General features: G+C 63.5%; 38 protein-coding genes. 19 read left to right on the forward strand and 19 right to left on the reverse strand.

The window, feature by feature from the left end:
• Positions 1 to 648: amidohydrolase family protein (locus tag VLE48_08330; protein ID HSA93003.1), on the reverse strand; the 648-nt coding region annotated here is incomplete at its 3' end.
• A gap of 159 nt (positions 649 to 807) precedes the next feature.
• Between VLE48_08330 and VLE48_08335 the strand changes: the two genes are divergently transcribed.
• The 9 genes from VLE48_08335 (at position 808) to VLE48_08375 (ending at position 8049) form a co-directional block, all read left to right on the forward strand.
• Entirely contained in the window at positions 808 to 1755 is a 948-nt protein-coding gene (locus VLE48_08335) for a thioredoxin domain-containing protein (protein HSA93004.1), read from the forward strand.
• A gap of 79 nt (positions 1756 to 1834) precedes the next feature.
• On the forward strand, positions 1835 to 2899 hold the full coding sequence (locus VLE48_08340) for a SurA N-terminal domain-containing protein (GenBank protein HSA93005.1): 1065 nt from the start codon (positions 1835 to 1837) through the stop codon (positions 2897 to 2899).
• Between the two features lie 93 nt (positions 2900 to 2992).
• Positions 2993 to 4090 carry a hypothetical protein gene (locus VLE48_08345; protein HSA93006.1) on the forward strand — a complete coding sequence of 366 codons (1098 nt, stop codon included), beginning with the start codon at positions 2993 to 2995 and terminating at the stop codon, positions 4088 to 4090.
• Between the two features lie 11 nt (positions 4091 to 4101).
• The gene (locus VLE48_08350; protein ID HSA93007.1) at positions 4102 to 4893 is read left to right on the forward strand and encodes a fumarylacetoacetate hydrolase family protein; all 792 of its coding nucleotides are present in this window, start codon (positions 4102 to 4104) and stop codon (positions 4891 to 4893) included.
• 18 nt (positions 4894 to 4911) lie between these two features.
• The gene (gene fsa / locus VLE48_08355) at positions 4912 to 5556 is read left to right on the forward strand and encodes a fructose-6-phosphate aldolase (protein ID HSA93008.1); all 645 of its coding nucleotides are present in this window, start codon (positions 4912 to 4914) and stop codon (positions 5554 to 5556) included.
• A gap of 73 nt (positions 5557 to 5629) precedes the next feature.
• Entirely contained in the window at positions 5630 to 6040 is a 411-nt protein-coding gene (locus tag VLE48_08360) for a DUF3592 domain-containing protein (GenBank protein HSA93009.1), read from the forward strand.
• 82 nt (positions 6041 to 6122) lie between these two features.
• Positions 6123 to 6860, forward strand: coding sequence for a cytochrome c biogenesis protein CcdA (locus VLE48_08365; GenBank protein ID HSA93010.1), 738 nt, complete (start codon positions 6123 to 6125; stop codon positions 6858 to 6860).
• The gene (locus VLE48_08370; GenBank protein ID HSA93011.1) at positions 6857 to 7450 is read left to right on the forward strand and encodes a redoxin domain-containing protein; all 594 of its coding nucleotides are present in this window, start codon (positions 6857 to 6859) and stop codon (positions 7448 to 7450) included. Before VLE48_08365 ends, VLE48_08370 begins: the two co-directional genes overlap by 4 nt.
• 71 nt (positions 7451 to 7521) lie before the next feature.
• Positions 7522 to 8049, forward strand: coding sequence for a protein-disulfide reductase DsbD domain-containing protein (locus VLE48_08375; GenBank protein HSA93012.1), 528 nt, complete (start codon positions 7522 to 7524; stop codon positions 8047 to 8049).
• A gap of 1 nt (position 8050) precedes the next feature.
• On the opposite strand, the gene VLE48_08380 is transcribed toward VLE48_08375, so the two are convergent.
• Both VLE48_08380 and VLE48_08385 read right to left on the reverse strand, forming a co-directional pair.
• On the reverse strand, positions 8051 to 8437 hold the full coding sequence (locus VLE48_08380; GenBank protein ID HSA93013.1) for a hypothetical protein: 387 nt from the start codon (positions 8435 to 8437) through the stop codon (positions 8051 to 8053).
• Between the two features lie 63 nt (positions 8438 to 8500).
• Positions 8501 to 10228 carry a glutamine--tRNA ligase/YqeY domain fusion protein gene (locus VLE48_08385; protein ID HSA93014.1) on the reverse strand — a complete coding sequence of 576 codons (1728 nt, stop codon included), beginning with the start codon at positions 10226 to 10228 and terminating at the stop codon, positions 8501 to 8503.
• A 239-nt stretch (positions 10229 to 10467) separates the two neighbouring features.
• Here VLE48_08385 and VLE48_08390 point away from each other — a divergent pair, with 239 nt between their 5' ends.
• Entirely contained in the window at positions 10468 to 13314 is a 2847-nt protein-coding gene (locus VLE48_08390; GenBank protein HSA93015.1) for a diguanylate cyclase, read from the forward strand.
• Between the two features lie 6 nt (positions 13315 to 13320).
• Here VLE48_08390 and VLE48_08395 read toward each other — a convergent pair whose 3' ends face one another.
• The 4 genes from VLE48_08395 to VLE48_08410 all read right to left on the reverse strand — a co-directional run bounded on the left by VLE48_08395 (position 13321) and on the right by VLE48_08410 (position 17641).
• Positions 13321 to 15159, reverse strand: a complete 1839-nt coding sequence (locus tag VLE48_08395) for a M14 family metallopeptidase (GenBank protein HSA93016.1) — start codon at positions 15157 to 15159, stop codon at positions 13321 to 13323.
• Between the two features lie 61 nt (positions 15160 to 15220).
• Positions 15221 to 15700 carry a 2-C-methyl-D-erythritol 2,4-cyclodiphosphate synthase gene (ispF, locus tag VLE48_08400; protein ID HSA93017.1) on the reverse strand — a complete coding sequence of 160 codons (480 nt, stop codon included), beginning with the start codon at positions 15698 to 15700 and terminating at the stop codon, positions 15221 to 15223.
• Between the two features lie 9 nt (positions 15701 to 15709).
• The gene (ispD, locus tag VLE48_08405) at positions 15710 to 16432 is read right to left on the reverse strand and encodes a 2-C-methyl-D-erythritol 4-phosphate cytidylyltransferase (GenBank protein ID HSA93018.1); all 723 of its coding nucleotides are present in this window, start codon (positions 16430 to 16432) and stop codon (positions 15710 to 15712) included.
• Between the two features lie 114 nt (positions 16433 to 16546).
• Entirely contained in the window at positions 16547 to 17641 is a 1095-nt protein-coding gene (locus VLE48_08410) for a PIN domain-containing protein (protein ID HSA93019.1), read from the reverse strand.
• Between the two features lie 592 nt (positions 17642 to 18233).
• Here VLE48_08410 and VLE48_08415 point away from each other — a divergent pair.
• The 3 genes from VLE48_08415 (at position 18234) to VLE48_08425 (ending at position 22124) form a co-directional block, all read left to right on the forward strand.
• Positions 18234 to 20393: a M1 family metallopeptidase gene (locus VLE48_08415; protein ID HSA93020.1), complete on the forward strand. Its 2160-nt coding sequence runs from the start codon at positions 18234 to 18236 to the stop codon at positions 20391 to 20393.
• Positions 20394 to 20397: 4 nt separating this feature from the next.
• Complete coding sequence (locus VLE48_08420) at positions 20398 to 21279, forward strand: hypothetical protein (protein ID HSA93021.1); 882 nt, start codon at positions 20398 to 20400, stop codon at positions 21277 to 21279.
• A gap of 488 nt (positions 21280 to 21767) precedes the next feature.
• The gene (locus VLE48_08425; GenBank protein ID HSA93022.1) at positions 21768 to 22124 is read left to right on the forward strand and encodes a hypothetical protein; all 357 of its coding nucleotides are present in this window, start codon (positions 21768 to 21770) and stop codon (positions 22122 to 22124) included.
• A gap of 76 nt (positions 22125 to 22200) precedes the next feature.
• On the opposite strand, the gene VLE48_08430 is transcribed toward VLE48_08425, so the two are convergent.
• The 5 genes from VLE48_08430 to VLE48_08450 form a co-directional block, all read right to left on the reverse strand.
• The gene (locus VLE48_08430) at positions 22201 to 24735 is read right to left on the reverse strand and encodes a M1 family aminopeptidase (protein HSA93023.1); all 2535 of its coding nucleotides are present in this window, start codon (positions 24733 to 24735) and stop codon (positions 22201 to 22203) included.
• 137 nt (positions 24736 to 24872) lie between these two features.
• On the reverse strand, positions 24873 to 26045 hold the full coding sequence (moeB, locus tag VLE48_08435; GenBank protein HSA93024.1) for a molybdopterin-synthase adenylyltransferase MoeB: 1173 nt from the start codon (positions 26043 to 26045) through the stop codon (positions 24873 to 24875).
• Between the two features lie 66 nt (positions 26046 to 26111).
• Positions 26112 to 26420: a ubiquitin-like small modifier protein 1 gene (locus VLE48_08440; GenBank protein HSA93025.1), complete on the reverse strand. Its 309-nt coding sequence runs from the start codon at positions 26418 to 26420 to the stop codon at positions 26112 to 26114.
• Positions 26417 to 26899, reverse strand: a complete 483-nt coding sequence (locus VLE48_08445; GenBank protein HSA93026.1) for a M67 family metallopeptidase — start codon at positions 26897 to 26899, stop codon at positions 26417 to 26419. The genes VLE48_08440 and VLE48_08445 overlap by 4 nt, the downstream gene beginning before the upstream one ends.
• Before the next feature lie 8 nt (positions 26900 to 26907).
• Entirely contained in the window at positions 26908 to 27885 is a 978-nt protein-coding gene (locus tag VLE48_08450) for a cysteine synthase family protein (protein HSA93027.1), read from the reverse strand.
• A 270-nt stretch (positions 27886 to 28155) separates the two neighbouring features.
• Between VLE48_08450 and VLE48_08455 the strand changes: the two genes are divergently transcribed.
• Together VLE48_08455 and corA are read left to right on the forward strand one after the other, a co-directional pair.
• Positions 28156 to 28632 carry a hypothetical protein gene (locus VLE48_08455; protein ID HSA93028.1) on the forward strand — a complete coding sequence of 159 codons (477 nt, stop codon included), beginning with the start codon at positions 28156 to 28158 and terminating at the stop codon, positions 28630 to 28632.
• Positions 28633 to 28703: 71 nt separating this feature from the next.
• A complete protein-coding gene (corA, locus tag VLE48_08460; protein ID HSA93029.1) occupies positions 28704 to 29618 on the forward strand; it encodes a magnesium/cobalt transporter CorA in 915 nt (304 codons plus the stop codon).
• A 24-nt stretch (positions 29619 to 29642) separates the two neighbouring features.
• On the opposite strand, the gene rsmI is transcribed toward corA, so the two are convergent.
• Positions 29643 to 30491 carry a 16S rRNA (cytidine(1402)-2'-O)-methyltransferase gene (rsmI, locus tag VLE48_08465; protein ID HSA93030.1) on the reverse strand — a complete coding sequence of 283 codons (849 nt, stop codon included), beginning with the start codon at positions 30489 to 30491 and terminating at the stop codon, positions 29643 to 29645.
• A gap of 70 nt (positions 30492 to 30561) precedes the next feature.
• On the opposite strand from rsmI, the gene VLE48_08470 reads away from it, so the two are divergent.
• Complete coding sequence (locus VLE48_08470) at positions 30562 to 30867, forward strand: FmdB family zinc ribbon protein (GenBank protein HSA93031.1); 306 nt, start codon at positions 30562 to 30564, stop codon at positions 30865 to 30867.
• A 66-nt stretch (positions 30868 to 30933) separates the two neighbouring features.
• A complete protein-coding gene (locus VLE48_08475; protein ID HSA93032.1) occupies positions 30934 to 31632 on the forward strand; it encodes a pirin family protein in 699 nt (232 codons plus the stop codon).
• A 9-nt stretch (positions 31633 to 31641) separates the two neighbouring features.
• Here the strand turns inward: VLE48_08475 and clpB are convergent, their stop codons facing one another.
• The 5 genes from clpB to VLE48_08500 form a co-directional block, all read right to left on the reverse strand.
• Positions 31642 to 34275 carry an ATP-dependent chaperone ClpB gene (gene clpB, locus VLE48_08480; GenBank protein HSA93033.1) on the reverse strand — a complete coding sequence of 878 codons (2634 nt, stop codon included), beginning with the start codon at positions 34273 to 34275 and terminating at the stop codon, positions 31642 to 31644.
• A gap of 98 nt (positions 34276 to 34373) precedes the next feature.
• Complete coding sequence (locus VLE48_08485) at positions 34374 to 34850, reverse strand: Hsp20/alpha crystallin family protein (protein ID HSA93034.1); 477 nt, start codon at positions 34848 to 34850, stop codon at positions 34374 to 34376.
• A 121-nt stretch (positions 34851 to 34971) separates the two neighbouring features.
• Positions 34972 to 36144 carry a class I SAM-dependent rRNA methyltransferase gene (locus VLE48_08490; protein ID HSA93035.1) on the reverse strand — a complete coding sequence of 391 codons (1173 nt, stop codon included), beginning with the start codon at positions 36142 to 36144 and terminating at the stop codon, positions 34972 to 34974.
• Between the two features lie 23 nt (positions 36145 to 36167).
• On the reverse strand, positions 36168 to 37163 hold the full coding sequence (locus VLE48_08495) for a tetratricopeptide repeat protein (protein HSA93036.1): 996 nt from the start codon (positions 37161 to 37163) through the stop codon (positions 36168 to 36170).
• A 53-nt stretch (positions 37164 to 37216) separates the two neighbouring features.
• The gene (locus VLE48_08500; GenBank protein HSA93037.1) at positions 37217 to 38044 is read right to left on the reverse strand and encodes a C4-type zinc ribbon domain-containing protein; all 828 of its coding nucleotides are present in this window, start codon (positions 38042 to 38044) and stop codon (positions 37217 to 37219) included.
• Between the two features lie 142 nt (positions 38045 to 38186).
• On the opposite strand from VLE48_08500, the gene VLE48_08505 reads away from it, so the two are divergent.
• Both VLE48_08505 and VLE48_08510 read left to right on the forward strand, forming a co-directional pair.
• Entirely contained in the window at positions 38187 to 39059 is an 873-nt protein-coding gene (locus VLE48_08505; GenBank protein ID HSA93038.1) for an MBL fold metallo-hydrolase, read from the forward strand.
• A 19-nt stretch (positions 39060 to 39078) separates the two neighbouring features.
• Positions 39079 to 40011, forward strand: coding sequence for a cysteine synthase family protein (locus VLE48_08510; protein ID HSA93039.1), 933 nt, complete (start codon positions 39079 to 39081; stop codon positions 40009 to 40011).
• 605 nt (positions 40012 to 40616) lie between these two features.
• Here VLE48_08510 and VLE48_08515 read toward each other — a convergent pair.
• The coding region (locus VLE48_08515) for a tRNA-dihydrouridine synthase (GenBank protein HSA93040.1) at positions 40617 to 41261 on the reverse strand (645 nt) is incomplete at its 5' end.

The following is a 41261-nucleotide window of genomic DNA, read 5'->3' on the forward strand; positions in this document are numbered from 1 at the left end:
GGCGCCGTGGTCGAGCTGCTCGCGCGCCGCCTTGCGCGCTTCCACCGGCCCGTCAATGATCTGGACGCCCTTGGGCACGGTGATCTCCGGGGCATAACCGCGCAGCAAGTAGCCTCCGGTGGAGGAGATGGCGCGCGTAGAGGCGAAGATGCGCGGTCCGGGGATGTATTCCTGGTCCACGGCCTGCTTGATGCCCACGTCGCCGTAGCCCGCGCCTTCGGTTTCCACGTCGCGAATGGTGGCGAAGCCCTGTTCGAGCGCGCGCCGCGCGGAGACTGTGGCCCGCGCCGCCCGAAACGCCAGGCCGTGCTTGAGCAACTGCACGTCATAGCCGCCCTCTTCGGGGATCTCGCCTTGCAGGAAAAGGTGGGTGTGGGTGTCAATCAATCCGGGAAGGACGGTGGCGGAGGAGAGGTCAATGACCGCGGCCCCCGGAGGAGTCTTGACCTGCGCGGCGTCCCCAACCGCCTGGATGCGATCGCCGCGGATGACAATGACCACGTTCGTGCGCGGCGGTGCTTCGGTGCCGTCGATCAACGTCCCGGCGCGAATCACCACGACCGGCTCCGGCCCGGCCTTGGCCGTTTGCGCCGCCGCGCCCACAGCCAACAGCGCTACCACGACCCAGAAAGAAGCCACTCTGCGCATGGAGTTCCCCCTCATTTCATAGGGCGATAGGAATACGCCAGTAGAAGGCGTTTGCCAAGCCGGTAATCAGGGGCCGGTTACCCCGGTGCGGCGTCCGCAAGACGCTCTCGCCGCCCGCATGCGATAATAGAGGCTCAAATCATGCTCAGGCGGATTTCTATGTGGATTGTCAAGCCCGCGGTGGCGCTCGCCCTGCTGGTGTGCGTGGGGTGCTCAGCGCAATCGGCGACCAGCGAAACCAACCGGCGCGTGGAGCGGCAGGTGCGCGCGTACTTCAAGGTTCCGGCCACGGTGAACGTCGCAGTCAAGGAGCGGAAGGCCAGCGACTTTCCCGACTTCGACAAGGTGACGGTCACGCTGTCGGACGATCAGCGGTCCAGCAGCTACGATTTTCTGCTCTCCAAGGACGAAAAGACGCTGTATCGCTTGACCACAGTCGACGTCAGCAAGGATCCCTTTGCCGAGAACGTGAAGAAGATCGACACCAGCGGCCGGCCCATCCGCGGCAACAAGGACGCCAAAGTGGAGGTCGTGGTGTACGACGACTTCCAGTGCCCGTACTGCGCCCGCATGCACGGCTACCTTTTCCAGGACGTCATGAAGACGCACGGCGACCGCGTCCGCATCCTTTACAAGGATTACCCGCTGCAGAGCATCCATCCCTGGGCGACGCGCGCTGCGATCGATGCCAATTGCCTGGCGGCGCAGAATCACGACGCCTACTGGGACTTCGCCGACCGCATCCACCTGAACCAGAAGGAAGTCACCGGCGAGAATCGCCCGCTGCCGGAGCAGCTCGCCACCCTGGACAAGATTGCAAGGGAATACGGCGCCAAGCACAAGCTGGATAACGCCCAACTGGAGGCCTGCATCAAGAAGGCCGATGATTCCGCCATCCGCGCTTCCGTCGCGGAAGGCGATGCCCTGGGCGTGGACTCGACCCCGCAACTGTACATAAACGGGGAGCTGGTGGCGGGAGCGGTGCCGCCCAAGGACTTGCGTGCCGTGCTGGATCGTATCCTGTTGGAGAACGGCCAGCAGCCGCCGGCTGCGGCGGCGCAGAACACGGCTGCGCCCGCGCCCGCGAACAGTGCTCCGAACAATTGAAACGGACCGCCTATCCCGCCGGCGCCGCGCTTCGGCCGCGCCTGCAGCGGTTGAGTCCCCTGTGGAGGATGTGACCCTCTTGAACCCGAATCGCGCTCGTACCTGGACGTCGTTGACCCTCCTGCTGGCCCTGAGTCTCCTGGCCGGATGCAAGAAGACGGAAAGCTCCGCCGACACGGCGGCCACCGTAAACGGCCGCAAGATCCTGCGGAGCGAAGTGGACAAGTACTTCGCCAACCAGACCTCGGGCGCGCCCCAGCCGCCCGCGGGCGAACAGGCTACCAGCCTGCGGCTGAGCATCCTGCGCGACCTTATCGACCAGGAGATCATGATGCAGCGCGCCGAGAAACTGGGCCTGCTGGCCACCGATGCCGAAGTGGACGGGAAGCTCACCGAGTTCAAGGCGCCCTACACGCAGGAAGAGTTCGACAAGCGACTGAAGGACCGCAACCTCACGCTGGACGACCTGAAGCGCGACCTGCGGCGCAACCTCACCATCCAGAAGGTGCTCAACAAGGACATTTCTTCCAAGATCACGATTTCCGACAACGACGTTTCCGGCTATTACGAGGAGCACAAGGCGGAGTTCAACCTTATCGAGCCGCGCGTCCACCTGGCACAGATCGTGGTGACCACTGTGCCCAACCCACAGGTGCGCAACCAGAAGAACTCCAAGGCGCAAAGCGAGGCCGAAGCGCGCAAGAAGATCCAGGAGATCATGAACCGCCTGGAGAGCGGCGAGGACTTTGCCACCCTGGCCATGAACTGGTCCGAGGACCCGCAGACCGCCTCCAACGGCGGCGACCTCGGCTTCGTGCCGGAGTCGGCGCTCAAGCAGGGCGAGGAGCCCAGCACGCGCGACGCCGTTCTGCGTCTGAAGCCCGGCGAGACCAGCGGCATCATCCCGGTCGTGAATCCGCGCACCCGCGAGCTGTGGGGTTACCGCATCCTCCGTGTGCTGGCCAAAGAGCCTGCAGGACAGCGCGACCTCAATGATCCCCGCGTGCAGGAGATCATCCGCGGCCAGCTCCGCGAGCGCCGCGAGCAACTGCTCAAGGCCGCGTATTACGAGGTGGTCCGCAACGAGGCCCGCATCGAAAACAACCTGGCCAAGGAAGTGCTGGGCGGCGCCGAGAAGAAGTAGCGCGTGACGAGGATGTTCCGGACGGCCCACCCCGGTTCCGAGCGGCCAAAGGCCTGACACCTGCCATCCGACCTGCTACCCTGTAACGCTCGCATGAACCGGCTTTCCGCTCTCTCGGCCGTGGCGCTGCTGCTGCTGCTTGCCGCTTGCGCCGTGCCGGGAGCGCCCCAGCCGCCCTCGCTGGGGATTCCACGTTCTGTCCAGGACCTCGAGGCCCGGCGCAAGGGCGACCGCGTGATGCTGGCCTGGACGCCGCCGGCGGAAACCACGGATGCCACCCGGATCACTCAGCCGGGCGTGGCTCGCGTGTGCCGGCTCGCGGACGCCAGAGCCACTACCTGCGCCGAGGTTGCAGGCGAAGTGACCGCCGATCACTGGGCGGCGGGGGCGGGCAGGGCCGAGTTCACCGACCGCATCCCTGCCGAGACGCAGCGTGCCACGCCGACCGGCTTTCGCTACTATGCGGTTGAGACCCTGAACGCGCGCGGCCAGAGCGCCGGACTTTCCAACCGCGCGCGCGTCCCTTTGGCGCCCACGCTCGAGCCCCCGGGCGACCTGCGGGCTACGGTCGGCGCCGAGGGCATCACGCTCACCTGGACGGGACATTTGCACCAGCACGAGGAACCCGAAATGCGACACCGCTATCGCCTTTACCGTCGCAGCCCGGGCGGAGCGGACGCCGTCATCGCGGAGTTCCTGCTGACGGCGACGCCGGAAGCGCGCATCGTAGATCGCAGCTTCGATTGGGAGAAAACCTACCAGTATCACCTGGCCGTGGTGACCGTCCTGCCGCGTGAGGGGGAGACGGCAGTGGAGGTAGAAGGCGAGGACTCGGCGACGGTCGAAGTCGTGGCTCATGATATTTTCCCGCCCGCGGCGCCCACGGGCCTGCAGGCGGTAGCTTCGGCCAGCGGCGAGCAGAGATTCGTGGACCTCACCTGGGCGGCAAACACCGAGACCGACCTGGCGGGCTATCATCTGTATCGAAGTGACCCGACGCCGGCTGGCACAGGCGCTGCCGGGGAGTTCCTGCCGCCACGGCGGATCACGACCGAGCTGGTGAAGGCACCCGCCTTCCGCGACGACCAGGTGGAAGCCGGCAAGACGTACCGTTACTCGGTCACCGCCGTGGACTTGCGCGGCAACGAAAGTCCGAAGTCAGAGGAAACCGAAGAGGCGGCGCCCGAATAGCGCTGCGAGCCATGAGATTCTGCCGCTTTCAATCCGCCGACGGTCCGGCCTACGGCCGGGTGGAGGCCGTGGCGGGACGTGACTGCATCACGGCCGTTATTCCGTCGCCCTTCGCGCCCGCGGAAGGGATCCAGGAGCAGCCGCTGCCCCGACCGCTGCCGTTGGAGTACGCGCAACTGCTGGCTCCGGTCGAGCCCTCGAAGATCGTATGCGTGGGCCGCAACTACCGCGAGCACGCCAAAGAACTCGACCATGAGATTCCGACCGAGCCCATGTTCTTCCTCAAGCCGCCCTCCTCTCTGCTGGCTCCTGGGGGCGTGATCCGCCGTCCGCGTGAATCGCAACGCGTGGACCACGAAGGCGAGCTGGCGGTGGTGATGGGCAGGGTTTGCTCGCGGCTGGCGGAAAGCGAGGATGTTCGGGGATTCATCCTCGGCTACACTTGCCTGAACGACGTGACGGCCCGCGACCTGCAGCCCAAGTCCGGGCCCTGGACGCGCGCCAAGGGTTTCGACACCTTCTGTCCCGTGGGCCCGCTGGTGAGCGATGGGCTGGATCCCTGGGCCGGGGTCGCGGTCGAAACCCGAGTGAACGGCCAGGTGCGCCAGCAGGGAAACACACGTGATTTCCTGTTTCCCCTCGATGCTATAATCCGGGCCATCTCCCGTGTCATGACCTTGCTTCCCGGTGACCTCGTGGCCACCGGCACGCCTGCGGGCGTGGGTCCAATGCAGTCCGGGGATGTAGTGGAAGTGAGCGTGGAGGGCGTGGGAATCCTGCGCAACACGGTAGTGGACGAGTGAAGGCATGGGCAGCCAACCATGAAATTCTTCATTGACACCGCGAATCTGAACGAGATCCGCGAGGCGGCCGCCCTCGGCATCCTCGACGGCGTCACCACCAACCCGTCTCTCGTCGCCAAGGAAGGCAAGCCCTTCAAGGAAACCATCCTGGAGATCTGCAACGTCGTGGATGGCCCGGTGAACGTCGAGGTGGTAGCCACCGATGCCGGGGGCATGTGCAAGGAAGCGCACGACTACGTCACCTGGCACAAGAACGTGGTGGTCAAGCTGCCTACCACGCGCGAGGGACTGAAGGCGTGCAAGTGCCTTTCCCAGGAAGGCATCCGCACGAACCTGACGCTGTGCTTTTCGCCCAACCAGGCGCTGCTGGTGGCCAAGGCCGGCGCCACCTACGTGAGTCCTTTCGTCGGCCGGCTGGATGACATCAGCCACATCGGCATGGATGTGGTCCGCACCACGGTGCAGATCTACAAGAACTACGGCTACCCCACGCAGGTGCTGGCGGCTTCGCTGCGCCATCCGCTGCACGTGGTCGAGGCAGCGCTGGCCGGCGCGCACGTGGCCACCATGCCCTTCAAGGTGCTCGACCTGATGTTCAAGCATCCCCTGACCGACCGCGGCCTGGAGCAGTTCCTTAAGGATTGGGAGAAAGCGAAGAAATAGTGGCTCGTGGTCAGTGGCCAGTGGTCAGTTTCAAAATCCCCAAGCTCATTTCTTTCGCGACAGCGTAAGGCACATGAATCGTACTCTCCTCTATGTCACCGCCGCGGCCATAGCCATCGCGGCTTCGGGCGCCGTCACCGCCTGGCGCCGTCGCCGCAAGACACCCGAGCAAAGGGAACGCGAGCGGCGTGAGCGCCTGGTGGCGACCGGGCGGATCATCGATGGCACCATCCTGGACGCGCACGAGGTCCCGTCGGCCGCGGGCGCGCTGCAGTTGCTCGTCTACCGCTATGACGTGCGCGGCGTCTCCTATGAGGCCTCGCAGGACGTCACCCGTCTGCGCCAGTACCTGGACCTGCATTCGTGCCGCATCGGCGTGCCCGCCGCCGTGAAGTACGACCCGCAAAATCCCGGGGATTCCATCGTCATCGCCGAAGGGTGGTCAGGGCTGCGGAACCAGCCCTCGAGCCTTACCAGCCGGTAACCCTAAGGCCGGACGAGCATCTAAACAGTGTGCTCCCTGCGGTGCCCGAGGCCGCGCGGGCCGCTTGGTAGAATAGTCAAGGATGTCCAGTCTTCCGCTTCCCATCGCGGCGTTCGTGGCAGGGCTGGTGTCGTTCCTTTCCCCCTGCGTGCTGCCGCTCGTTCCCGGCTATGTTTCCTTGATCTCCGGGGTGGGTGTGGAAGAACTGAAAGTCCGTGAGCGCGGCGTGCTGGCCTCCGTGATGCGCAACTCGCTCATGTTCGTACTGGGTTTCTCGGTGGTCTTTGTCTCCCTGGGCGCGCTCGCTACCACCATGGGCCAGCTCCTGAACCAGTACAAGAACCAGCTCGCTATCATCGCCGGCGCCATCATCGTTCTGTTCGGCCTGCACCTGACGGGAATACTCAGGATCAAGGCTCTCTATGCCGACAAGCGCCTGCATTCGGTAAAGGCCAACCCCACCATGATCGGGGCCTTCATCATCGGCTTTGCGTTCGCCTTCGGGTGGACGCCCTGCGTGGGACCGATTCTCAGCGCCGTCCTTACTCTCGCCGCGTCGCAGGAGAGCGTGATGCGGGGGATAGCCCTGCTCGCCGTATACTCGGCCGGCCTGGCCGTACCCTTCCTGCTGACCGCGTTCGGCATCGACTACTTCCTGGAATTTTATTCTCGCTTCCGCCGCTACCTGAACGTGCTGGAAGTTTCGACGGGAGTGCTGCTGATATTCTTTGGCGTGCTGATCGGGCTGAACAAGTTCACGCTGATCAACAGCTGGCTGAGCGAGATTCCGATATTCAAGCGGGTCATCGAGATCATATGAAGCGAAACGCAATCGTGCTTTCCGTGGTGACCGTAGCCGTGGCTCTGATGCTGTACGCCGGCAGCCGCATGGCGGCCCCGCACGGCGCTCCTACGGTGGCCGGCAAGCTGCGCGGCAATCCACAAGGCTCGCTGGCGCCGGACTTTACGCTGCAATCGGTGGACGGTCGCACCGTGCGCCTGGCCGATCTGCGCGGCAAGGCGGTAGTGCTGAACTTCTGGGCCACGTGGTGCGGGCCTTGCAAGGTCGAGATGCCGTGGCTGGCTGAACTGCAGAAACAATACGGGCCGCAGGGGCTGGAAGTGATCGGCATCTCCATGGACGACGAGCGCGAGAAAGTGCTGCCGTTCGTCAAGGAGGTGGGCGCCGACTACACCATTCTCCATGGCACCGAAGAAGTGGGCGAAGCGTACGGCGGCGTGCAGTTCCTGCCCGCCACCTTCTACGTGGACCGGGAGGGCAAGATCGTGGACCGCGTGTTCGGCCTGGTGAGCCACAGCGAGATCGAAGGCAACATCAAGAAGTCACTCGGCACCGTGGCCGCGGCCGAACCGGCTCACGAGCACGAAGAGAAACATGAGGGACATTGATGAGCGCCTTGTTTCAATCATTCCGAGCAAGGCAAGGAATCTCGATCTCGGCAACGCGGATAGGTGCAGGGATGATTCGCTTCGCTCCGCATGACGATCGGGAAGCCGTGGTGGCGAAACTAGCTCGCGGTCTTCTGTTCATGGCGCTGCTCACGCTGCCCTTGGCCGCGCAATGGAATCCTCCCTCTGCGCCCACCGTCCACGTCACTCCGGTAGCGCCGGTCACCGTGGCTGCGGGGAAGTCCGCGCAGGTGCCCATCCGCTTCACGTTGACCAAGGGCTTCCACGTCAACTCCAACCTGCCGCGCTCGGAGTTGCTGATCCCCACCGTGCTGACGCTCAAGCCGCCGGCGCCCGAGGTGAGCTTCGAAATCACCTATCCCAAGGGAGAAGACCTGAGTTTTGAATTCGCGCCCAAGGAAAAGCTGAATGTGTACACGGGCGAATTCGTCCTCAACATTCACGTGAAGGCGGCGCGCACTGCCGCGACGGGCACGCACAGGGTCGCGGGTGACCTGCGCTACCAGGCGTGCAATGACCGGGCCTGCTTCCCGCCGAAGAAAGTTCCCGTGGCCTTTGACTTGATCGTGAAGAAGTAGCTCACTCCGTCCGAATCTGCATCGTGTCGTCGATACTCATGCTGCGGGGCACGCCCGGTTCGGGCGGCCCGGTGTGTGTGGCCACGATACGGAAACTCGAGTCGGAGACCTCGGCCGTGTATTCGTAAGGGCCGCGGCGGTTGGTGGCCATGGAGATATCTCCCGCACTGCGCAGTTCGTCGATGGAGACGTACTTGCCCTCGGTGGCAAAATGGCGTCGCTCCGCGTTGGCCAGCGCCACCAGATCGTTCTTTACCCCCGCCAAGTCGATGGTGGCACGTGGGCTGCCTCCTTCCGCCGGGGCGACGTTCTGCGCCTGACGCGTGAAGATGTAGAAGCCGACGCCTACCACGATCAAGATTCCGACGAATCCCAGCGCCCGTCCCATGATGACCCCCTGCCGCATTGTAGTGCGGAACTGCTGAACTCTTCGCGCCAGCCCTGCGCGGGGCTAGCGATCGGCAGCGCCCTTCTGGGCCTTTGCCCAGGTGTCCTTGAGCGCTACCGTGCGGTTGAACACCGGCTTTCCAGGCGCGGAATCGGAATCGACGCAAAAGTACCCCAGACGCTCGAACTGGTAGCGTGAGCTCACGGCCGCCCCGGCCAGCGAGGGCTCGAGCTTGCAGCCGGCGAGGATTTGCAGAGAGTTCGGCTCCAGGTTCGACGTGAACTCCTTGCCCTCTTCCACTTGGTTCGGGTCCGGCTTGGTGAACAGCTTGTCGTAAAGGCGTACTTCCGCTTCGATGGCGTGCGCCGCCGACACCCAGTGAATGGTGGCCTTAACCTTGCGACCGTCCGGCGCGTTCCCACCCCGCGTGGCAGGATCGTAGGTGCAGCGCACCTCGACCGCTTCGCCCTTTGCGTTCTTCACCACGTTGGTACAGGTGACGAAGTAGCCGTAGCGCAGCCGAACCTCACGGCCGGGAGCCAGCCGGTGATAACCCTTCGGCGGATCTTCGCGAAAGTCGTCCTGTTCGATGTACAACTCGCGTGAAAAGGGAACTCTTCGGGTACCGGCGGCGGAATCTTCCGGGTTGTTGACCGCCTCGACTTCTTCCACTTGGCCTTCGGGATAGTTCTCGATCACGAGCTTCAAGGGCCGGAGCACGGCCATCACCCGCGGGGCGCGCGCGTTCAGTTCCTTGCGGACAAAGTGTTCGAGCATGGCGTAATCGGTGGTTCCGTTGGTCCGCGACACGCCGATGGCGGCGCAAAAATCGCGAATCGCTTCCGGCGGGTAGCCGCGCCGCCTGAGCCCGGAGAGCGTGGGCATGCGGGGGTCGTCCCAGCCGCTGACATGGCCCTCCTGCACCAGTTGCAGCAGCCGGCGCTTGCTCAACACCGTGGAGGTGAGATTGAGCCGGTCGAACTCGATCTGCTGCGAGGGGAAGATGCCCAGGTTCTCGATGAACCATCGGTAGAGCGGCTGGTGGTCGGCGAATTCCAGCGTGCACATGGAGTGGGTGACGCGCTCGATGGAATCGGACTGGCCGTGCGCGTAGTCATAAGTGGGATAGATGCACCACTTGTCGCCGGTGCGGTGGTGCTCGGCATGGACGATGCGGTACATCACGGGATCGCGCAGGTTCAGGTTAGGTGAAGCCATGTCGATCTTGGCGCGCAGAGTTCGGGCGCCGTTGGGGAACTCGCCCTTGCGCATGCGTTCGAACAGATCGAGGTTCTCTTCGATAGAGCGATTGCGAAAAGGACTCTGACGTCCGGGTTCGGTGAGTGTGCCGCGGTGCTGGCGCACCTCATCCGCCGTCAGGTCGTCCACGTACGCTTTGCCGGCCTTGATGAGCTGCACCGCCCACTGGTAGAGCTGGTCGAAGTAGTCGGAGGCGTAGAAAAGACCGTCCCACTGGTAGCCCAGCCAGCGCACGTCCGCCTGGATGGATTCGACGTACTCGGTTTCTTCCTTTTCCGGGTTGGTGTCGTCGAAGCGCAGGTTGGTGCGGCCGCCGAATTCCTTGGCCAGCGAAAAGTCGAGGTAGATAGCCTTGGCGTGCCCGATGTGCAGATATCCGTTGGGCTCGGGAGGGAAACGGGTCTGTACGACGGCGTCGCCGAATTTCCGGGTCTTCAGATCCTCCACCATGATGTCGCGGATGAAGTTTGAGGAGCGTACCTCCGCGGAGGCGCTGTCGCCGGCTGCAACCGGAGGATTGGGGTTGTTCATGAAGCCTGACCCTGGCAACGTCCACTTCCATCTTAGCAAGTGGCTTGCTTTCTGCAGGCTGGAAGGCCTTTGTCAGAGGAGCCGGAGCCGCGGAAGCGGGTACCTTGGTAACCTGGGAACACATTGACGGTGGTCAGGTTAGGCCCTATAGTGCAGACAAACCGAGCCGCATCAAGGCCGGTTCGCGCGTCCTTGCCTTCCCCCGGCGAGATGCGGCGCCAGACGCGTTGGGACACTGGGTGGACATCAACCTGATCCGGACTTTGGCGGAAGCAGCCGTCGCTGCGCTGCTGCTCGCTTTCTTCTCCCTCTACCTCCGGTGGCGCACCACCCGGCTGCATGGGCAGATTCACGAGAATCTGCTGGCCTTTTCCAGCCTGGATGTCGATCCCCGGCGGATGATGGACGCCACCGACCTGGTTCCCAGCCTGAAGAAGTTCCTGGACCGGTTGGCGGCGCTGCTCAAGGTGGAGAGTATCGCCATCTCCATGGAAGGCCCGCTGCGCAGCACGCTGCCTTCGGTGCAGCGCGGATTCACCAAGGAGTTCCTGGAGCGTGGGGAGCGGTACGGTGGCCTCGCGGCGCTGGCGCAGTTGGCTCGCGCGCGCGGCGGGATCTACTCCACGCTCGATTTGCAGACAGAAGCCCGCGGCGACCCGGAGCGCGCCGCCGCGGCCTGGAGTGCCTTCCAACCGGACAAGGTGTGGTCGGTGACCGCGGTCCGCCTGCAGACCCACGAACGCGAGTTCGGGCTCCTGGTGTTCGGGCACCCGCGCGGCCAGACCTTTACCCAGGAGCAGACGCGGCTGCTCAAGGGCGTGGCCATGCAGATCGCCCTCACGCTGGAAAATTACGTCTTCATGCACGACGCCCAGCGGCGCACGCGTGAGTTCGAGCTGATGACGCAGATCGGGCAGGTGGTGAGTTCGCGCCTGGATCCCGATGAAGTACTGCTGGCGGTGCAGCGCGAGCTGGGTCGTTTGTTCGACACCTCTACCTTCTATGTGGCGTTCCAGTTCGGCGACCAGATCCGTTTCGAGCTGGAGGTGGAAGAAGGCGAGATCCGGCCCAAGCGCTCCACCAAGGCGAGCAACGGGCTGACGGAGTACATCGTGCGTACGGGGCGGCCGCTGCTGGTGGAAGCGGACATGGAAGCGGCGCGCACGCGCCTGGGGCTGGAAAGCAGCCTGCGCCCGGCGAAATCCTACTGCGGCGTTCCCATCCTCATGTACGGGCGGCCGGTGGGCGCGATGGCCACCATGCACTATGCGAAGGAGTACGTGTACGGGCAGCGCGACCTGGACGTGATGACCACGGCCTCCGGATATGTGGCCGTAGCCATTGAGAACGCGCGCATGTTCGCCGAGGAGCAGCGGCGCTCACGCTACCTGGGCTTCCTGAACAACATCTCCAAGACCGCGATTTCGAGCCAGGACGCGGACCAGATGATGGCGGAGATCGTGGGCGAGATCCAGAAGAACTTCCACTACGACCACATCGGCATCGGCCTGCTGGACTACGCCACCAAAGACATCGAGATCAAGGCCGAGGCAGGCTCGACGGCGCAGGCGCTGGGCAAGCGTGTGCCGCTGGGCGTGGGCATCCTGGGCCGCGCGGCGCGCACTTCGGAAATGGTGCTGGTGCAGAACACCGGCGAGAGCCACCTGCTGGGCATCCTGCCGGAATCGAAGTCGGTGCTCTGCGTCCCCATCGCCTATAGCGAGACCATGCTGGGCGTGCTGAACGTGGAGAGCCGCCGGGAGAACGCCTTCAGCGAACAGGAGGTCCTGATCCTGCGCACGCTCGCCGACCTGCTGGCTACGGCGCTGCACAACGCCTTCGTCTTCCAGAAGATGCAGCAGCAGTCGATCACCGACGGCCTGACGGGAATCAAGACGCGGCGCTTTTTCCTGGAAGCCCTGCAGGCGGAGTGGAAGCGCGCTTCGCGCACCGGGCGTCCGTTCTCCGTGGTGCTGATCGATCTGGACAAGTTCAAGGAAGTGAACGACTCCATGGGTCACCTGGAAGGCGACCTGGTGCTGGCGCGGATCGGGCGCCTGCTGGAGCAGAAGGTGCGGCAGTCGAACGTGGTGGCCCGCTACGGCGGCGACGAGTTCATCATCCTGATGCCAGAAACCGGCATGGAACAGGCGCAGATCCTTTCCGAGCGCCTGCGGTTGTGGATCGCGACCGATCCCATGCTGAACGAGCGGCACATCACCGGGAGCTTCGGCGTGGCTACCTTCCCGCTGCACGGCGCCACGGTCGAGGACGTGGTGCGTGTAGCAGACGCGGGCATGTACGTCTCCAAACGCAAGGGCGGCAACCATGTTTCCATCGCCGGCGAGTTCGCCGAAGGCGGGCTGCAGCCGCACCAGCAGCTTATCTCCAGCTACGTGGAAGGCTTTTTGCAGCGCGAGCACACGGGGCCAAGCGCGGCCGAGGAACTGGTGAGCACACTGCGTCAGCTGAGCGCCGAGGCCAGCGAGGGCGACCGCGCCGAGGTGCTGATGAATGCCCTGCGCACCCTCACGCGCGCGGCCGAGTCGCGCGAGATTGCCGCTTCCGGTCACGGCGAATCGGTGGCGAGGATCGCAGAGGCTATCGGCCGCGAGCTCATGCTCAAGCCGGAAGACCTGGCGGACCTGGTCTATGCGGCGCGCGTCCACGACGTGGGCAAGATCGTCATCCCCGAACGCTTCCTGAACAAGCCCGACCTGCTCAACGAGAGCGAATACAGCGTGGTGAAGGAGCATGTACGGCTGGGCTCACAACTGTTGGAGCTGGTCCCCGGCGCCATGCGCGTGGTGCGCTTCGTACGCCATCATCACGAGCGCTTCGATGGCAGCGGCTACCCTGACGGGCTCAAGGGTGAAGAAATTCCCCTGGGCGCACGCATCATCGGGGTAGCGGAAGCCTACGCCCTCATGACCACGGAGCGGCCGTACGCCCAAGTGCGCAGCCAGCAAGAAGCGATTGCGGAGATGGAATCGCTCAGCGGCACACAGTTCGACGGCATGCTGGTGCGCCTGCTGGTTCACCACCTCAAGACCAAGGCCGACGCACCGGCTCGCAAAGGACGCTAGCCTCACTCAACGCGCCAGCGGGACGCCCTCGAGCGAAGTCAGCCTTCCCACCGGATAGAGCCCCAGGCGTTGGTCGCGGTAGGGTGAGCGCTGGAAAAAGAAGTCCAGGCGGGCTGAGGGACTGGCCGCGAAAGCTTTGTCGCTGGCCAGACGTCGTTCGAACTCCTCGCGCAGCTTGGCGTCCTTCTCGAGCATGTCGCGCGCCATCTTTTCCATGACGTAGTCCTCGGCGTACTCCTTCTGCTCGAAGATGGCGTTGAAGAAGCCCCAGGCTACGGCGGAGTCGGGCGCCTGCGGCTCCAGGAAATGAATGGCTACCTTGGCAGCCCGCTGGTCCAACAGAACGACCGCGGAACCGGCGGGAAAGGTCAGCTCCTCGTGGACAGCGCGGCAGGTGACCCAGGGCTGGTCGCCGCTTCCGGGCTGGTCGGCGATTCCGGGCCGAAACAGGACCTGGCGGCCCTCGAAAGGCTCTTTGCGCCACTTCGGATTCTGGCAACGGTAGGTTTCTACCTCATCCGTCCAAGGTTCGGTGGTCTGCTTGAGCCGCAAGCCGTGCGCCTCGAGAACGCGAATCACGTCTTTCCACTGCGGCGGAATGATGTACGCGACGGGTGGAACGACCGCCAGCCTCACCCGGAAGGTGGAGCGGTAGGGAATCTCGAGTTCCATAGGTTCGCGCGTGTACTCCACGCGCGGCGCGCCGGAGATTTCGCTGGCCGTGCGGCGGATGTGGTAACCGCGGAAGAAGAACGGTTCGGCTTGGTCGGTCAGCTCCAGGCGCAGGGGGAAGCGGGCTCTCGGGTCGTAGGTTTTGCCCACAGCGATGGTGGCGGCATCGGCGTCGCGGTTGGCCGTCGTAAGCAGATCGGCATCACGATTGATGACCTCCAGCAGCGCACGCATGATCTCGTAATTGCCTGTGACCCGTGCCGGATAGTCCTTGAGCATGTGCATCTCCACCAGCAATCCGGGACGGTTCTGCAGCACGGCATAGCCCGTGGAATAACGGGGAAGATTCTCTCCCTGGTACATGCCCTGGGCGGGATCAGCGGGGTCGATGAACTCGCCATAGGGGCTGATCTTGTGACCGCTGGCACCGACCGACTTCAACAGATATGGCGCCAGCACGTTTTTCTGCCAGTCGGCCAACGCGGGAAAGACATTGGGGCCGGCCTCGAGCGCGTAGGTGGTGTCGTACTGGTGGTCCAGGCCGTCAGTCACGTGGTTGTCCACGAAGAAGTCCGGCAGGAAGCGGTTCCACAAATCGAGGAAGGCTTGCGTCTCGGGCGTATCCGCCTTCATGTAGTCGCGGTTGAGGTTGAGATTGCTTGCGTTCGTGCGCCAGCCCATCGCTTCCGGTCCATTCTGGTTGATGCGGTTGTAGGGACCGAAGCGCTCGTGCCCGTCCGCGTTGTAGATAGGAACGACGACCAGGACCGCGCGCTCGATGAGAGCAGCCTTCTCGCGTGTGATGAGAATGTCGCGCAGCAGCGCAAGGCACGCGTCCTTGCCGTCCATTTCTCCGGCGTGGATGGCGTTCTGCAGCAGCACGATGGGGCGTCCTGCGCGGTGAAGCGCCTCAGGATCGAATACGCCGTCGCGACTGACGACTACGGCCACCAGCTCGCGGCCTTCACCGGTGCGCCCGAAGACCTCGGTCCGCACCTGGCCCGAGGCAGCGGCTGCCAGGCGCCGCACATAGGCCATGGTTTCGTCGTAGCGCGGGGTAGTGCGGTAGGCGCTCTTTTCGGCGGGTGTGCGCCAGTCCGCGGCTGGTTCCGGTTGAGCAAGGGCGGCCGCTGTCACCAGGAAAACGGCAAGCAGGATGCGCATGAAGAACATGGATGCAGTCAGCTCCTTGAAGGACGCGAATTTCTCTTGAGAGACCGTCGGAATCACGCGGTCAACGCCGTCGCCGCGAATGACGGGTGAGCAAGACCACCACGTGCGCCACCGCGGTATTGCGCAGGCCCAGTCCCTCGGGCGTTTTCGCCTTGAGACCGACCGCGGAAACGGGAAGGCCCAGGAGTTCCGCCACCTGCTTGCGGATCCGGGTGGCGTGCGGGCCGATCTTGGGCTCCGCCAGCACCAAGGTCGAATCCACGTTGGCGACGCGATAGCCGGCGCGCGCTACCTGCTTCAGGGCCTCGCGGATGAAGATGACCGAATCGGCGCCCTTCCATTTTTTCTCCGAGGGCGGGAAAAAGGAACCGATGTCGCCCGCGGCCACCGCGCCCAGCAAGGCGTCGGTGAGGGCGTGTAGCAGGACGTCGCCGTCGGAATGCCCGGCTAAGCCGCGTGCATGCGGCAAGGTCACCCCGCCCAGCTTCAGCGGGATACCACGACGAAAACTGTGGGAGTCAAAGCCATAGCCGATTCGCATGGTTTCTCGTCAATCGTTCTTTTCCTGGCCCAGGTAAAACTCGGCCAGTTCCAAATCCGCCGGGCTGGTGATCTTCAGATTGCGAGCCGATCCCATCACCACCGCCACCTCATGCCCGGAGCGCTCTACCAGGGAAGCTTCATCCGTGCCGGTAAAGCCGTCGGCCTGGGCGTCCTCGAACGCCTTCTTCACCACCTCGTAGCGGAAGCCCTGCGGGGTTTGGGCCATCACCACGCGCTCACGCGGGAGAGTGGTGATGACGATGGCGCCGTCGGCGGTGCGGTCCACCTGCTTGACGGTATCCACCGCCGGAACTCCGGCGATGGCCGCGCCATGCTTGGCGGCGGCGGCAATCACATGGTGGATGGTTTCGACGTCCACCAGAGGACGCACGGCGTCGTGGACCAGCACAATGTCGTCGGGAGCGGGCTGGGATCGCTCCTGCAACTTTGCCAAGGCATTCGCCACCGACTGCTGCCGGTTCTCCCCGCCCTCGACCAGATGTACCGGGCGTGCCGGCTGCTCCTGCTCCAGACGTGGACGAAAGCGCTCACCGTCGGGTGAACGCAGAGCCAAATAGATTTCAGAGACTTCCGGAATGGCGGCGAACTTGCGAAGGGTGTGGATGAGGATGGGCACGCCGGCGATTTCGGTGAACTGCTTGGGAGCACCCGCCACCGGCGCCATGCGCGTGCCCAAGCCGGCCGCCGGGATAATGACGAAGACCTTCATCGGGGCGGAAAGTATAAACCAGTGGCTTGTGGTCAGTAGCTAGTTTGAAAATCACGGATGGGTAGCAGACGCCTGCTTCAACAGCCACTGGCCACTAACAACCAGCCACTGCTGTTAGGTTTCCACCGGCGGGCGCTCGACCACGATGGGCTGGGGGCGCCGCGATTCCTGGGCTTGCGTACGCGGTTCAACCGAGCGGACCTCGGCCGGGCGGATGGCCGCGGTGGAGTCGGTGAGCTTGCCGAAGATCATCTTGCCGGCGGTGGTCTGGAGTACCGAAGTCACCGAGATCTCCACGTTCTTGCCGATCATGCGGCGAGCGTTATCCACCACCACCATGGTGCCGTCGTCGAGGTAGGCCACGCCCTGGTTGTACTCCTTGCCTTCCTTCAGGATGAAAACCTTCATGGTCTCACCCGGCAGGACAATGGGCTTGAGGGCGTTGGCGAGCTCGTTGATGTTGAGCACCGGGACACCTTGAAGCTGAGCGACCTTGTTGAGGTTGAAGTCGTTGGTGACGATCTTGGCCTCGTAGACCTTGGCCAGTTCGATCAGCTTCAGATCCACTTCACGGACCGTAGGGAAGTCGTCGTCCACGATCTGCACGTCGAGCGAGGCGATCTTCTGGATGCGCTGCAGGATGTCCAGCCCGCGGCGGCCCCGGTTGCGCTTGAGCGAGTCGGCCGAGTCCGCCACCAACTGCAACTCGCGCAGCACGAAGCGCGGCAGCATGATGACGCCGTCCAGGAAGCCGGTCTCGGCGATGTCGGCGATACGGCCGTCGATAATGACGCTGGTGTCCAGGATCTTGTAGCTCTTCTTGCCCTGTTTCTCACCCCCAAAAACGCCCCCCAGGGCGTTCAGATTCAGCAGGTCTCCCTTGTTGGCTCCCACAATCAGGCCTACGTAGGCCATGAGCAGGACGACGATAAGCTGCAGGAAGCTTTGGGTGGAACCGGGGGCAATGCTGTTGCGGATGACCAGGCTGAACAGGTAGGCGCCGAAGATGCCCAGGATGCTGCCGATGGCCGCTCCGATCAGCCGGCGCAGGCTGACCACCCGCAGGCGTACTTCAAACAGGATGACGCCCAGGCCGAGAGCGACGCCCAAGACAAGCGAAAAGCCGTGGGGCAGCCCGAAGGGCTTCAGGGCCCACGAAGCCGCCGCGACCGCCACGATAAAAATCAGGCGGATAAGGACCAAATCCATGTCGGGACCTCCTTCCTAAAATGCCGTCCGGTCCGGACTCAGGAAGCTCGCCCGGCAGCGGCACCTACCACACGGTCCCGTGTGTCTTACAGTTAAGCGCGGAGCCTATGAAAAATAAGGTCGCTCCGCCCGGGGTGACAAAATGAACGCTCACCCCGGAAAACCACTTCTTAAGACCTCAACCTATAACAACCCAACGCCCAAGGCTATGGCACAGAAGTGCCAAGGGGCATAGTTATCTACAAAATAAACATAACACAGCATATTGTTATTGACCAAGTTACTAAAAGACCGCATTGTATTGTGCGGCAGCGAACGAGCTGCCGCACAAGGTTCTAACCGGCGCGCGGCGAACCAGCCCGCGCCGAAAAACAAACTGGCCCACCCGAAAGGGAGATGAGCGGGCTTGCCTCCACCGGACGAGAGGCGGGGGCTGGAAAAACCGGCGCAAAAATTCTCGGGGGAGAACGCGCCGGTTTTTTCCTTTTCGCCCAAGCTTCCTACGAGCCATACGAGTTCCCTTTACGGCGCGAATGTCCGCCCGTTACAATCCGCGATTCCGGCGTCCGGGCCGGGAATAACGGAGGCAGAAGTGCCCAGGCGAGGTATCCCAGCCATTCTGCTGGTGATGGTTCTGTTGGCAGCCGGCCTTCCGGCGGCGGCCAAGTACATCCCCGACCCGATCGTCAAATACCAAATCAGCGCGCGCCTCGATCCCGGGGCCAAGACCGTGCAAGGGAGTGAGACCATCGAGTGGCGCAACCACTCCGGCGACACCATCACCGAGCTGCAGTTCCACCTCTATCTGAATGCCTTCAAGAACACCCAGACCACATTCATGCGCGAGGGCGGAGGAACCCAGCGCCGCGTGAAGTTTCGCGCCCGCGAGGACGCTTGGGGCTACATGCAGATCCGCCGCATCCTGGTGGATGGCGAAGATCTGACCATCTCCATGGAGTACATCCAGCCGGACGACGGGAACAGAAACGACCAGACTGTGCTGCGCTTGCCGTTGACGCATCCTATCGGGCCGGGTGGGCAGGCCAAGATCGAGATCGAGTGGGTCTCAAAGCTGCCGCGGGTGTTCGCGCGAACCGGGTTTCAGGACAACTTCTTCTTTGTGGCCCAGTGGTATCCCAAGCCGGGAGTTTATGAAGCGGCCGGGCAGCGCCACCGAACCCAGGGCGGATGGAACTGCCACCAGTTCCATGCGCAAAGCGAGTTCTACGCCGATTTTGGCACCTTCGACGTGGATCTGACCGTGCCGCGCGACTTTGCGGTAGCGGCTACCGGGGTGCGCCGCAGCCGCACCGAGAATCCCGACGGCACTGTCACTTACAACTACTACCAGGAGGATGTGCATGATTTCGCCTGGGTAGCCCAGCCGGAGTCCCAGGTCACGATCGACGAGCGTGCGTTTGTCGCCCAGGAACGTGTGAGCGAAGACGAGTATCGCGAGTGGGCGGAGAAAACCGGGACTTCACTCGACGACATCCGGCTGGATGACGTGAAGATCATCCTCTTCATGCAGAAAGAGCACGCGGCGCAGGCCACGCGCCACTACTGGGCTGTGGCCCATGCCCTCAAGTGGTACGGGCTCTGGTACGGGAAGTATCCCTACGAGACCATCACCGTGGTGGATCCGCCCTGGAGTGGATCCGGAGCCGGGGGCATGGAATATCCCACCTTCATTACCGCCGGCACCGTCTACTGGCCTGGCAAGGCCGACCTCACCCAGGGTCCGGAAGGCGTGACCGTCCATGAGTTCGGACACCAGTACTGGTACGGCATGGTGGCCAACAACGAATTCGAGGAAGCCTGGCTCGACGAAGGCTTCAACACCTACTCCACCGGCAAGGTGCTGGAACGCACCTTCGGTCCCAACTATTCCTACGAGTACGTGCTCGGCGTGCCCGTGCCGGCCCGCCCATGGACGAAGATCTGGGTGCCGCGCTATCCCTGGAAGGGCGTGAAGCAGGTGGGTATCGGGCAATACTGGGAGTGGATCCCGCTGTTTCAGCAATACGGGCGCACGCGATCCTTCTGGGACTACGCGAATGTCGATCAGGTGCAGCGCAACGCCTGGGAGTTCTTCAATCAGCGGAGCTACTCGGCTCAGTCCTATGCTAAGACCGAACTGACGCTCAGGACACTGGAGGAACTGCTGGGCGAGCGCTGGCCGCGCGTCATGCGCACCTACTTCCAGCGCTGGCGCTTCCGCCACCCCGATGCCCAGGATTTCATGGCGGTCGTCAAGGAAGTTTCCGGGCGGGACATGGGTGGGTTCTTCGACCAGTCACTGAACTGGTCCAGCACTTTGGAATACTCGGTGACCTTCCACACCGGCAAGCGTCCGCGGAAGCAGGGCTACTACGACGAGAATGGCGAACCGAAGCTCGCCGGGTCCCAACCCGCCCCCGCCGTGGGAGCGCCGGAGAACGTCGAGTCCGAGGTGATCGTGCGCCGCCTGGGCAACGTGCGCTTGCCCGTGATGCTCAACGTCAGGTTCGCCGACGGCAAAGAAGTGCGGGAGCGATGGGACGGAAACTATCGCTGGGCAAAGTTTCACTACCGCAATCGCCCCGCCATCGTCTCGGCGGAAATCGACAGTGACTTCGACTGGAAGCTGGAAGTTCCGAGGACCGACAACACTGCGCTGGCGGAGCCGGTACGCCTGGCGGCCGACAAGTGGTATTTGCGCTGGGTGGTGTGGATCCAGAACGTACTGATGGCATTCTCATTCTTTGCGTGAAGCGATGACGGCCAGAAGCGTAAAGGCGGCGATGACGGTGGGGTTGCGGGCCACATGGCGCGCGCCCTGGATGGTGGTGGTGTTCTTTGCCGCTAATCTGGTGCTGGCCGCCGCCGTGGCCGCGCCCATGCATTTGGCCATCTCCGACCACGTCGGCCGCAGTTTCATGGGAGAGGAATTGGCGCGCGGCTTCAGCGCCGCCTGGCTTACTGAGTTCCAGATCGCCTACGAGCAGTTCTTGCAGGGCTTCTCTGTCGCTATCGCTTACGGTGGGCTGCTTTTCCTGGCCCTCAACACCGTGCTGGCCGGAGGCGCGTTCGAGGTGTTCGCGGCCGGAGAGGGCGCGCGCATGCACGCCTTCGGGTGTGGCGTGGGGAAGTACTTTGCCCGCTTCGCGCGGCTGGCTCTCATCGGATCCGTGCTGTACTTTCTGGCCTTCTTGATCTGGCAGGACCAGGCCGCCAAGCTGCTGGACCGCCTGTTCCGCGGATCCGTGACGGAGTACTGGCATTTCTATCTCAACTGGGCGCGCGCTGCGCTGCTGTTCTTCTCGGTGATTCTGATCAACGTGACGCTCGAGTATGCTCGCGCCGACATCGTGACCCGTGACCGCGAGTCAGCGCTCGCGGCGCTCGGTCAGGCCTCCGGTTTCGTCCTGCGGCACTGGCCGCAGGTGCTGGCCATCTATTTCGGAATCGGGACGCTCACCCTGCTTGCCATTCTGCTCTACTCCGCATTCGCGCGCTTCTTCCCGCAGTCGTCGGTGGTGACAGTTCTTCTGTGGTTCCTGGTAGCACAAGTCCTGCTCTGGGCCCGCTGGTTGTTCCGGCTGGCTTCCTGGGGCGCCGCCGTGGCGTTCTACGGGCAACCCAAGATCCAGGCTTGACGGAGTCTCCTGCTGGCCCGTGTTCCCGCACCCTGCCGACAGGAATGCTGCCCCGGCCCCATGCCAGTGACGAAGCGGTTTGCTATCGTGACGAAACGGAGAGCGCTTTTCACTCCGCACGCGTCCAACACGGAGCAAGGCAAGATTCCAGGGAGGACCCAGCGTGATGCCAACCGTCGAGAGTGAACTTTTCCGGAGTTGGCAGCGTATGTCTGCGTAGGTCCGGTCGAACCTGGCCGATTTTTCGACGTTTGTTGGAAGGACGAAGTAAAGGGAGAAAAGCAGTCGGGGTTAAACGGGTAGTCTCGCTTGTGGTTTGGCGGCCTCGGCGAGGACGATCCCAAGGAGGGCACACGGCCCACAACGGGCCGAGGCTCTGCGTTTAACCCCGGCGTCATTGTAGGTCGTTTTTCGCCATTTGCAAGCCCGAATTCCGGGTGTGGCGAGGCGACACAGCCACCGCCAGAAATCTTCCAAGGAGGAGCCACATGAAGCGTTCCAGAATCCTGACGGTTCTGACAGTCCTAGCCGTGCTGGCCGTGTCGCTGAACGCATTTGCTGCCAACGGCAAGACCACCATCAAGCTCTATGACACCAAGACACTCAACGGCCAGGAGTTGAAGGCCGGCGAGTACAAGGTGAAGTGGGAGCGTAACAGTTCGGATGCGGAAGTCACGTTCCTGCAGGGCAAGAAGGTCGTGGCCACGGTCAAGGGCAAGTTCGTGGACCGCGGCCAGGCTGCGCAGGACGACGCCCTGGTGAGCAAGAAGAACGGAGGCGCTCACGAGGAGATCACCGAACTGCGTTTCGCGGGCAAGTCGGAAGTGCTGGTGCTTGCGGAATAAACAGCCCCACGGCCGGCAAGGTGAAAAAGGGGAAGCCCGCAGGCTTCCCCTTACTTTTTGCCGCGCACGCGTGTCGTTATTTCACGTTCTCCTGAGTGCAAAGGACATCGTTGTAGTAGTTCAGGATCGCGCGCTTGGGTTTGTCCTTCATGCCGCCCAACGGAACCTGGGCGTCGCGGGTCGAGTTGCCGGTCATAGGCATGGTTCCGAGCCGCACGACCTTGCCGCTGGAGAGTTCCAGGTACACCGGGACCAGCATCTGGAAGTTCGGCTCCACGTTGGACTGGATGAGCGTGAAACTCAGCACCGGGTTTCCGTCTGCGCCTCGGGTCAAACTGTGAGTGAACTGGTAGTGAGGCAAGGCGGTGCCGTAGACGTACTCGTTGAAGAACCAGTCCATGCGGCGGTTCTGGGCGATGTCGATTTCCGGCGGCATGTGCTTCTCCACCATGGCCTTGAAGTCCTCGGTGGTGGCCGGTTGGTTGGCGTAGTTTCGCACAAAGTCCTGCATCATTGCCTGGAAGACTTGGTCGCCCTTTTGCGGCGTCCACATGAGCATGCGAATCATGTGCAGAATGTAGGCGCCCTTGGGATAAACCAGGTCGCGATATACATTGGTGCCCGTGCGGCGCTTGATGGCCCGAATGCCTAGGGTGACGGGAGCCACGTCGATGCTGCGATAGCCTTCAGCATTGCGATCGGTCAATTGCTTACGCAAATCGTTCCAAAACTGGATGAACTCCTTGTCGTTCTTCTGTATGAGCTGCAGATAGAGCGAAGCGGACATATGGGCGAACCCCTCGCTCATCCACTGGTCCCGATATCCTCCCCAGCCCACCGTGTGACCCCACCACTGATGGGCCACCTCGTGCGCCGTGACTACCTTGAAGTAGGTCACCAGATAGGGAGGCAGGCTGCCGAAAATGGAATGCCGGGTCGTGGAGTCCAGGAAAGAGCACAAGGGTAGGTAGACCAGCGCCGGCCAAGCCTGGCCGAAGCTGCAAGCGGTCTGCTGGGTGATGGCCACATGCTTGTAGGGAGCCGCCCCGAAGTAGTGGTTGTAAAGCTGGACTGAGAGCTGCCCCTCCGCCATCGCTTTGTCCATCAAAGTTGTAGTGTTCATCGTGCCCGTCGGCGGGATGTACTGTTCAATGCGTTGGGTTCCCTGCGCAGGCATCGAGCCGATATTCAGGATGGAGCGCACCCAGTCGGGCTGGACCGTGTTGGCATAGGCCTCGACGACGTAGCCCTCCTTCTCGAGCTTCACTTCCTTGCGCTTGAAGGACCCGAAGTTGAAGCCAGCTACAGCCTCGGGAACCTCGCTCCGCCATTCGGTGATGTTCTGATCGCCTTCTGCGTACTCCCGTAGCAAGGTGCCGGTCGCTGCGGTCTGCATCGCCTTGGGAACGCGGAAGGTCAGCTCATAGCTGGCGTAGTCGCCGAACATGCTGTTTGGGTACCAGTTATGCCGGGCAATCGGGAAGTAGTTTCCACCGCCCTCGTTGCTCACGGCGTCCTTGCCCTCATAGATGGTGCGGACGGTGTAGCGCTCACCGGCTGCGAGTGGCTTGTTCAGAATCACAAAAAATTGCGGGTCCTGGTTCTTGCCTTCTTGGATGAAGCTGAGCGGCTGTCCATTCGGCCCCGTGACGCTCTCTACCCTCAGCTTGCGGAAGAGGTCGAAGGGGAGAACGCGGAGCCCGTTCACGCGAGAAACGAGCGTAGTGGTCGCGTCACCCCGCAGTCGCCCGCTCTTCTCCAGCAACGTATCCAGCTTCTGGGACTCAATGTCAATTGGAGCGTTCTTCTGTTTCCCGCTTGCCTGGCCGGATGTGTACTCGTGAGAATAGTGAAAGGCAGCCCAAACGCCCCAGTTGTTATCGTCCCAGGTGCTTAACGCAACCTCCTCCGGCGCGGTTCCGAACACCGGCGGAGCTCCCTCCTCATTGCCCATCTCCGGCACACCGAAGGGATCGATGAAGTAGACCATCTTGTCGTTGTATTTTGTGCCGCGAATGAAAGCCACAAACAGCCCACCGGGCTGTGCATCCAGAACGTCCATCAGGACCCGGGCAGAGAGGTTATAGGCAAGGCGGCCATGAAGGGCCTCATGGATGTCATTAAGGGCGGAAACGGCCCCGCCCGCTGCCGACTCCGAGGATGCGCTCCCGGCTTTCTTGATCTCCTCGTAGGTCTCATCGGTGAATCGCAGCACCAACTGGCTGAAATTCTCCCTCAGGGAGGGTTCTTTTGTCAGCAGAGCCAGGCTGTTACGCTCCATTTCGATGGGCGGCACCAGGGAGAAACTGCCCTCGCCTAGAAAGACTGCACCGGTGACTTTCCCCTTGACGGCCCCGAGGAAATAGAAACTCCCTGTGCGGAAGGTGAAGGTTCCGGCATCACGCCGGAGGACGAAATCGGTCACCGTTACTGTCTCGCCGCTCAACCCGATGTGGCGCAGCGCCTGGTACGTTGGCTCGGTATTGGGCTGCTGTGGCGCCGCAGGAGGCGGCGCTGCCGGCTGGCCGGGGCGCTGGGTGACCTCCTGGCCAAAGGCGCCGGGACCCGAATACAGGCACGCAAGGGTAACTAGCAATACGACCCGAAGCAAGTGTCCCCCGTCGAAAACCCGCCATTATAAGAGTTTTCTCCGCTTGTCAACGGGTGTGGCGGAAAATGTTCCGTCCGCGGAACAGCCGCCATTGGTTCGGATCGGTGGGTTGCGGGGAGCCCTTGGGGACCTGGACGCTAGTACTTGGGCATGCTGGGGTCGATCTTGTCTGCCCAGGCCAGGATTCCGCCGGCCAGGTTCTTTACTTTGCGGAAGCCGGCGGTGCGCAGAAAGTCCACGGCTTTGGCGGAGCGCACGCCGGAGCGGCAGTGGGCCACGATCTCGCGGCTGGAGTCCAACTCGTGCACCCGCTTGGGCAGGTCGCCCAGCGGCAAGAGATGCCCCCTTAGGTTGCAGATCTGGTATTCATGCGGCTCGCGCACGTCGAGGATGAAGATGTCATCGCCCGCGTCCAGCCGGCGCTTCAGTTCTTCCACGGAAATCTGCGGTACGTTGGCGGTGACCGGCGCTTCCTCCTCGCCGCGGATGCCGCAGAACTCCTGGTAGTCGATCAATTCCTTCACCGTCGGATTCGGGCCGCACACCGGGCACTCCGGGTTCTTGCGCAGCTTCACCTGGCGGAAGTTCATGCCCATGGCATCCACCAGCAAGAGGCGACCGATGAGTGGGTCGCCCTTGCCCAGGATGAGCTTGATGGTTTCCGTGGCCTGGATGACGCCAATCAGCCCCGGCAGGATGCCCAGCACGCCACCCTCGGCGCAGGAGGGCACCAGGCCGGGCGGCGGCGGTTCCGGATACAGGCAGCGATAGCACGGGCCGTCCTTGGTGGCGAACACGCTGGCCTGGCCCTCGAAGCGGAAAATCGACCCGTAAACGTTGGGCTTGCCGGTGAGCACGCAGGCGTCGTTCACCAGGTAGCGGGTGGGGAAATTGTCGGTACCGTCGGCGATGACGTCGAAGTCGCGGAAAATCTCCAGCGCATTCTGGCTAGTGAGCCTGGTCTCGAACTTGCGGATCTCGACGAACGGATTGATGCTCTTCAGCGTCTCTTCCGCGGACTCCAGCTTCTTGCGGCCCACGTCCTCGGTACCGTGGATGATCTGGCGCTGCAGGTTGGTGAAGTCCACCACGTCGAAATCCACGATGCCCAGCGTGCCCACGCCTGCCGCCGCCAGATACATGGTAAGCGGCGAGCCCAGTCCGCCCGCCCCGATGCACAGCACTTTCGCCGCCTTCAGCTTCTGCTGCCCCTCCATGCCCACCTCGGGCATGATGAGGTGGCGCGAGTAGCGCAGGATCTCCTCGTTGGAAAGCGCTTCGGCGGCGGGTTTGAGAGTCACTGTGGACATGGGATGAATCACTCGATCATTGATTCATTGAATCATTGCGGGAACGGCTCGAAGCACGCCGAATCGTCACAGAACTAATGAATCAATCGTCCATCCGTATTCTACCGCTCCACCAGCGATCGAGGGCACGATGGAGAGTGAGTCGTCGTCGCGCACCGGCGTATTCTCCTTCTCCAGGTAGCGAATGTCCTCGTCGTTCAGGTAGACGTTCACGAAGGCACGCAGGCGTCCATCCTCGGTGAAGAGCTGCTTGCGCAGGTCGGCGTGCTGCGCGGTCAGGTTCTCGAGAGCCTCGCCCACGGTGCGTCCCGGTACATCGACGACGCCCTGCTTCTCGGCGTACTGCCGCAACGGTGTTGGGATATGGACCTTCATTGCCTCTCCCCGGTCTCAGATGCCGCTACTGGCACTTTCGATTCACCCGCGACCACCTCCACGGCCTCCGGCTCGAACCGCTTGTCTTCCTCGTCCTTGCCCGCCAGCAGGAAACTCCTGGTAGCGGCGGCGCGCCCTTTCTCGACGCTGGTGATGACGTAGGAGCAGCCATACCAGTGGGCTTCGGCCAGGTCGGTCTCGGACCAGTGCGGAGGATGATCGGGATGCGAATGATAGAAGCCCACGATGTCCATCCCCGCAGCCCGCGCCTGCCGCTGTGCGGCCACAAGCTCACGCGGAGCGATGTTGTAGCGGTTCTGGGGCGAGTCGGTACGCGTGTTGCCGCAGCCGACCGCGCTCTCGACCCGCCGCACGTCACTGTCGATTCTCCCTATGAGCACTCCGCAGCACTCGTGCGGATAGGTCTCCTCGCCGTGGAGACGCAGGGCATCGAGAGCGGGTTGGGTGATCCGGAGCATCTCGGGCCTCACTCTTCCTCCCAGAATCTTTCGCTCAGGTACTTGTCTCCCGCATCCGGGAAAACGGTGACGATCACGGCCTGCTGTTTGCCCGCAACCCGTTCGCGCGCCACTCGCAGGCAGCCGACCACGGCGGCTCCCGCCGAAATGCCGACCAGCAGGCCCTCCTCCCGCGCGAGCCGCTTGACCATCGCGTGTGCATGCTCGGTGGAGATGCCGAGGTCAAGATCAGCGAGGCTTGGGTCGTAGATCCTGGGCACGATGGCCGTAGCCATGTGCTTGGCGCCCTCAATGCCGTGAAAGGCCGAATCCGGCTGCAGCGAGATGCACTCGATCTTCGGGTTCAGCTCTTTCAGCCGGCGGCTGGTGCCGACAAACGTCCCGCTGGTCCCCAGCATGGCGACGAAATGCGTCACGCGGCCGCTCGTCTGCTGCCAGATCTCATTGGCGGTCGAGCGGTAGTGGGCGCGCCAGTTGGCGTCATTCGAGTACTGGTCGGCGTAGAAGTAACGACCCGGCGCCGCTTCGTACATCTCCTTCGCTTTGCGGATAGCGCCATCGGAGCCCTCGCCGGGGTCGGTGAACACGATCTCGGCTCCGTAGGCGCGCAGGATGCGTTTGCGCTCCACCGAGACGTTTTCCGGCATGCACAGAGTTACCGGGAATCCGCGCGCCGCGCCGATCATGGCGTAGGCGATGCCGGTGTTGCCGCTGGTGGAATCGAGCAGCGTCTTGCCCGGCCCCAGCTCCCCGCCGCGCAGCGCCTCGTTCACGATGTTCAGCGCCGCCCGGTCTTTGACCGAGCCCCCGGGGTTCAGCCACTCCGCCTTGCCCAGGATGGTGATGCCGGGCAGATCGGCGGTCACGCGCTCCAGCCGGATCAGAGGAGTGTTGCCGACCCGCTCCAGCACCGCACGGCCCAGCTCCAGTACCGCCTCCGCCTCCCAAGGAGCGTTGAAATGCTCGGATTGGACCGCTTTCTTCATGGAATGGTGTCGTTCTGGTTAATCCCAGCTAAGTGGTTCGGAGTCAGGCCGATAGAGCACACCCGGAGCACTGCGGGGAGGCTTCTACTGTAGTCCAGCGCGTTTCTTTGGGGCAACGCACGGTAACTTAGATGTATCGTATGGGTTCCAGGGTGCGATTCTGGACATTGAATCGTGCCCGCCCCGAAGCGCCCGTCGCCTTCTTTCCGCTCCCCCGGACGGCTTGGCTGGTTCGGTGACCTTTCAGCAAACGGAGCATCCAAATCAGTAATGAGCAAGCAACTGGCAACACGAAACTACGAAGAGGCGCTGGCCTGGCTGCGCGAGCACGGCTTTGAAGTGCTGGAAGCGCCGGCGACCTCCCACCGCGTCTTCGTCAAGAAGCTGAACTGTTCCGCCGCCCTCGAGAAGGATGAACACGAGGGCGTACGCATCTTTGCCAAGCCCGGCTACCTGGTGGGCGGCGAGATCTCGAAGCTCGTCGACCGCGGCTACCAGAAGTTCCTCAAGACTTCGCGCACCGAAGTGCCGGCCACCGCGGACCACCTCGAGGCGCTGCATGCCTTCACCGAGGAGCTCCGAGAAGCCACCGGCGCAACCAGCCTGTACAACGAGTCGCTGGGCACGGTGAGTGACCGCTACGTCTATGACCGTGTCACCGACCGCGACCAGCCCGAACCGCAGCGTCCCAAGCGTCCCTGGCAGGCGGTAGAGCCGGCGACCGCCGCGGGCAAAAAGCGCGCGTAGCCCCCAAGTATCCAACTTCATACTAGGCGCGCAGTGCTGCGCTTGGAGACACTCTTCTAGACGCCCGGCGCGTGTGTCTGCCGCGCCCTGCCGCCACCATGGGCCAGGCATTGCAGCCGATCGAGGGTTTGAACTGGTTCGACGTCGACGATCCCAACTCGCCGGCGCTCGACGAGCTGGCCGCGCGCTTCGGCCTGCACGAGCTGCAGATCGAGGACTGCCGCCACCGCGGCCAGCGCGCCAAGACCGAAGCGTATGAGAGCTACATTTTCACCGTGCTCAAGAATCTGCGTCCGCGCCGCAAGGCTAACTTTGACGACTTCGATGTTTTCCTGGCCAAGGACTTCCTCATCACCGTGCACGACGGCGAATGCGCGTTGATTGACCGCGTTCGCCGCCGGGCGCAGGATCGCAAGCAGGGCGGCCGCCTCGACGTGCTCTTCTATCTGCTCACCGACGCCATCGTGGATGAGTACTTTCCCCTGCTCGACGAGGTCTCCGATGCCACCGAGGCCATCGAATCCGAGGTGTTGCGCCGCCCCGAGCCTCCTGTGCTTCGCCGCATCTTCACGCTGAAACGCAAGCTGGTGGAATTCCGGCGCGTGGTCGGAGGCATGCGCGAAGTCGCCAATGCCATCGTTCGGCGCGAGCACGGCCTGGTGGGCGACGACCTCGACGCCTACTTCCGCGACGTCTACGACCACCTGGTCCGGACTCTCGACGCCATCGAGAGCCAGCGCGACCTGCTCACCGGCTCGCTCGACATCTATCTGTCCGCCATCGCCAACCGCACCAACGAAGCCATGAAGGTGATGACCCTCTACGGCACCATTGCCCTGCCGCTGGTCATCATCACCGGCTTCTTCGGCATGAACCTGCGCCTGCCCTGGGCCGACCATCCTTACGGGGCTTGGTTTGCCACCGGTGTCATGGCGCTTTCCACCGTGGTGGTGCTGATCTACCTGCGCAAGAAACGCTGGATCTGAGGACACAGGTCGGCGCAGCCTGCCCTAGCGTCTCGCCCGTTGCAGTCGCCGGTACGCCTCGCTGCGTGAAAGGCCGAGTTCCTTGGCCACCATCTTCAGTGCCGACTTCTCGTCCAATTTCCGCTCGGCCATCACTTGGCGAAGCCGCGCCGCGATCTCTGGTTCCTGCTTTTCTGCGGCTGCGCCCGCTTCCGCTTTGCCGATCAGCAGCGTGCACTCGCCCTTGATGGGGCGGTCCCGTAGCTCCCCCAGCAGCTTGCCTGCCGGCCCACGAAGAAACTCCTCGTGCAGCTTGGTTAGTTCGCGCGCTACGACAACCGGACGATTGTTGCCCAGCAGCTCCACCACGTCTTCCAGGGCTTCCAGCAGCCGGTGTGGAGCCTCGTAGAAGATCTCCGTATTTGTTGACTCACGGATCTGAGCCAGCGCATCGCGCCGCGCACCCGCTTTCGCCGGCAGGAATCCGCCAAAGCGAAACGAATCTGTCGGCAGACCCGAGGCCGCCAGTGCCGCCACGAACGCCGCGGCTCCCGGCACCGGTACCACCGCGATGCCGCGCTCGGCCGCCAGCGATACCACCCGGTACCCTGGATCCGAGATTCCCGGCATGCCCGCATCGGAAACCAGCGCCACCGTCACTCCGTGTTCCAGTTCGCCTACCAGTGCGCGCGCGCGTTCCGCCTCGTTGTGCTCGTGGTAGCTGACCGTGCGCTTCGCGATGCCGTAGTGATCGAGCAGCTTGCGTGTCTGGCGCGTGTCCTCGCAGGCGATGAGGTCGGCTTCCTTCAGGATGCGCAGGGCGCGCAGGGTGATGTCGTCCAGGTTCCCGATGGGCGTGGCCACCACGTACAGCGTCCCTCGCGCCGGCGTCATGGCGCGCAGTCTATCACCCGTGTGCCGGTCGGCGAATTGGTAGAATCAACACCACGTCGCGAGGAACTCGGTGCCCCTTTACGAATATCAATGCAAGAAATGCAGTCATCGCTTCGAGCGTATCCAGAAATTCTCCGACCCTATTCTGAGGAAGTGTCCGGAATGTGGCGGCACCCTAGAGCGGGTAATTTCTGCGCCCGCCGTGCAATTCAAGGGCAGCGGCTGGTACGTCACCGACTACGCGCGCAAAAGCACAGCCAAAGCCGCCGAAGGCGGAGGCGACAAGCCGGAATCCGCGGGCGAAGAGAAAGCCGAAGCAAAGCCCAAGGCCGAAAAGCCCGAGCCCAAGAAGCACCATCACAAGAAGAAGGACTAGCGGGTCACGGCCCGCTCACCTGAGTCGTTCCGCCCCCTGCCGGCATCGAACATCCCGGAGGCACTCATGATCCAACTTCGTCCCGCCGCCGAGCGTGGCCACGCCAACCACGGCTGGCTCGATACCTGGCACACCTTTTCTTTCGACAGCTATCACGACCCGGAGCACATGGGCTTCCGCACGTTGCGCGTGATCAACGAAGACTTCGTTGCGCCCGGTGCCGGCTTTCCCACCCACCCGCACCGCGACATGGAGATCGTCACCTACGTGCTCGAGGGCGCGCTCCAGCACAAAGATAGCCTGGGCAACGGCTCGATCATCCGGCCCGGCGACGGCCAACGCATGAGCGCCGGCTCGGGCATCCTGCACAGCGAGTTCAACGCCTCGAAGACCGAACCCGTTCACCTGCTGCAGATATGGATCCGCCCGGAGAAACGCAATATCGAGCCCGGCTATGAGCAGAAGGAGTTTCCGGCGGAGGAAAAGCGCGGCCGCCTGCGGCCCATCGCCGCACGCGACGGCCGCGACGGAGCCGTCACCATCCATCAGGACGTGACCCTGTACGCTGCCGTGCTCGAGCCCGGCCGCGAGGTCGAGCACGCGCTCGGCCCCGGCCGTCACGCCTGGCTGCAGGTCGCCCGAGGTGCGGTGACGCTCAACGGCAAGCCGCTCAGTCAGGGCGACGGCGCCGCCGTCAGCGAAGAAAAGAAGCTGAATATTCGCGCAGAGAGCGACGCCGAGGTTCTGCTGTTCGACTTGGCCTGAGTGTTAGTGCTACGCCGTCCGCCGCTGCTTGGCCCGCGCCCGCTCCACCTCGAAGGTCATTTTCGGCGCTTTGGCATCGGCATCCACTACCACGTGATCCCCGTGCAACACTTCACCATCCAGGATCTTGAGCGCCAGCGGATCCTGGATCAGCCGCTGGATGGCGCGCTTCAGCGGCCGGGCGCCGTAGTTGGCGTCGTAGCCTTCGGCGAACAGCAGTTCGCGCGCGGCGTCGGTGAGTTCCAGTGAGATCTTGCGGTCGGCCAGCAGTCGCCGCAGGTCCTCCAGGCGCAGGTCGATGATCTTGGTGAGCTGTTCCTTGCCCAACGGGTTGAACAGGACGATGTCATCCACGCGATTCAGGAACTCGGGCTTGAAGTGCGCCTGCATGGCGTTCATCACCTGGCGGCGCGCCTCTTCGAAGTCCTCGGGTGTCTGCAGCGCCGAAGCCTGGAGATAAGCGGACCCGATGTTCGACGTCATGATCAGCACCGCGTTCTTGAAGTCCACGGTCCGACCCTTGCCGTCGGTCAGGCGGCCGTCATCCATGATCTGCAGCAGGATGTTGAACACATCCGGGTGCGCCTTCTCAATTTCGTCGAACAGCACCACCGCGTAGGGGCGCCGGCGTACGTGCTCGGTCAACTGCCCGCCCTCTTCGTAGCCTACATACCCCGGGGGCGCGCCGATCAGCCGCGCCACCGCATGCTTCTCCATGTATTCGGACATGTCGATGCGCACCAGGGCGTGCTCATCGTCGAACAGGAATTCGGCCAGCGCGCGCGCCAACTCGGTCTTGCCCACGCCGGTAGGCCCCAGGAAGATGAACGAGCCGATCGGCCGCCGCGGGTCGCTCAGCCCCGCCCGCGACCGCCGGATGGCGTTGGCCACCCGCTCCAGCGCCGCCTCCTGCCCGATGACCCGCTGGCGCAGCCGCTCCTCCATCTGGATCAGCTTGTGCACCTCGCCCTCCAGCATCTTGGAGACCGGGATGCCGGTCCACTTGGAGACGATGCGCGCCACATCCTCTTCGTCCACTTCTTCTTTCAGCATGCGGGAAGCCGCTTTGGACTCTTCCTCGCTCAGCCGCGCCAGTTCGTTCTCCGCCTGCCGCAGCTCCCCATAACGGATCGCGGCCACGCGCTCCAGGTCGCCCTTGCGCTCGGCCTGCTGCTCTTCCAGCTTCAGCTTCTCGATCCGCTCCTTCAGCCCGCGGATGCGGCCGATCTGCTCCTTCTCCTTCTTCCAGCGCACCTTGAGCGCATCCGCCCGTTCGCGCACGTTGGCCAGCTCCTTTTCTACGGCGGCCAGCCGCTCGCGCGAGTTGGGATCGCTCTCTTTCTTCAGGGCCTGGCGCTCGATCTCCAGTTGCGTGGCGCGACGTTCCAGTTGGTCGATCTCCACCGGCATGGAGTCGATTTCGATGCGCAGCGACGCTGCGGCCTCGTCGATCAGGTCGATGGCCTTGTCGGGCAGGAAGCGGTCGGAGATGTAGCGGTGCGAGAGCGTGGCCGCGGCCACAATGGCGGAGTCCTTGATGCGCACTCCGTGGTGCACTTCGTAGCGCTCCTTCAGCCCGCGCAGGATGGCGATGGTGTCGGTGACGTTGGGCTCGCCCACGAATACGATCTGGAAGCGGCGTTCCAGCGCCGCATCCTTCTCGATGTGTTTGCGGTACTCGTTCAGCGTGGTGGCCCCGATGGCGCGCAACTCGCCGCGAGCCAGCGCCGGCTTCAGCATGTTGGAGGCATCGATGGCTCCTTCGGCCGCGCCCGCGCCGACGAGGGTGTGCAGCTCGTCGATGAACAGGATGATCTGCCCCTCGGATTCCTCGATCTCCTTGAGCACCGCCTTCAAGCGGTCTTCGAATTCGCCGCGGTACTTGGCGCCCGCCACCATGGCGCCCAGGTCGAGCGCCACCACGCGCTTCGACTTCAGCGCCTCCGGCACGTCGCCGGAGACGATGCGCTGCGCCAGGCCCTCGACGATGGCCGTCTTGCCCACGCCCGGCTCCCCGATCAGCACCGGGTTGTTCTTGGTGCGGCGGGAAAGCACCTGCACCACGCGGCGGATCTCGTCATCGCGCCCGATCACCGGGTCCAGCTTGCCGCGGCGCGCCAGGTCCGTCAGGTCGCGCGCGTAGCGCTCCAGCGCCTGGTACTTGGCTTCGGGGTTGGGGTCGGTCACGGTCTGCGAGCCCCGTACCGTGGCCAGCGCCTTGAGGATGGCTTCGCGCGTCGCGCCCTGGCTCGCCAGGGTCGCCTGCGCGGCGTCCCCTTTGGCCTCCGCCAGGCTGAGCAGCAAGTGTTCGGTCGAAACATACTCGTCCTTGAACTGCTGCGCTTCCTTGAAGGCGCGCTCGATGGTCTGCGCCAGTGCATCCGAAAGGCTGGGCTGCCGCGCGCCCGACCCGGAAAGCTTGGGCAGGCCTTCAGCTTGACGCCGCGCTTCCATGGCGACGGTCTGCGCGTTCACGCCGATCTTCTCCAGCACCGGCACCACGATGCCCTCGCGGTCTTCGACCAGCGCCGCCAGCAGGTGCACGGGCAGGATCTCCGGATTGCCCAGTTGCGCAGCCAGGTCATTCGCCGTGCGCACCGCTTCCTGCGCCTTGATGGTCAGCTTGTCCCAACGGATGCTCATGTTCGTCTCGCTATTCGGAAGTCAGGCATTTCTACAACGAAAAGGCGGGAGCCGGTCATTTCTCCGAACCCCCGCCGGTGTTGTTTACGTTCCGGGTCTTAGGCGGCCCGGCCCTTGGGCTCGAGCGTCTTCTGGCCGACCTGCACCTTGATCTGCTTGGGCTTGGCTTCGGCCTTCTTGGGCAGCCGGATCTTCAGCAAGCCGTTCTCGCAGTCCGCTACCACACCTTCCGACTCGATGGTGTTGGGCAGCGTGAAGCTGCGGCTGAAGGCCCCGTAACGCCGCTCGATGCGATGGAAGTTCTCTTCCTTCTCCTCCTTCTCGAACTTGCGCTCGCCCTTCACGGTCAAGGTGTTGTTCTCCAGGCGCACATCCAGGTCCTTCATCTCGATGCCCGGAATCTCCATCTTCACCGTGATGGCCTGCTCATCCTCGTAGACGTCTACCGCAGGAACGAAACCGGTCGTCATCAGGGCCTCGTCGCTGGGCAGGGGGGTCTCCTGGAAGAGCCGGTTCATCCGGTCCTGCAGGGTGGTCAGCTCACGAAACGGGTCCCAACGGGTGAGTAGTGTCATAGCCTTGGTTCCTCCAAAAGGTATCTTTGATGTTCTCGAGACCGAACCCGGCCTCGTCATGAGTCGTATTAAATAATAAAATCTTAGCGCGTTCCTGTCAAGTCTAGTTTACCGTTATTTTTCAATCGCTTACTGATAGAATCAAGCACTTTAGATAGGCCGTCTCCGGGACAGAAAGTGCGATTGGGTGATCCTTGGCTTGGCCCCTCCGTTCCAGGACGCGAACGGCTCTGCGAGCGTCGCCTGCGGCGGCGCGCAGCATTTCGAGGAACTCGGCCTCGCTCACGTGGTAGCTGCAAGAGCAGGTCACCAGGATTCCGCCCGCACGCAGCATCTTCAGCGCGCGCAGATTGATCTCCTTGTAGCCGCGCAGGGCGGTGGGCAGGCTGCGGCGGGAGCGCGCAAAGGCCGGGGGATCGAGCACGATGGTGTCGAACTGGCGGCCCGCCGCAGCATAGTCCTTGAGCAAGTCAAAGGCGTTGGCCTCGATCCACTCGATCTCCGGCCGTCCCTCGGCCCGATTAAGAGTCGCATTGCGTTCCGCAACTTCCAGCGCGGGACGCGAACTGTCCACGCCGGTGACGCTGCGGCACGACGGCGCAAGATGCAGCGCGAACCCGCCCTGGTAGCAGAACACGTCCAGCGCGTCCCCGTGCGCGTAGGTTCCGGCTGCGGCGTAGTTCTCGCGCTGATCGAGGAACGCGCCGGTCTTCTGGCCGGCAAGCCCGTCATAGTGGAAGCGCACGCCATTCATGGTGAACGCGGTCGCGGTCTTTCCGCCGGCCAGCAACCGGTCGGCCGCCGGTGGAAGCTTCTCCAACTGGCGAATGCGGGGCTCCACCCGCTCCACGATGCCGGCGGGCGTCGTCTGCTCTAGTAGCGTCTCAAGCACTGTCTGCCGCACCGGTTCGCGATCCATGGCCTGCGTCAGGGCTTGCAGCGAAAGCACGTCGTGGTAGCGATCGACGATGAGCCCGGGTAGGGAATCCGCCTCGCTGAACACCAGGCGGCAGGCGTCACTGTCACGCACCACCTGCCGCCGGTGGGCGATGGCCTGCTCGATGCGCCGCTTCAGCAGGGCGGCAAGGTCGCCCTCGGATACGGCGCGAGCGGAAAGAAGCCGCAGCGCGATCTCGGAGGCGTTGCTGTAGAAGGCGGTACCGAGCCGGCGGCCGCGCCGGTCGTGAACCGCGACCAGATCGCCGGCGGAAGCCTGCGCCGAGACTACGTCCGACCGATAAACCCAGGGATGGCCGCCCGCCAGCCGGGTGGCGCCGCGCGCGCTCACCACCACGGACGGGCTGGAATCGGCGCGCGTCAGTGCGTCCGGGCCTTCAAGGCATCGAGAGCGGCCCGCACCTTGGGCGCGTTGGGGTTCTGGGGAGACTCCTTCAGGAAGATGGTGTACTCGGCCATGGCGTCGGTCTCCTTGTTCAGGAGCTCATAGGCGCGCGCCGCGATGAGGTGGCAGGCAACGAATTGCTCGTGGGGCAAGTCGTGCACCCTGGTCGCCGTCGTCGCCGCTTCCAGCGGCTTGTGCAGCAGCAGCTGCACCTGCGCCAGCATGGTGAGCGTCTGCACGTCCAGGGGATCGCCGGCGAGAGCCTTCTGCAAACTCGTCTCGGCCATCGGATAACTTTTCTCGTGGAAGTGCAGGATGCCCAGGTTTCGATAGGCGCGGGCATAGCGGTCGTTGAGCCGGACCGCCGTTTCGAACATTTCCCGACCCTTTTCCGTCTGGCCGGTGTTCATGTACACCACGCCCAGGTCGTTGTGTGCGGCCGCATACTGGGGATAGAGGCGGATGGCTTCTTCGAACCGCACTCGGGCCCCTTCCCAGTTCCCTTTCTCCATCGCCTCGCCGCCCTTTTCGTACTCCTTGCGGGCCTTGCCGGGGACGTTGAGGTCGGCGGCGGCCACCGTGGCCGTAGTACTCGTTTGCGTAACCTCGTTTTCGCCCACGCGCTCCACCGGGAGATACTCGAAGTGAGTTGCTTGCCCGCGACTGATGGAGAAGACACGGCCTACAGTTTCGCGAATCCCGATGCCGCTGACGCGGACCCGGTACGTGCCCGGCCGGACTCCGCCGAACTCGCAGACTCCGTTGTCGTCAGTGAAGGCGGTGTTCAACTGGACCTCGGACCCCGAGGTGACCAGTTCCACCTTCAAGCGGGCGCTTGCCGGACGGTCGTCCGTGAACGTGACCTGTACCCGGACCGAGGCCCCAGTGGTACCGAACTGGCGCGCCTGCGCGGAGGCTTGCGCGGCGAGACCGAGCGATAATAGGAAAAGCAACAGGATTGAGCGGCGCATCGCAGTACTCCTTTTGGGCAGCTCTCGTTTTCTGGACCGAGTGCGCCGCTGCCTCAAGCGCCCCGGGCCGTCGAGGGTCCAGCTTCGCTCACCGGTCCCTCGGGTTCCGCTTCCTCCTCTTCCAGAACGGCAACGGCCCGCTTGCGCGAACGGCTGGGCTCCGGTGGCGGCTCATGGGAGGGATCGTAGTACAGGATGCGGCCGCAGGAGTCGCAGGTCACGATGGAGTCGTTGCGCCGCACTTCGTTGTAGGTCTGCGGACGCAGCAGTACGTGGCACTCGCCGCACTGGTGCGCGATGGCTTCGGTAATGGCGCTGGTCTTGCGCAGCTTGAGGACGCGGTCGTAGTGCTCCACCACGTCCGGGGTGATCTGGCCGCGCAGCGCGTCACGCTTGGCCGTCCATTCACGGAGCAAAGCCTCGTCTTCGGCGGTGCGTGCCCGGGCTTCGGCTTTCTCCTTTTCGATCTCGGCGGTTTCTTCTTTGAGCTCCGCCTCGGCCGCCTTGAGGGTCGCCTCGTGCGCGTCCGCCTGAACCATTCCTTCCAGGATCTTGTCTTCGGCGGCGCGGATGTGGCTCTCGGCGTACTCGATCTCGTGCATGAGAGCCTTGTACTGCTCGTTGGTCTTCACCGCCAGCGATTGCTCGCGGTATTTGGAGATCTTCGTCCGCTGGTCCTGGATCTCGCTTTCCTGGTGTTTCCGCTCTTTCTGGTTGGCCGCCAGCGCCGCCTTGGCGTTTTCGATCTCGCCGCGGGTGTGCGAGAGCTTCTCCTCGATGGCCGCCACGCGCAGCGGCAAGGCCTGGATCTCAGCGTTCAGGCGGGCAATCTCCCGGTCGGCTTCTTGAAGGGCAATCAGGTTGGAAAGGTCAGGATGCATGGCACCGGGCGGGAAAATACTGCGCCATTGTACCACCGCCAACCAGGCTCGGTGCCGGTCCGTCCCCGCTACCAGCGCGGTGTACACTGAAACTCGGGCGCGTTACCCGCGTCTCTGCAACGCCTCGCACCTCGAGCGATTCGTGACCGCCTCTAGGGAAAAAACTGCGCCGCCACCCCGGCTCACGCTGGGGGATTTCGAGCTGGCGGTGCTTTCCGACGGCTCGTACTACGCCGATGGGGGCGCTTTCTTCGGCGTTGTCCCCAAGACCCTGTGGCAGCGCAAGTGGCCGGCCGACGAGCAGAACCGCATCCGTCCCGGACTGAACTCGCTGCTGGTTCGCACCGGCGAGCACACCGTGCTCATCGAGACCGGCGCCGGGAACAAGCTCGGGGAGAAGCTGCAGCGCATCTACGCGCACCAGCCCCTGCTGCTCGAGAGCCTGGCCGCTGCGGGCGTCGCGCCCGATGACATCGATATCGTCATCAACACCCATCTGCACTTCGACCATTGCGGCTGGAACACGGTGCTGCGCGACGGCCAGCCCGTGGCCACGTTCCCGCGCGCCACCTACTACGTGCAGCAGGGCGAACTGGAGCGCGCGCACGAGCAGCACGAGCGCGACCGCGTGAGCTACATCAGCCCCAACTACGACCCCTTGGTTGCGAGCGGGCAGATGCGCTTGCTCCTCGGTGACCACGAGATTGTGCCCGGAATCTCGGTCCGCGTGCTCCCCGGCCACACCCAGCACATGCAGGCAGTGATGGTCGAGAGCGGCGGGCGACGGGCCTGCTACATTTCGGACCTCATCCCCACCACCCATCATCTAAAGCCGACATGGATACTGGGCTACGACCTCTATCCACTGGAGACCATCGCCAACAAGAGGCGCGTCTACGCCGAAGCTATCCCGGAGCGCTGGCTGATGGTCTTCACCCACGATCCGGCAACGCCCTGGGCCTACCTGGAAGCGGACGATGCGGGCGGCATCGTGGCCCGGCCGGTCACCACCTAGCCGCGCGCCAAGGGACAGCATGAACGGGTTGCGGCGGGACATCCTGGATTGCATCGGCAACACGTCTTTGGTGGCCTTGCGCAAGGTCGTGCCCGCGAACGGCGCCCGCATCCTGCTGAAGCTGGAGGCCGAGAACCCCACCGGTAGCATGAAGGACCGAATGGCGCTGGCCATGATCGAGGCGGCGGAGGCGGACGGCCGCCTAAAGGACGGCGGTTCGGTAGTGGAATACACCGGCGGCAGCACCGGCGTGTCGCTGTCGCTGGTCTGCGCGGTAAAGGGATACCCGTTGCACGTCGTGAGTTCGGATGCTTTTTCCAAGGAAAAGCTCGACCACATGAGAATCCTGGGGGCGCAACTCCAAATCATTCCCAGCGAGGGCGGAGGCATGACGGAGAAACTCACCCGGGACATGATCGAAGCTGCCCGCATCATCAGGGAAAAAACCGGGGGCTTCTGGACCGATCAATTGAAGAACACCGACCAGCTAGCCGCCTATCACAAGATGGCGGAGGAGATCTGGACTCAGACCGGCGGGCAGATCGATGGTTTTGTGCAGAGCGTGGGAACCTCGGCGTCGCTGCGGGGCATCGCCGAGGGCCTGCGCCGCCATAGGGGACAGATCCGGGTGGTGGCCGTGGAGCCCGCGGAGTCTCCGGTTCTCTCCGGCGGCCGGCCCGGCGCCCACAAGATCGACGGGGTGGGAGCGGGTTTTGTGGTGCCGCTGTGGCAGAAAGGCATTGCGGATCAAATCGAGCGGGTCTCCACGGAAGAAGCCACGGCCATGGCCCTGCGACTGGCCCGGGAAGAAGGGCTTTTTGCTGGAACTTCTACCGGGGGCAACGTCCTCGCCGCGTTGCGATTGGCCGAACAACTGGGACCGACCGCGACGGTCGTCACCCTCATGTGCGATACGGGGATGAAATATCTCAAGACGTATGGAGCGAACTGAATCATCTCCCACCCTATCGCTCCAACAAAGGGAACGATAAGGGTGGGGCAGCCCGCGTGGGGTAGCCCGGACCGGAACGGATCACCGACTTCGTCGCTCTTGTGCTTGCTTCTTTTCTCGGAGTCTTCGCTCCCGAGTTCCAGACCGATGTCCATGTAGGAGAGCCGCATTCACGAGAACCATGACGAGGATGATCACAAGCAAGCGTGTACCTCGGGATTCAAAGAACAGTGCGGCCAGCGTCCAGGAACCAAGGAAGGCGAACACGTTTGCGCTGCTTGCAACATAAAGTGGGAAGCGTCTCATAAGCGATGATTCCTATTGCCTCGATCTGTCCTCGTCGGCTGATTCCTTCTCTTGCACGGGTGGAGATGAAGGTGGCGGCGGGGGGCGGTCGCGCCCGTGCCCCGTCAGTAGAGCTTGCCGGTCAAGGTCTTGACGCAGACAGAATTCTAAACCCACGTTATCGCCGAAGAGCACGGCGCGAACGTGGGGCACCGTCGAGGATTCACTGGTAGACGTGGGACCCGCGTCTTGCACGACCGTAATCCCACGTCTGCGCCGAAAAGCATGGCGCAGACTCGGGGCACCGTCAGGGCCGAACGTCAGGCGGAGGGCGTCGGTTGAGCGAGCAAACTCTCGAAGAAGACTTCCACGCGCTCCAGGATCTGCTGCTCGGTGCGGGATTCGTAGACAGCCTTGCGCAAGGCGCTGCCGCCGGCCACGCCGTGGGTAAACCAGGAGACGAACTGCTTCATCTTGCCTTCGGCGCCGGGCATCTGCTCGTCGATGAGCATGCGGAAGTAGGTGCGGATCATCTGGTAGCGGTCGGCGTCGGTGGGCTGATCGTAGGCGCCTGTGGCCGCGTACTGCGCAATCTGGCGGAAGATCCACGGATTGGAGGCGGCGGTGCGGCCGATCATGACCGCGTCACAGCCGGTCTGGGCGACCATGGCGGCGGCGTCCTGGGGAGTGCGGATGTCGCCGTTGCCGATCACCGGGATGCCGATGGCGTGCTTGACGGACGCGATCCACTCCCAGCGGGCGTTGCCGGCGTAGCCCTGCTCGCGGGTGCGGGCATGGAGGGCGACGGCGTTCAGGCCGCAGTCCTCCGCCATGCGGGCCAGTTCGACGCACACGATCTCCTGATCATTCCAGCCGGCGCGGAACTTCACCGTGAAAGGGATCCGGACGGCGGCACGCACGCGCTCGAAGATCTGGCGGATGCGCGGCAGGTCGCGCAGCAGGCC

It is taken from the genome of Terriglobales bacterium, assembly GCA_035454605.1.
Lineage (GTDB): Bacteria > Acidobacteriota > Terriglobia > Terriglobales > Acidobacteriaceae > DATMAB01.

Coding starts and splice junctions, on each gene's coding strand:
- VLE48_08335 (HSA93004.1), top strand. CDS start 808: ATGTGGATTGTCAAGCCCGCGGTGGCGCTCGCCCTGCTGGTGTGCGTG.
- VLE48_08345 (HSA93006.1), top strand. CDS start 2,993: ATGAACCGGCTTTCCGCTCTCTCGGCCGTGGCGCTGCTGCTGCTGCTT.
- VLE48_08350 (HSA93007.1), top strand. CDS start 4,102: ATGAGATTCTGCCGCTTTCAATCCGCCGACGGTCCGGCCTACGGCCGG.
- fsa (HSA93008.1), top strand. CDS start 4,912: ATGAAATTCTTCATTGACACCGCGAATCTGAACGAGATCCGCGAGGCG.
- VLE48_08360 (HSA93009.1), top strand. CDS start 5,630: ATGAATCGTACTCTCCTCTATGTCACCGCCGCGGCCATAGCCATCGCG.
- VLE48_08365 (HSA93010.1), top strand. CDS start 6,123: ATGTCCAGTCTTCCGCTTCCCATCGCGGCGTTCGTGGCAGGGCTGGTG.
- VLE48_08370 (HSA93011.1), top strand. CDS start 6,857: ATGAAGCGAAACGCAATCGTGCTTTCCGTGGTGACCGTAGCCGTGGCT.
- VLE48_08375 (HSA93012.1), top strand. CDS start 7,522: ATGATTCGCTTCGCTCCGCATGACGATCGGGAAGCCGTGGTGGCGAAA.
- VLE48_08380 (HSA93013.1), bottom strand. CDS start 8,437: ATGGGACGGGCGCTGGGATTCGTCGGAATCTTGATCGTGGTAGGCGTC.
- VLE48_08385 (HSA93014.1), bottom strand. CDS start 10,228: ATGAACAACCCCAATCCTCCGGTTGCAGCCGGCGACAGCGCCTCCGCG.
- VLE48_08395 (HSA93016.1), bottom strand. CDS start 15,159: ATGTTCTTCATGCGCATCCTGCTTGCCGTTTTCCTGGTGACAGCGGCC.
- ispF (HSA93017.1), bottom strand. CDS start 15,700: ATGCGAATCGGCTATGGCTTTGACTCCCACAGTTTTCGTCGTGGTATC.
- ispD (HSA93018.1), bottom strand. CDS start 16,432: ATGAAGGTCTTCGTCATTATCCCGGCGGCCGGCTTGGGCACGCGCATG.
- VLE48_08410 (HSA93019.1), bottom strand. CDS start 17,641: ATGGATTTGGTCCTTATCCGCCTGATTTTTATCGTGGCGGTCGCGGCG.
- VLE48_08420 (HSA93021.1), top strand. CDS start 20,398: ATGACGGCCAGAAGCGTAAAGGCGGCGATGACGGTGGGGTTGCGGGCC.
- VLE48_08425 (HSA93022.1), top strand. CDS start 21,768: ATGAAGCGTTCCAGAATCCTGACGGTTCTGACAGTCCTAGCCGTGCTG.
- moeB (HSA93024.1), bottom strand. CDS start 26,045: ATGTCCACAGTGACTCTCAAACCCGCCGCCGAAGCGCTTTCCAACGAG.
- VLE48_08440 (HSA93025.1), bottom strand. CDS start 26,420: ATGAAGGTCCATATCCCAACACCGTTGCGGCAGTACGCCGAGAAGCAG.
- VLE48_08445 (HSA93026.1), bottom strand. CDS start 26,899: ATGCTCCGGATCACCCAACCCGCTCTCGATGCCCTGCGTCTCCACGGC.
- VLE48_08450 (HSA93027.1), bottom strand. CDS start 27,885: ATGAAGAAAGCGGTCCAATCCGAGCATTTCAACGCTCCTTGGGAGGCG.
- VLE48_08455 (HSA93028.1), top strand. CDS start 28,156: ATGAGCAAGCAACTGGCAACACGAAACTACGAAGAGGCGCTGGCCTGG.
- rsmI (HSA93030.1), bottom strand. CDS start 30,491: ATGACGCCGGCGCGAGGGACGCTGTACGTGGTGGCCACGCCCATCGGG.
- VLE48_08475 (HSA93032.1), top strand. CDS start 30,934: ATGATCCAACTTCGTCCCGCCGCCGAGCGTGGCCACGCCAACCACGGC.
- clpB (HSA93033.1), bottom strand. CDS start 34,275: ATGAGCATCCGTTGGGACAAGCTGACCATCAAGGCGCAGGAAGCGGTG.
- VLE48_08485 (HSA93034.1), bottom strand. CDS start 34,850: ATGACACTACTCACCCGTTGGGACCCGTTTCGTGAGCTGACCACCCTG.
- VLE48_08495 (HSA93036.1), bottom strand. CDS start 37,163: ATGCGCCGCTCAATCCTGTTGCTTTTCCTATTATCGCTCGGTCTCGCC.
- VLE48_08500 (HSA93037.1), bottom strand. CDS start 38,044: ATGCATCCTGACCTTTCCAACCTGATTGCCCTTCAAGAAGCCGACCGG.
- VLE48_08510 (HSA93039.1), top strand. CDS start 39,079: ATGAACGGGTTGCGGCGGGACATCCTGGATTGCATCGGCAACACGTCT.